Origin of the sequence: Streptomyces aquilus, from assembly GCF_003955715.1 — a bacterium.
Lineage (GTDB): Bacteria > Actinomycetota > Actinomycetes > Streptomycetales > Streptomycetaceae > Streptomyces > Streptomyces aquilus.
In genome coordinates this window covers 6,490,795-6,546,361 of record NZ_CP034463.1, presented here as the reverse complement: position 1 = coordinate 6,546,361, position 55,567 = coordinate 6,490,795, and the positions used below count along the sequence as shown (strand labels likewise).

General features: G+C 71.2%; 54 protein-coding genes, 1 pseudogene and 1 riboswitch (2 of these 56 running past the window's edge). Of the genes and pseudogenes, 24 read left to right on the top strand and 31 right to left on the bottom strand.

Annotation, left to right across the window (positions count from 1 at the left end):
• Positions 1–173 carry the 3' portion of a hypothetical protein gene (locus tag EJC51_RS30250; protein WP_126273966.1) on the top strand. It extends 799 nt beyond the left edge of the window, so the window shows 173 of its 972 coding nt (coding positions 800–972); the start codon falls outside the window, past its left edge; the stop codon is at positions 171–173.
• Between the two features lie 7 nt (positions 174–180).
• Complete coding sequence (locus EJC51_RS30245) at positions 181–489, top strand: DUF6193 family natural product biosynthesis protein (protein ID WP_126273965.1); 309 nt, start codon at positions 181–183, stop codon at positions 487–489.
• Between the two features lie 64 nt (positions 490–553).
• On the opposite strand, the gene EJC51_RS30240 is transcribed toward EJC51_RS30245, so the two are convergent.
• Positions 554–2,872: a glycosyltransferase gene (locus EJC51_RS30240; RefSeq protein WP_126273964.1), complete on the bottom strand. Its 2,319-nt coding sequence runs from the start codon at positions 2,870–2,872 to the stop codon at positions 554–556.
• Positions 2,869–4,332: a glycosyltransferase family 29 protein gene (locus EJC51_RS30235; RefSeq protein WP_126273963.1), complete on the bottom strand. Its 1,464-nt coding sequence runs from the start codon at positions 4,330–4,332 to the stop codon at positions 2,869–2,871. The genes EJC51_RS30240 and EJC51_RS30235 overlap by 4 nt, the downstream gene beginning before the upstream one ends.
• 218 nt (positions 4,333–4,550) lie before the next feature.
• On the opposite strand from EJC51_RS30235, the gene EJC51_RS30230 reads away from it, so the two are divergent.
• The gene (locus EJC51_RS30230; RefSeq protein WP_399578687.1) at positions 4,551–5,669 is read left to right on the top strand and encodes an acyltransferase family protein; all 1,119 of its coding nucleotides are present in this window, start codon (positions 4,551–4,553) and stop codon (positions 5,667–5,669) included.
• Positions 5,670–5,733: 64 nt separating this feature from the next.
• On the top strand, positions 5,734–6,618 hold the full coding sequence (locus tag EJC51_RS30225) for a class I SAM-dependent methyltransferase (protein WP_126273961.1): 885 nt from the start codon (positions 5,734–5,736) through the stop codon (positions 6,616–6,618).
• Here the strand turns inward: EJC51_RS30225 and EJC51_RS30220 are convergent.
• Positions 6,578–7,279, bottom strand: a complete 702-nt coding sequence (locus tag EJC51_RS30220; protein ID WP_126273960.1) for a TetR/AcrR family transcriptional regulator — start codon at positions 7,277–7,279, stop codon at positions 6,578–6,580. The two genes, EJC51_RS30225 and EJC51_RS30220, sit on opposite strands and share 41 nt — an antisense overlap.
• Positions 7,280–7,350: 71 nt before the next feature.
• Between EJC51_RS30220 and EJC51_RS30215 the strand changes: the two genes are divergently transcribed.
• Complete coding sequence (locus tag EJC51_RS30215; RefSeq protein WP_126273959.1) at positions 7,351–8,742, top strand: FAD-dependent oxidoreductase; 1,392 nt, start codon at positions 7,351–7,353, stop codon at positions 8,740–8,742.
• Here EJC51_RS30215 and leuE read toward each other — a convergent pair whose 3' ends face one another.
• Complete coding sequence (leuE, locus tag EJC51_RS30210; protein WP_126273958.1) at positions 8,743–9,390, bottom strand: leucine efflux protein LeuE; 648 nt, start codon at positions 9,388–9,390, stop codon at positions 8,743–8,745.
• A 50-nt stretch (positions 9,391–9,440) separates the two neighbouring features.
• Positions 9,441–11,021, bottom strand: a complete 1,581-nt coding sequence (locus tag EJC51_RS30205) for an acyl-CoA mutase large subunit family protein (protein WP_126273957.1) — start codon at positions 11,019–11,021, stop codon at positions 9,441–9,443.
• A 113-nt stretch (positions 11,022–11,134) separates the two neighbouring features.
• On the opposite strand from EJC51_RS30205, the gene EJC51_RS30200 reads away from it, so the two are divergent.
• A complete protein-coding gene (locus EJC51_RS30200; RefSeq protein ID WP_244362917.1) occupies positions 11,135–11,950 on the top strand; it encodes a L,D-transpeptidase family protein in 816 nt (271 codons plus the stop codon).
• A gap of 202 nt (positions 11,951–12,152) precedes the next feature.
• Here the strand turns inward: EJC51_RS30200 and EJC51_RS30195 are convergent, their stop codons facing one another.
• From EJC51_RS30195 to EJC51_RS30175, 5 genes are all read right to left on the bottom strand, one after another.
• Positions 12,153–13,247 carry a hypothetical protein gene (locus EJC51_RS30195; protein WP_126273956.1) on the bottom strand — a complete coding sequence of 365 codons (1,095 nt, stop codon included), beginning with the start codon at positions 13,245–13,247 and terminating at the stop codon, positions 12,153–12,155.
• Positions 13,247–13,909, bottom strand: a complete 663-nt coding sequence (locus EJC51_RS30190) for an RNA polymerase sigma factor (RefSeq protein ID WP_126273955.1) — start codon at positions 13,907–13,909, stop codon at positions 13,247–13,249. The genes EJC51_RS30195 and EJC51_RS30190 overlap by 1 nt, the downstream gene beginning before the upstream one ends.
• A gap of 352 nt (positions 13,910–14,261) precedes the next feature.
• Positions 14,262–15,035, bottom strand: coding sequence for a hypothetical protein (locus EJC51_RS30185; RefSeq protein ID WP_126273954.1), 774 nt, complete (start codon positions 15,033–15,035; stop codon positions 14,262–14,264).
• 33 nt (positions 15,036–15,068) lie between these two features.
• Positions 15,069–15,686, bottom strand: coding sequence for an RNA polymerase sigma factor (locus EJC51_RS30180; RefSeq protein ID WP_059192744.1), 618 nt, complete (start codon positions 15,684–15,686; stop codon positions 15,069–15,071).
• A 141-nt stretch (positions 15,687–15,827) separates the two neighbouring features.
• Positions 15,828–16,259 carry a hypothetical protein gene (locus EJC51_RS30175; RefSeq protein WP_126273953.1) on the bottom strand — a complete coding sequence of 144 codons (432 nt, stop codon included), beginning with the start codon at positions 16,257–16,259 and terminating at the stop codon, positions 15,828–15,830.
• Between the two features lie 216 nt (positions 16,260–16,475).
• On the opposite strand from EJC51_RS30175, the gene EJC51_RS30170 reads away from it, so the two are divergent.
• Positions 16,476–19,175, top strand: a complete 2,700-nt coding sequence (locus EJC51_RS30170) for an N-acetylmuramoyl-L-alanine amidase (RefSeq protein ID WP_126273952.1) — start codon at positions 16,476–16,478, stop codon at positions 19,173–19,175.
• A 96-nt stretch (positions 19,176–19,271) separates the two neighbouring features.
• Here the strand turns inward: EJC51_RS30170 and EJC51_RS30165 are convergent, their stop codons facing one another.
• Complete coding sequence (locus tag EJC51_RS30165) at positions 19,272–19,661, bottom strand: hypothetical protein (RefSeq protein ID WP_126273951.1); 390 nt, start codon at positions 19,659–19,661, stop codon at positions 19,272–19,274.
• Between the two features lie 111 nt (positions 19,662–19,772).
• On the opposite strand from EJC51_RS30165, the gene EJC51_RS30160 reads away from it, so the two are divergent.
• The gene (locus tag EJC51_RS30160; protein WP_126273950.1) at positions 19,773–20,258 is read left to right on the top strand and encodes a DUF1877 family protein; all 486 of its coding nucleotides are present in this window, start codon (positions 19,773–19,775) and stop codon (positions 20,256–20,258) included.
• Positions 20,259–20,277: 19 nt separating this feature from the next.
• On the opposite strand, the gene EJC51_RS30155 is transcribed toward EJC51_RS30160, so the two are convergent.
• The 4 genes from EJC51_RS30155 to EJC51_RS30140 all read right to left on the bottom strand — a co-directional run bounded on the left by EJC51_RS30155 (position 20,278) and on the right by EJC51_RS30140 (position 23,901).
• Positions 20,278–20,826, bottom strand: a complete 549-nt coding sequence (locus EJC51_RS30155) for a hypothetical protein (protein WP_126273949.1) — start codon at positions 20,824–20,826, stop codon at positions 20,278–20,280.
• A gap of 118 nt (positions 20,827–20,944) precedes the next feature.
• On the bottom strand, positions 20,945–21,451 hold the full coding sequence (locus EJC51_RS30150; protein ID WP_126273948.1) for a hypothetical protein: 507 nt from the start codon (positions 21,449–21,451) through the stop codon (positions 20,945–20,947).
• 91 nt (positions 21,452–21,542) lie between these two features.
• Positions 21,543–22,232, bottom strand: coding sequence for a DUF4328 domain-containing protein (locus EJC51_RS30145; RefSeq protein WP_165951190.1), 690 nt, complete (start codon positions 22,230–22,232; stop codon positions 21,543–21,545).
• 46 nt (positions 22,233–22,278) lie between these two features.
• Positions 22,279–23,901, bottom strand: a complete 1,623-nt coding sequence (locus tag EJC51_RS30140) for a beta-N-acetylhexosaminidase (RefSeq protein ID WP_244362915.1) — start codon at positions 23,899–23,901, stop codon at positions 22,279–22,281.
• Positions 23,902–24,101: 200 nt separating this feature from the next.
• Between EJC51_RS30140 and EJC51_RS30135 the strand changes: the two genes are divergently transcribed.
• The 5 genes from EJC51_RS30135 to EJC51_RS30115 all read left to right on the top strand — a co-directional run bounded on the left by EJC51_RS30135 (position 24,102) and on the right by EJC51_RS30115 (position 28,256).
• Positions 24,102–24,650 (top strand): 2-oxo-4-hydroxy-4-carboxy-5-ureidoimidazoline decarboxylase, encoded by a 549-nt coding sequence (locus tag EJC51_RS30135; protein WP_126273945.1) that lies wholly within the window; start codon positions 24,102–24,104, stop codon positions 24,648–24,650.
• A 192-nt stretch (positions 24,651–24,842) separates the two neighbouring features.
• The gene (gene sdhC / locus EJC51_RS30130) at positions 24,843–25,223 is read left to right on the top strand and encodes a succinate dehydrogenase, cytochrome b556 subunit (protein WP_079311791.1); all 381 of its coding nucleotides are present in this window, start codon (positions 24,843–24,845) and stop codon (positions 25,221–25,223) included.
• Between the two features lie 5 nt (positions 25,224–25,228).
• Positions 25,229–25,717 (top strand): succinate dehydrogenase hydrophobic membrane anchor subunit, encoded by a 489-nt coding sequence (locus EJC51_RS30125; RefSeq protein ID WP_126273944.1) that lies wholly within the window; start codon positions 25,229–25,231, stop codon positions 25,715–25,717.
• Positions 25,718–25,740: 23 nt separating this feature from the next.
• Positions 25,741–27,495, top strand: coding sequence for a succinate dehydrogenase flavoprotein subunit (sdhA, locus tag EJC51_RS30120; RefSeq protein WP_126273943.1), 1,755 nt, complete (start codon positions 25,741–25,743; stop codon positions 27,493–27,495).
• Positions 27,495–28,256, top strand: a complete 762-nt coding sequence (locus EJC51_RS30115) for a succinate dehydrogenase iron-sulfur subunit (protein ID WP_079311794.1) — start codon at positions 27,495–27,497, stop codon at positions 28,254–28,256. The genes sdhA and EJC51_RS30115 overlap by 1 nt, the downstream gene beginning before the upstream one ends.
• A gap of 129 nt (positions 28,257–28,385) precedes the next feature.
• On the opposite strand, the gene EJC51_RS30110 is transcribed toward EJC51_RS30115, so the two are convergent.
• The 3 genes from EJC51_RS30110 to EJC51_RS30100 are packed head-to-tail and all read right to left on the bottom strand — an operon-like array spanning position 28,386 to position 31,718.
• Entirely contained in the window at positions 28,386–30,869 is a 2,484-nt protein-coding gene (locus EJC51_RS30110) for a DUF4132 domain-containing protein (protein WP_126273942.1), read from the bottom strand.
• Entirely contained in the window at positions 30,869–31,261 is a 393-nt protein-coding gene (locus EJC51_RS30105; protein WP_126273941.1) for a hypothetical protein, read from the bottom strand. Before EJC51_RS30105 ends, EJC51_RS30110 begins: the two co-directional genes overlap by 1 nt.
• 46 nt (positions 31,262–31,307) lie before the next feature.
• Positions 31,308–31,718, bottom strand: coding sequence for a hypothetical protein (locus tag EJC51_RS30100; RefSeq protein WP_126273940.1), 411 nt, complete (start codon positions 31,716–31,718; stop codon positions 31,308–31,310).
• 131 nt (positions 31,719–31,849) lie between these two features.
• On the opposite strand from EJC51_RS30100, the gene EJC51_RS30095 reads away from it, so the two are divergent.
• Both EJC51_RS30095 and EJC51_RS30090 read left to right on the top strand, forming a co-directional pair.
• A complete protein-coding gene (locus EJC51_RS30095; protein ID WP_126273939.1) occupies positions 31,850–32,260 on the top strand; it encodes a VOC family protein in 411 nt (136 codons plus the stop codon).
• Positions 32,261–32,286: 26 nt separating this feature from the next.
• Entirely contained in the window at positions 32,287–33,033 is a 747-nt protein-coding gene (locus EJC51_RS30090; RefSeq protein WP_126273938.1) for a TetR/AcrR family transcriptional regulator, read from the top strand.
• 6 nt (positions 33,034–33,039) lie between these two features.
• Here the strand turns inward: EJC51_RS30090 and EJC51_RS30085 are convergent, their stop codons facing one another.
• The gene (locus EJC51_RS30085; protein ID WP_126277183.1) at positions 33,040–35,448 is read right to left on the bottom strand and encodes an MMPL family transporter; all 2,409 of its coding nucleotides are present in this window, start codon (positions 35,446–35,448) and stop codon (positions 33,040–33,042) included.
• A gap of 168 nt (positions 35,449–35,616) precedes the next feature.
• Between EJC51_RS30085 and EJC51_RS30080 the strand changes: the two genes are divergently transcribed.
• Complete coding sequence (locus EJC51_RS30080) at positions 35,617–36,306, top strand: response regulator transcription factor (RefSeq protein WP_126273937.1); 690 nt, start codon at positions 35,617–35,619, stop codon at positions 36,304–36,306.
• Entirely contained in the window at positions 36,303–37,742 is a 1,440-nt protein-coding gene (locus tag EJC51_RS30075) for a sensor histidine kinase (RefSeq protein WP_126273936.1), read from the top strand. Before EJC51_RS30080 ends, EJC51_RS30075 begins: the two co-directional genes overlap by 4 nt.
• Positions 37,743–37,811: 69 nt before the next feature.
• Here EJC51_RS30075 and EJC51_RS30070 read toward each other — a convergent pair whose 3' ends face one another.
• The 4 genes from EJC51_RS30070 to EJC51_RS30055 form a co-directional block, all read right to left on the bottom strand.
• A complete protein-coding gene (locus tag EJC51_RS30070) occupies positions 37,812–38,213 on the bottom strand; it encodes an ATP-binding protein (protein ID WP_126273935.1) in 402 nt (133 codons plus the stop codon).
• A 95-nt stretch (positions 38,214–38,308) separates the two neighbouring features.
• Positions 38,309–39,865: an ABC transporter substrate-binding protein gene (locus EJC51_RS30065; RefSeq protein WP_126273934.1), complete on the bottom strand. Its 1,557-nt coding sequence runs from the start codon at positions 39,863–39,865 to the stop codon at positions 38,309–38,311.
• Between the two features lie 206 nt (positions 39,866–40,071).
• Positions 40,072–41,316, bottom strand: coding sequence for a metallophosphoesterase (locus EJC51_RS30060; RefSeq protein WP_126273933.1), 1,245 nt, complete (start codon positions 41,314–41,316; stop codon positions 40,072–40,074).
• Positions 41,317–41,358: 42 nt separating this feature from the next.
• Positions 41,359–41,601, bottom strand: coding sequence for an SCO4848 family membrane protein (locus EJC51_RS30055; protein WP_079311805.1), 243 nt, complete (start codon positions 41,599–41,601; stop codon positions 41,359–41,361).
• A gap of 91 nt (positions 41,602–41,692) precedes the next feature.
• Between EJC51_RS30055 and EJC51_RS30050 the strand changes: the two genes are divergently transcribed.
• Complete coding sequence (locus EJC51_RS30050) at positions 41,693–42,973, top strand: D-alanyl-D-alanine carboxypeptidase family protein (RefSeq protein WP_244362911.1); 1,281 nt, start codon at positions 41,693–41,695, stop codon at positions 42,971–42,973.
• Here EJC51_RS30050 and EJC51_RS30045 read toward each other — a convergent pair.
• The 4 genes and pseudogenes from EJC51_RS30045 to EJC51_RS30035 form a co-directional block, all read right to left on the bottom strand.
• Positions 42,927–43,838, bottom strand: a complete 912-nt coding sequence (locus EJC51_RS30045; RefSeq protein WP_126273931.1) for a YihY/virulence factor BrkB family protein — start codon at positions 43,836–43,838, stop codon at positions 42,927–42,929. The genes EJC51_RS30050 and EJC51_RS30045 overlap by 47 nt on opposite strands.
• Positions 43,826–43,933: pseudogene (locus tag EJC51_RS49625) on the bottom strand (GtrA family protein); the annotation flags it as partial. The pseudogene EJC51_RS49625 and the gene EJC51_RS30045, both read right to left, overlap by 13 nt.
• Positions 43,934–43,999: 66 nt before the next feature.
• Positions 44,000–45,142 carry a decaprenyl-phosphate phosphoribosyltransferase gene (locus EJC51_RS30040; RefSeq protein ID WP_244362909.1) on the bottom strand — a complete coding sequence of 381 codons (1,143 nt, stop codon included), beginning with the start codon at positions 45,140–45,142 and terminating at the stop codon, positions 44,000–44,002.
• Positions 45,135–45,848 (bottom strand): phosphatase PAP2 family protein, encoded by a 714-nt coding sequence (locus EJC51_RS30035; RefSeq protein WP_425276811.1) that lies wholly within the window; start codon positions 45,846–45,848, stop codon positions 45,135–45,137. The genes EJC51_RS30040 and EJC51_RS30035 overlap by 8 nt, the downstream gene beginning before the upstream one ends.
• Before the next feature lie 143 nt (positions 45,849–45,991).
• On the opposite strand from EJC51_RS30035, the gene dprE1 reads away from it, so the two are divergent.
• Both dprE1 and dprE2 read left to right on the top strand, forming a co-directional pair.
• Positions 45,992–47,341, top strand: a complete 1,350-nt coding sequence (gene dprE1, locus EJC51_RS30030; protein ID WP_126273930.1) for a decaprenylphosphoryl-beta-D-ribose oxidase — start codon at positions 45,992–45,994, stop codon at positions 47,339–47,341.
• Between the two features lie 48 nt (positions 47,342–47,389).
• Entirely contained in the window at positions 47,390–48,145 is a 756-nt protein-coding gene (dprE2, locus tag EJC51_RS30025) for a decaprenylphospho-beta-D-erythro-pentofuranosid-2-ulose 2-reductase (protein WP_126273929.1), read from the top strand.
• 43 nt (positions 48,146–48,188) lie between these two features.
• On the opposite strand, the gene EJC51_RS30020 is transcribed toward dprE2, so the two are convergent.
• A complete protein-coding gene (locus tag EJC51_RS30020) occupies positions 48,189–48,773 on the bottom strand; it encodes a 2'-5' RNA ligase family protein (RefSeq protein ID WP_126273928.1) in 585 nt (194 codons plus the stop codon).
• Positions 48,774–48,959: 186 nt separating this feature from the next.
• The gene (gene trpS, locus EJC51_RS30015) at positions 48,960–49,973 is read right to left on the bottom strand and encodes a tryptophan--tRNA ligase (RefSeq protein ID WP_126273927.1); all 1,014 of its coding nucleotides are present in this window, start codon (positions 49,971–49,973) and stop codon (positions 48,960–48,962) included.
• Positions 49,974–50,104: 131 nt separating this feature from the next.
• On the opposite strand from trpS, the gene EJC51_RS30010 reads away from it, so the two are divergent.
• The 3 genes from EJC51_RS30010 (at position 50,105) to EJC51_RS30000 (ending at position 52,464) form a co-directional block, all read left to right on the top strand.
• Positions 50,105–50,665: an RNA polymerase sigma factor gene (locus EJC51_RS30010; protein ID WP_126273926.1), complete on the top strand. Its 561-nt coding sequence runs from the start codon at positions 50,105–50,107 to the stop codon at positions 50,663–50,665.
• Positions 50,652–51,626: a hypothetical protein gene (locus EJC51_RS30005; RefSeq protein ID WP_244362907.1), complete on the top strand. Its 975-nt coding sequence runs from the start codon at positions 50,652–50,654 to the stop codon at positions 51,624–51,626. Before EJC51_RS30010 ends, EJC51_RS30005 begins: the two co-directional genes overlap by 14 nt.
• Before the next feature lie 166 nt (positions 51,627–51,792).
• On the top strand, positions 51,793–52,464 hold the full coding sequence (locus EJC51_RS30000; RefSeq protein ID WP_244362905.1) for a hypothetical protein: 672 nt from the start codon (positions 51,793–51,795) through the stop codon (positions 52,462–52,464).
• A 76-nt stretch (positions 52,465–52,540) separates the two neighbouring features.
• Here the strand turns inward: EJC51_RS30000 and EJC51_RS29995 are convergent, their stop codons facing one another.
• Positions 52,541–53,992: a glycine hydroxymethyltransferase gene (locus EJC51_RS29995; protein WP_126273925.1), complete on the bottom strand. Its 1,452-nt coding sequence runs from the start codon at positions 53,990–53,992 to the stop codon at positions 52,541–52,543.
• Between the two features lie 44 nt (positions 53,993–54,036).
• Positions 54,037–54,126: riboswitch (ZMP/ZTP riboswitch) on the bottom strand.
• 91 nt (positions 54,127–54,217) lie between these two features.
• Between EJC51_RS29995 and rocD the strand changes: the two genes are divergently transcribed.
• On the top strand, positions 54,218–55,420 hold the full coding sequence (gene rocD, locus EJC51_RS29990; RefSeq protein ID WP_126273924.1) for an ornithine--oxo-acid transaminase: 1,203 nt from the start codon (positions 54,218–54,220) through the stop codon (positions 55,418–55,420).
• A 5-nt stretch (positions 55,421–55,425) separates the two neighbouring features.
• On the opposite strand, the gene EJC51_RS29985 is transcribed toward rocD, so the two are convergent.
• Positions 55,426–55,567, bottom strand: the final stretch of a protein-coding gene (locus EJC51_RS29985) for a class I SAM-dependent methyltransferase (RefSeq protein ID WP_126273923.1). 671 nt of this gene lie beyond the right edge of the window; only the last 142 of its 813 coding nucleotides appear in the window; its start codon lies beyond the right edge, outside the window; its stop codon occupies positions 55,426–55,428.

Below are 55,567 nucleotides of genomic sequence, written 5' to 3'. Positions count from 1 at the left end.
TCGCCCACTACGACGGCCAGCACCGGCGGGCCTGGTCCATAGCCAAGCCGCTCCAGTCGGACGAGTATCTGAGCCGCACCCGGGCGGATCACTTCGAGCAGCTGAAGAAGGCCTACGCCAAGGAGCCGTCGTTCCTGGACAAGCTGGTGCGCAGGACCGTCGGCCGCCGATGATGGCCCCGTGGACACGAATGCGGCGGTGGCGGAGGGCTGGCGCAGGGCACGGGCCGACGGGCGCGTACGGGCGGAGTTGCTGGACCTGGCCTGGGCGGAGCCCCGACTGCGGCGCCGGTTTCCCTGGATCGGGATGGGCGAGCTGCACTTCAGCCGCACGCCCGAGTACCCGTGGACCTGGGACGCCCGCTTCGTGCTGTCCGAGTACGGCGGCACGTACTTCGTGATGGGCCCGACCCGGCAGGACGCGGTGGGCCGGGTGACGACGGCGCGGGAGGCCGTCGACCTGGTGCTGGAAACCCTCCCGGAGGACTGAGCCGCCCGGGCGAGGTGCGGGCCCCCTGTGCCGTGGGGGCCCGCGGTCTCTCAGCTCCCCCGGGTCACGAGCCCAGGATCACCCGCAGGTCGGCCGCGTTCGCCTCGGTGACCTTCCACAGCTCCTGCTGGCGGCCGTGGACGTCGGCGACCGTCTTGGCGTGGTCGGCGAGGAGGTCCTTCGCCCGTTCCACGAGCCTCGCGGCGAGGTGGCGGTCGTGGACCGAGACGCCCCACTCCGGGCGCTCGATGTCCCGCAGGAAGTACGCCATCTTCGGGTGCGAGATCAGGCTGATGATCGGCGTGCCGACACCGAACGGGATCATGCCGGCGTGGCCGCGCATGCCGATGACCAGCTTGGTGCGGGCGTACAGGTCGCGGATCTCGTCGTTCTCGAAGTCGTACATCGGGATGACGGGCATCGAGATGCCGTGCTCGCGGCGCAGGTCGAAGGCGATCTTCTCGTCGTCGAGCGAGTGCGCCACGCACTTCACCTCGCCGAACTTCCCCAAGTCCCGTACGGCCTGGGCCATTTGGGCGAGGAAGTAGGCGTAGTCGTGGCCGAAGCGCAGGCCCGCGCGGTCGTAGGCGGCGTTGATCAGGATCGTGTCGTCCCGCTCGGCCGGGTCCTGCCAGCCCGCCACCAGCTGGCGCATGACCGTGGTGGGGCAGGGCTGGAAGCGGACCTTGTCGTGCAGGTGCGCGGGCAGCATGGCCCGGACCTTCTCGATGGAACCGTGGTTGCGCAGGCCGAAGAAGGCGGAGCGCTCGACGAGGTGGAGCAGTGACTCGCGGAAGCGGTTGGCCCGGTAGGACTGGCCGTCGAAGGCGTTGAAGCCGACGGCGAAGACCGCGATCGGGACGTCGATGCGGTTGAGCAGGGCATCCGGGACGTTCCACTGCCAGGCACTGTTGCCGTTCGGCATGGTGTCCGGGATGAACAGGCCGCCCCCGCCGATGACCAGGCCCCGGCGGGCGTTGACGCGCTCCAGCGCCGCCTCGTCGAAGAGGCGGTGGGCGTGGACGGAGTGCCAGCGGCGGGACGTGGTGTCGGGGCCGAAGGCGAGGCGGACGGTCTCCGGGAGGAGCTTGTCGCCCGCGTTGCCCTGCCGGTCCATGTAGAAGGCCACGTGGGCCAGTTGGTCCTCGGCACTGCCCCGCTCCTGCGAGGGCACGGCGGCGGCCCGCTGGGCCCACAGCCGGCTCGGCCGGTGCGTCGGGTCGACGGTGATACCGGCGGTGGCGTACCGCAGCGCCTCGGTGTGGTCGCCCTGCACCCACGCCATCTGTGCGAGCCGGGCGTAGGCGGTGGCGGCCCGGTTCGGGGCGGCGGTGGCCAGCAGCAGCTGGGCCTTGGCCTCCTCGTAGCGGGAGACGCTCATCAGGGCGTGCCCGAGCACCTCGTGCGGCCAGGCCTCGTCCAGCGGGATGCGGACCCCGCTCAGGATGTCGACCGCGTCCTGGTAGTCGCCGTTCGCGATGTGCGCGGCGGCGACCTTGCGGGCCACCTCGACGTCGCCGGTGCGCTGGACGTGCGGGATGCCGAAGTGGACGACCAGGTCGTGGTGGAGGCCGCCGCCGGACTCCAGGTAGGCCGCCTGGAACGCGGCGTCGGACAGCTCGTACTCGCGCCACTTGTCCTCGGCCTGGCTGTACCCGGCCTCGCCGCCCTGCCACGGCTTGTGGCGGCCGGTGAAGTGCAGGATCGCGGTGTCGTCCGGGACGGGCAGGTCGCCGGAGAGCCGCCGCTTGACGAAGTTGAAGCGCGGGTCGAGGCGCACGAAGTCGCCGTCGAGGACGGCGTTGAGGATGCCCTGGTCGTGCTTGTCGAGCTCGTAGTCACCGGAGCGGCCGCACTTGTCGAGCTTGGCGCAGAACGCGTCGCTCAGGTACTCGCGCTGGATGACCAGGAGCCCCGAGTTGAGCTTGTGCTGCCCGTAGAAGAACTGCGGGACGGCCGCCAACCCCTCGCGCAGCTCCAGGAGTTCGCGCAGATCGCCCAGTACCACCATGTCGGTGTCGAGGGTGATGACGGTGTCGTACTCCCGGATGCGGAACACGTCGAGGATGAAGTAGGCCTTGCGGACGAGGTAGTTGTCCTGGTCGCCCTTCTTGTACGCGTCGTAGTGCGTGTCGTTGACGCGCTTGAGGACGATCCGCGGGTGCAGGGCGCGGATCCTGGCTATCGAGCCGGGGCGCAGGTCGTCGTAGAGGACGACGAAGTCCTCGCACACGCTCGGGTTGGACAGCGCGAGGCTCCTGAGGAGGGTCAGGAAGCCGGGCAGGTAGTTCTCGTCGACGTACGACGCGAAGGCGATGCGGCGCTTGCCGGTGAGGGCCGCCGCGTCGGTGACGGGCGCCGCGGTCAGGGTGTTCGTGGTCATCGCAGGGAGATCCTCATGTCGGTCACGCTCTGGGCCCGCTGCATGACCCATGCCTTCTCGCTGGTGTATTCGTGCACGGACGTGATCGCGAGCTTCATGGCCTCCGGGACGCGGTAGGCGCCGCTCTCGTAGAAGTCGAAGCCGATCAGGTCGAGGGTGGGGCTGACGTCCAGGAAGTCCAGCAGGTAGAGCATGTTGAAGCCGGTGGTCGGGATGCCGGACCAGACGTCGGTGCCGAGCTTGCCGATGTTGCGTACCGGCCAGCGCAGCGACTCGTCGCCGAGGAAGGTCTGGGCGCCGGGGACCAGCCGGTTGCGCAGCGAGTACTTCCAGTCGCCGGAGATCCCGCCGAACACCAGCCGGGTGTCGACCCGCTGGTCCCAGTTGAAGCCGTGCTTGTGGATGGTGGCGTGGATGTCGGTGCGGCTGCCGGTGTGCTTCGGGTCGATCTTGTACGAGTTGAAGCGGACGACGATGTCGTACGCGTCGATCTCGGCGCCCATCGAACTGGCGCCGACGCGCCCGGAGTTGGCGATCAGGCAGATCGACTTGCCGGCGATGCGGTTGCGGAACTCGCCGAGGCTGATCCACTGCACGCCGCCGATGGTGGGGTCGGCGACGGGGCCGCGCATGCGGTTGCGGCGCTGCTCGGCGTAGAGGGCGAGGGCCTCGGTGAGGGCGGGGAGGTTCGTCTCCCGCGTCATGCGCAGGTCGAGGTACTGGCTGAGGAGTTCCTGCCGGTCGGCGACCGGGGCGTCCTCGGCGGCCAGGGTGAGGAGCGCTCCCACGAGGCGCGGCTCGGCCTCGGTCCAGTCTCCTACGGCCTGGGCGGCGAGGCCCTCGGCCCACACGTCGGTGGCGGCCCGCCGGGTGAATTCCTCGGCGCGCGGGTTCTGCCGCCGCAGCAGCGCGAGCAGTTCGCGCTCCTTCTCGGCGGCGACCCGCAGCCCGGCGATCCGGGCGCGGACGCCGAAGCCGTCGTCGTCGGTGAGGGCGAGGTACTTGTCGTACGCCTCGACGGCCTCCGCCTCCTCGCCGAGCGTCTCCAGCAGCCGGGCGCGCAGCCGCCAGCCGGCGCGGGAGTTCTTGCGCTGGGCGAGGACGGTGTCGGAGATGACGAGGGCGAGGTTCAACTCGTCGTCGTAGCCGCACTCCAGGGCCTTGTTGGCGACGGCGAGCAGGGCGTCGAGCAGTTCGTTGGGAATGCCGCCCGAGGGGGCGGCGGCACCCTTCACGGCCCGCTTGAGCAGGGCGGTGGCGCCGCCCGCCGGGGCGGGCGCGGCGGCGGACGTGGCGGTCGTGCCCCACACCACGAGCAGCTTGCGCAGCTGCTCGGCGAGTTCGACGCGGCGCCGGTCGACGCTGCCGACGACCTTTCCGCTGTGTACCGCGCAGGCGCGCAGGCAGTCGTCCAGCTCCCCTCCACGCGCACGTGCACGTCTCTTCTGGACCGTCGTCATGGCACTCCCGTTTTGTCTTCTTACCAAAGCTGAGACGAGTTCTTGTGCTTTACCGCTTGCGTGGGGGGATTCCGAGGGAATTTAGGAAGTCAAAACGACATCCAGGTGAACTCACCGGGACCGGGCGGCCAATCGTTGGCTCGCCGGTCAAGACATCCCTGTGATTCGGACTAATGTCCCTGTGTACACCCGTAGGAACAGCTGTCGAGGGGATATCCGTGACCACGATCACCGTCGGCGAGGTGACGGAGACACCCCCGCGGCCGGACCGGACGGCACCCCGCGAGACCCGGCTGCGCGCCCTGGACGGACTGCGTCTGGTGGCCGCGCTGATGGTGGCTGCGTACCACTACGGCGGCCGGGGCGGCGATGTCACGGCGGCCTGGGGAAGTTCCCCGAAAGCCCAGTTCCCGACGCTGCACCAGTTCTTCTCGTACGGCTGTCTCGGCGTCCAGGTCTTTTTCGTGATCAGCGGATTCGTGATCTGCATGAGCGGCTGGGGCAGGCCCCTGAAGTCGTTCTTCGCCTCCCGCGCGTCCCGGCTGCTGCCGGCGTACTGGGCGGCGGTGGTGCTGGTCACCGCTGTCTTCGCCCTCCCCATGGTGGCGTACAAAACGGTGTCGCCGAGCGACGCGCTCGTGAACCTGACGATGCTCCAGCAGCCGCTCGGCGTCGACCGGGTGCTGGGTGTGTGCTGGACGCTGTGGGCGGAGGTCCGCTTCTACGCCCTGTTCGCCCTGTGCGTGGTCCTGCCGGGTGCCTCGCGCCGCCGGGTGATCCTGTTCTGCGCGGGCTGGACGCTGGCGGCGGCGATCACGCAGGCCGCGCACCAGCCGCTGCTCGACGTGGTGCTGATGCCCGAGTACGCACCGTTCTTCATCGGCGGTGTCGGCCTCTACCTCGTCCACCGCGACCGGCGGGACGTGTACGCGTGGGGCATCGTCGGCGTCAGCTTCCTCATCGGCCAGCACTACGCGGTCCGCGGGCTGTGGAACGCCGGCGACCCGAACGCGTTCGCGCACCGCTCCTCCGCCGGGATCGTCCTCGTGGTCGCGCTCGGCTTCCTCGCGGTCGCGGCGATCGCGCTGGGCTGGCTCAACTGGGCGAACTGGCGCTGGCTGACGGTGGCCGGGGCGCTGACGTACCCGTTCTACCTGGTCCACGAGCACCTCGGCTGGGTGGTGATCCACGCCCTGCACATCGGCCTCGGCCTGCCGTCGGCGGAGACCTTCGCGCTGACGGTCGCGGCGATGCTGCTGCTGGCCTGGCTGCTGAACCGGTACGTGGAGAAGCCCCTCACTCCGAAGCTGCGTTCGGCTCTGGCCAAGGCTCGGTGAGGTTGTTCATCTGACGTTCCGCTGCGGGTCAGTTCGCCTGGTCCAGGGCGAGCAGGAATGTCTCATGTCCAACGCACAGCAGACGTACACGTACCCCGGTGAACTCAGCGACGTACCCGGCTGGTTCCCGCCGCTCGACCAGATGCTGTTCACCTGGTTCCTCGACCGCCAACGGCGGCTGGGCGTCCAGGGCGACCTGCTGGAACTCGGCGCCTACATGGGCAAGAGCGCGATCCTGCTCGGCCGGCACCGGGGCGCGGGCGAGGAGTTCACCGTCTGCGACCTGTTCGGCGGGGAGGCGCCGGACGGGGCGAACAAGGCCGAGACGGCGAAGTCGTACGCGTCCCTCACCCGCCAGTCCTTCGAGCGCAACTACCTCTCTTTCCACGACGAGCTGCCCCGCGTCATCGAGGCGCCCAGCTCCGTCATCTCCTCCGAGGTCGCCCCGAAGACCTGCCGCTTCGTCCACATCGACGCCTCGCACCTGTACGAGCACGTCCGCGACGACATCGGCGCGGCGCGGGAGTTGCTGGTGCCGGACGGGATCGTCGTCCTCGACGACTTCCGCTCCGAGCACACGCCGGGGGTGTCGGTGGCGGTGTGGGAGGCGGTGCTGAACCGGGGGCTGCGGATCGTCTGCCTCAGCACGCAGAAGCTGTACGGGACCTGGGGGGACCCGGGGGTGGTGCAGGAGGAGCTGCTGGAGATGCTCCGGGGGCGGCCGGACTGCGGGCTGAGTGTGCAGGAGGCGGCGGGGCAGCGGTTGGTGCGGGCGCGGGCGCAGGGGATGCGGGCGGTGGAGTTTCCTAAGTCGCGGCATTATGTGGCGCCGGTGCCGGTGCCTGCGGCGCCCCAGCGGCGGAGGTCGCCTGCGCGTCGTATCGCCGTGGAACTGTTGCCGCCGGTTGTCACTCGGGCAGTGCGGAGGGCTTTGACGGTTCGCGGTTAGGTGCGGGTTCGTCGTGGCTGGGCGCGCAGTTCCCCGCGCCCCTTAGGGCGTTGGCGATGCCGGTGATGATCAAAGCCAGGCCCTCTTCGAAATGGCTGTCGTAGTCCGCGAAGACCTCCCTCCCCGCCGCCGCCGACAAGGGGAAGTCGGCCATCAGATGTGCCCGTTCCTCTACGTCGACGCCTGGCTGCATGCCTTGTTCCTCGGTGACGAAGCCGAGGGTGTAGAAGTACGTCGTCGAGGCCGCGCGGACCGCCTGGGCGAGGGTGAAGCCGGCCGACGTGAACAGGCGCAGGTTGTCCTCCATCGCCTCCGCGTGCACGAGGCTCGTGAAACGTGAGCCGCTGAAGACCTTGGCGCCGTCGCGGTAGCCGAGCAGCGCGGCCCGCAGTCCGCGGTTGGACTTCAGCAACCGCTCCTGCCAGGTATCGCCGGGATCCAGCGCGGTCCCGGCGATCATCCGCCGGTACATCTCCGTCGCCATCTCGTCCAGCAGCGCCTGCTTGTCCTTGAAGTGCCAGTACAGGGCGGGGGCCTTGACGTCGAGCTCCTTGGCGATGGCCCGCAGGGTCAGGCCCTCCAGGCCCAGCTCGTTCAGGAGCTTCAGGGCGGTCTCGGCGACCCGTTTGCGGTCGAGGGGCGTGCGGCGTTCCGTACTCACGCTTGACACCTTAACAGCGTTAAGGGCAGCCTTGTCGGCGACGGCACTTAACAGCGTTAAGGAGATAAGCGATGGATGTTCTGATCGTCGGAGCCGGCCCGACCGGCCTCGCCCTCGGCATCGACCTCGCGCGGCGCGGGGTGGCCGCGCTGGTGGTGGAGAAGGCCGACGCCCTGTTCCCCGGCTCGCGCGGCAAGGGCATCCAGCCGCGCACGATGGAGGTCTTCGACGACCTCGGCGTCCGGGACGCGATCCGCGCGGCGGGCGGCACCTACCCCGTCGGGATGATCTGGCAGGACGGCGAGCGCGTCGGCGAGCACCAGATGTTCGACCCGGCCGAGGCGACGGAGGACTCGCCGTACAACGAGCCGTGGATGGTCCCGCAGTGGCGGACGCAGGAGATCCTCGCGGCGCGGCTGACGGAGCTGGGCGGCGAGGTCGCCTTCGGCCGGGAGGTCACCGGTCTCACGCAGGACGAGGACGGCGTGAGCGTGCACTTCGCGGACGGCCCTGACCTCCGCGCCCGGTATGTCGTCGCCGCGGACGGTGGCCGCTCCGCGATCCGCCGGGCCCTCGGCATCGCCATGACCGGCGAGACCGTCGACCCGCACCCGATGCTGGTGGCGGACGTACGGCTGACCGGCCTCGACCGCGAGTACTGGCACGTGTTCCCGCCGCGCGGGGACGGCGACGGCTTCCTGGCGATCTGCCCGCTGGCCGGGACCGAGGACTTCCAGGTCGTGGCCCAGTTCCCGGAGGGCACGGCCGTGGACGTCTCCCTCGAAGGCGTCCGCAAGGTGGTCGCCGACCGCTCCCACCTCACCCCGGACGCCGTGACGGAACTCCGCTGGTCCTCCGACTTCCGCCCCCGCCAGGCCCTCGCCGACCGCTTCCGCTCCGGCCGCGTCTTCCTCGCCGGCGACGCGGCCCACATCCACTCACCGGCCGGCGGCCAGGGCCTCAACACCAGCGTCCAGGACGCCTACAACCTGGGCTGGAAGCTGGGCGCGGTGCTCACGGGGAGCGCGCCGGAGTCCCTCCTCGACACGTACGAGGAGGAGCGCCGCCCGATCGCCGCCCAGATGCTGGGCCTGACGACGAGCGTCCACCGGGGCGAGACCCGCCGGGGCGACGCGACGCGTCAGCTGGGCCTGGGCTATCGGGGCTCGTCCCTGACGGCGGAGACGGGCACCCTGCCGGGTCCGCTGCGGGCGGGCGACCGCGCACCTGACGGGATGCTGGGTGGGGTACGGCTGTTCGACGCGTTCCGGGGGCCGCACTGGACGCTGCTCGCGGTGGGGGTCGAGGCTCCGCGGCCACCGGCGACGACGCGGGTCGTGCACGGTACGGGCCAGGTGTCGTACGGAAAGGGCCTGTTCCTGGTGCGCCCGGACGGTTACGTCGGCTGGGCAGGCGAGACGGCCACCGGACTCAAGGACTACTCGGCACGGGTCGGGCTCTAGTCAGGCACTCGCCATCGACAACTTCACCGCGAACCCCAGGAACAACGCCCCCGCAGCCGACGTCGCCCCCGCCGACAACCGCTTCCGCCGCCGGAACGCGTCCGCCAGCCGCGTCCCGCTGAAGATCAGCGCGGTGAGGTACAGGAAGCTCGCGGCCTGCGCGAAGGCCCCCAGCACCACGAAGGACAGCGCCGGATACGCGTACCCGGGATCGACGAACTGCACGAAGAAGGCGACGAAGAACAGGATCGCCTTGGGGTTGAACAGGCTGATGACGAGGGCCCGGCGGTAGGGCCGCTCGTAGGAGGCCCCCTCGGACGCGTCCTCGGTGGTCGCTTCCTTCCGCGACCGCCACATCCCCCACGCGGCCCGCAGCATCCCCACCGCCAGCCACGTCAGATACCCGGCGCCCGCGTACTTCACGATCCCGAACAGCACGGCGTTGGCCTGGAGCAGGGACGCCACCCCCGCCGCCGACAGCGTCATCAGCACGGTGTCCCCGCACCACACCCCCGCCGCCGCGGTGTACCCGGCCCGCACCCCGCGCCGGGCGGCGACGGACAGGACGTACAGCGAGTTGGGACCGGGCAGCAGGACGATCAGGACGAGTCCTGCCAGGTAGGTGGGAAGGTCTATGACACCGAACATGGGATCGAGTTTCGCATGTCAGAGCCCTGTCCCGAGAAGGCGTCCACACCCTAGAACGCGTCCGCCGGGACGTACGTCCCCCACACCTCCCGCAGCGCGTTGCACACCTCGCCGACCGTCGCCCGCGCCCGCAGCGCCTCCTTCATCGGGTACAGGACGTTGTCCTCCCCCGCCGCCGCCTTCCTGAGGGCGTCGAGGGCCGAGGCGACCGCCGCCGCGTCCCGTTCCGCCCGCAGCCGCGCCAGCCGCTCGGCCTGCTGGGCCTCGATCGCGGGGTCGACCCGCAGCGGCTCGTACGGTTCCTCCTCGTCGAGCCGGAAGCGGTTGACGCCGACGACGATCCGTTCGCCCGCGTCGGTCTCCTGGGCGATCCGGTAGGCGCTGTGTTCGATCTCGTTCTTCTGGAAGCCGTGCTCGATGGCCGCGACCGCGCCGCCGAGGTCCTCGACCCGGCGCATCAGGTCGAGGGCCGCCGCCTCCACGTCGTCGGTCATCTTCTCCACGACGTAGGAGCCGGCGAACGGGTCCACGGTGGCGGTGACGTCCGTCTCGTGGGCGAGCACCTGCTGGGTCCGCAGCGCGAGCCGCGCGCTCTTGTCCGTGGGGAGGGCGATCGCCTCGTCGAAGGAGTTGGTGTGCAGGGACTGGGTGCCGCCCAGCACCGCGGCCAGGGCCTGGACCGAGACCCGCACGAGGTTCACCTCGGGCTGCTGGGCGGTGAGTTGGACGCCGGCCGTCTGGGTGTGGAAGCGGAGCATCATCGACTTGGGGTCGCGGGCGCCGAACTCGTCCCGCATCACCCGGGCCCAGATGCGCCTGGCCGCACGGAACTTGGCGACCTCCTCCAGGATCGTCGTACGCGCCACGAAGAAGAAGGAGAGGCGGGGCGCGAAGTCGTCGACGTCCATCCCGGCCGCGACCGCCGTCCGCACGTACTCGATGCCGTCCGCGAGCGTGAACGCGATCTCCTGCACGGGGGACGCGCCCGCCTCGGCCATGTGGTAGCCGGAGATCGAGATGGTGTTCCACTTCGGGATCTCGGCCCGGCAGTACCTGAAGATGTCGGCGATCAGCCGGAGGGAGGGCTTCGGCGGGAAGATGTACGTTCCCCGCGCGATGTACTCCTTCAGGACGTCGTTCTGGATCGTGCCCGTGAGCCGGTCGGCGGGTACGCCCTGTTCCTCGGCGACGAGTTGGTAGAGGAGCAGGAGCAGCGCCGCCGGGGCGTTGATCGTCATCGACGTGGAGACCTGGTCCAGGGGAATCCCGTCGAACAGCACCCGCATGTCGTCGACCGAGTCGATCGCGACGCCCACCTTGCCGACCTCGCCGTGCGCGAGGGGGGCGTCGGAGTCGTGGCCCATCTGGGTAGGGAGGTCGAAGGCGACGGAGAGGCCGGTGGTGCCGTGGGCGATGAGCTGCCGGTAACGGGCGTTGGACTCGGTGGCCGTGCCGAAGCCGGCGTACTGGCGCATGGTCCAGGGGCGGCCGGTGTACATGGTCGGGTACACGCCCCGGGTGTAGGGGTAGGCGCCCGGTTCGCCCAGCTTCTCCGCCGGGTCCCAGCCTGCCAGGGACCGCGGCCCGTACACCGGTTCGATGGGCAGTCCCGATTCCGACTCGCGCGCCATGGTGTGCCGCCTCCCGTCACTGGGGTACTGGTCCCCACAATGCCGCGCCGTTCGCGACGAGTCATCCGCGGGAAAGCATCTTCGGTGGCGGCGTGAGACGACCGGGGGGCGCGATGCGTACCGAGGACATGAGGAGAGTGCTCGCCGCACTGGCGGTCGTGGCCGTGGTGGGCGGCTGCACCGTGCAGGCGGCGGACGGCGACGGGAAGAACCGGACGCCGGTGCGCATCGAGCTGCCCGACAGCGCCTCGCCGACGCCGCGCGCGACCACCTCCACGCCCTCCTCCGCCACGCCGGCCAGGGTTCTGTGGTCCCGCGGCGACACCGGACGGGACATCCGTGAGCTCCAGGCCCGGCTACGGCAGGTCGCCTGGATCTTCGAGGGGCCGACGGGGACGTACGACGACGCGACCGTGGAGGCCGTCAAGGGCTTCCAGGGCAAGCGCGGGCTGCCGAAGACCGGCGAGACCGACTCCGTCACCTGGCAGCGGCTGCTGCGGATGACGCGCGAGCCGGGGAAGTGGGAGCTGTACCTGATGGGCGGGCAGCCCGCCGACGCGCCGGACGCGCGCTGCATGACCGGGCGGGTGCTGTGCATCAGCAAGTCCAGCCGTACGTTGCGCTGGATGGTGGACGGCAGGACGCTCACGACGCTGCCGGTGCGGTTCGGGACCGAGTACACCCCCACCCGGGAGGGCGTCTTCCGCGTCTACTGGAAGTCCCGCGACCACTACTCGACGCTCTACCACTCGCCGATGCCGTACGCGATGTTCTTCAGCGGGGGCCAGGCGGTGCACTACTCGACGGACTTCGCGGCCCGTGGCTACGCGGGCGGCTCGCACGGCTGCGTCAACGTCCGCGACGAGGCGGCGATCTCGGAGCTCTTCGACGAGGTCCGCACCGGCGACAAGGTCGTCGTGCACTGGTGACCCGCGGGGCGGACGTGTGGGGCGCGGGCGGGACCGGGGGAACGTGTCCCGCCCGCGCCGAATGCACGAGCCGTGGGTACGGGGGGAACCCCGGCTCTGTGCGACGGCCGATGACCAGTCGGCTCATTCAGTACTGCGCCGCCGGGCCGGAAAACGTCACACCCCCCGGGAAAAAGTTCCGCGGGCGCCGGTGCGGCCGGTCTCAGAGGGCCGAGTACGACGGGCTCGGCTCCGGCTGCGGGGAGGTCGCCGCCTTCTTCGGCAGCAGCGGGGCGGCCGTGTCGGGCTCCGGCGGGGAGTAGCCGCCGTCGGGGTCGTGGCGGTTGCCGCCGCGGTGGTCTCCGTCTCCGGAGCCTCTGTGGTGGCCGTCGTCGTCGCCCTTGCCGTTGCCGTTGCCCCGGCCGCCGCCGTTGCCGTCCCGGTCGTGGTGGCCCTTGCCCTTGCCGCCGTCCCCGTCCTCACCGGCCTGGGCGTCGGACCGGGTGCCGGAGGAGCTGTCCAGGACGCCCTGGCAGAACTTCCACACCCGTGCCGAACCGCCGGCCACGCCCTCCAGAGCACGGCGGCGGTCGGTGGACAGTGCCCTGCCGTCACGCAGGTCGCGGCAGGCCGAGGGCGCCGCTCCCCACCAGGAGCCGGGCTTGCCGTCCTTGCCGTCCTTTCCGGTGCCCGGCGAGCTGCTCGCGCCGTCCCGGGCGGTGTCACGGCCGCCGCCCTCCTCGGCGGCCCCGGCGCTGGAGCCGTCGGGCGTCGGCTCGTCCGCGCCGGTGCCCTGGGGTGACGGCGAGCCGAGCGGGCGGTCCGAGGTCACGGCGGCCGAGACGGAGGCGTTGGGGCCGGGTTCGCCGTCGCCGAACGGGGTCGGCAGCAGCCCGGCACCGGCCGCGGCGGCCACTCCGCCGGCCATGCCGAAGGCCAGCGCGGCGGCGAGCGCGAGGCGGACGGGGCGGTTGCGGCGGGGGCGGGGGCCGGGCGGGGCCGCGGGTCCGCGCCCGCGCCGTCCGCCGATACGGACGAGGCCGACGTCGGCGTGCGCGCCGACGCCGACGCCGTGCTCCGTACGCACCGTGCCGGTGCCCCGCTCGGCGTGCGCCTTGCGGAACGCGGCCAGGGCGGCTTCCTCGCCGGGGAGTTCGGTGGTGCTCGGCGGCGGGTCCACGGACAGCGCGCCCAGGGTCTTGGCGAGCCGCTCGGCCTCGTCACGGGCGGTGGGCTCGACAGCGTTGTCCAGTGACTCACCGCGCAGCAGCCGCTCCGCCAGCTCTTGGTTCAGCCACTCGTACTGCTTGTCGGCCATCACATGTCCTTCTGCGTCCGCGGACGCGTATGCGTCACACTCGCGGACGTCACCGCACGGTTGCGTGGTTCTCGCTGGGGCGGCAGGGCGTCGAGCCCGCCGGCCGATTCCGGATCGGCGCCGAGGAGTTCGGCGAGCCTCTTCAGCCCGCGGTGCGCGGCCGTGCGGACGGCTCCCGGCCGCTTGCCCAGCGTCTCCGCCGCGGTCTTGGCGTCCAGGCCCACCACCACGCGCAGCACGACCGCCTCGGCCTGATCCTGCGGCAGTCGGGCGATCAGGGAGAGGGTGGTGTCGGTGGCCAGGGCCTCCATGGCCTCGCCCGCGGTGTCGGACTCGGCGGCCTTCCCGGTCAGTTCCGTTTCGTCGCCGCCGATGGCCGGCCGACGGCCGCGCATGCGGATGTGGTCCAGGGCACGGTTGCGGGCGATACGGGCGGCCCAGCCGCGGAACCGGTCGGCGTCCCCCTCGAACCGCTCCAGGTCCCGGGCGATCTGCAGCCATGCCTCGGAGGCGACGTCCTCGGCGTCCGGATCGCCGACCAGCGTCCGGACGTATCCGAGCAGCCGCGGGTGCACGGCGCGGTACACAGTCCGGAACGCGGTCTCGTCCCCGTCCTGTGCCGCGAGCACCGCGGCGGTCAGCTCCGCGTCATCCCCCAGCACGCATGGTTCCTCAGTCGATGGTCGCGGCCCCCGGGCCGCCTGCGATTGCGGTGGTTCCTCGCCTCCCGCTCGGCGCGAAAGGCACGTTACGACCTGAAACCGCTGCTCGTCCATGTCCGTACAAGATGCAACCACCTCATGACGGGGTGGACGGGAGCCGGTGGCGGCCCGGGGTGTGACAGAAAACGCACTCATGGCGCTGTAGGAAGTACGGGCCGCCGCGCGGCCCGTGCCGCGCGACGGCCGGGGCCTCTCCTGTGGGGGGTGGCGGCCCCGGCCGTCTCCGCGTGCGGCCCGGGCAGGACGCAGGGCGGAGCGGCGTCGCCGCCTCCGCGTCTCGGTTTCCCGGGGATTACTGGTTCTTCTTGCCCTTGGCCTTGTCGGGCTGCTTCTCACTGTTGCCCGGGGCGCCCGTGGTCGGCGCGCTCGTCGCCGCGTTGCCCTTGTCCGGCGTCTTGCCCTGGCCGTTCTGCTTGTTCGGCCGGCCCTGCCCCAACTGCCGTGCGCAGTACGCCGCGACCTTCTCCTCGCCGCCCGCCGCCTCGATCAGCCGCTGCCAGGCCGTCGAGTCCAGCGCGTTGCCGCGGCCCCGGACGTTCTCGTAGGCGCGGCAGTGCGCCTCGGTGCCCCGGGCGGTGACCGGACGGTCCGGGGGGACGGAGGCGCCGGTGTCCGGGGTGGTGCCCGCCCGCTCGGAGGCGGAGGCGGTGCTGTGCGGCTGCCGTTCCCGGGCCCGGTCGGCGGTGTCGTCGGAGGACGAGCCGGAGGTGCCGATCGCGGCGAACGCGACGCCGCCGATGGTGAGGCTCGCCACGAGCACGGAGAGGGTGGTCTTCAGCGAGCGGCCGAGCCTGCGCTGCTCCCGGGGCCGCCAGTCGTCCCGGCGGCGGGTGCGGGCGCGGTGCGCGCCGCCGTCCCGGGCGGCCCGGAACGCGGCGACGGCCCGCTGCTCACCGTCGTCTCCGGGGAGGACGCGCATGGCGTCGGCCAGGAACTGCTCAAGGCCGTCGGTGCCGTGTGCACCAGCCGTTCCGCCGGTGCCGTCATTGCCCTGCCGGCCGGGGACGCCGGCGGCTGGGTGCACGCGCCGACGGCCGTGGCCCCCGCCGCTCTGCCTTTCACCCATGTCCGTTCCCGTCTCTGTCCGGCCCGTCGTCGTTCACTTCGACTCCCCCAGCGTGCGGGGGTCGTCATCCGTCACACTCTCGACGCCCAGCTGCTGGGCGAGGCGCTTGAGCCCCCGGTACGCGGCGGTGCGCACGGCGCCGGGGCGCTTGCCGAGGACGCGGGCGGCGGCGGGACCGTCGAGCCCGACGACCACCCGCAGCAGCACGGCCTCCGCCTGGTCCCGCGGCAACCCGCGCACCAGCTCCAGGGCGTACTCGGTGGAGAGCGACTCCAGCGCCTGGTCGTGGGTGCTGTGCGGGCCGGGCAGATCCAGTACGTCCTGTTCGAGCGCGGCCGACCGGGGCCGTACCTTCTGCCGCCGCAGGTGGTCCAGCGCCCGGTGCCGGGCGATGGTCGCCGACCAGCCGCGGAAGCCCGCCCCGTCGCCCTTGAACCGGCCGAGGTCGCGGGCGATCTCCAGCCAGGCGTCGGAGGCCACGTCCTCGGCGTCGTCGCCGACGATGCCGCGGAGGTAGCCGAGCAGTCCGGGCTGCACGATCCGGTACGCGACCGCGAAGGCGGCCTCGTCACCGTCCTGGGCCCGCGCGACAGCCGCGCCGAGCTCGACGTCGTACGTCTGCACGCGGCGGGGTTCGCCTCCTCGACCCAAGAACTGTCCTCGTTCATGCCGGTTCGCGGCGATGTCGCACCGCGGGTGCGGTCGCCCTTGCGCTGAGCGGGGTGCTCAGCCCTCCACGCACATCAGCGCCGGGCCGCACGGAAGTGTCACTGTCCTCGGCCCGGCCGTCCGTCAGGCGGCGGTCCGCCGGGGCCGGCCGTGCAGGGTCAGGTAGAAGGTCTGGAGGGAGTCCTCGGGGCCGCTCGACCCGAAGCGGTTGAGGACCTTGCCGAGCGGGTTCCAGACCCGGCCGTCGGGCATCCGGACGCCGACCTCCTGGCCGAAGTACGCGCGCTGCGTGTCGTCGAGGTCGACCCACACCGCGCCCGCCCGGCGCACCAGTACCTCACCGACGTAGGCGCCCAGGCCCGTGAGCGGTTCGCGGACCCGGTCCTGGTCGGCGCCGCCCTTGCGCAGGCCGTCGATCAGGAAGTCGACGACCCGCAGACTGGCCACCGAGTAGTCCAGCGGCAGCCGGCTGCGCGCGGTGATCCCCGTGACGAACTCCGCGGCCCGCCCCCGCATCCCGGCCGCACACGTCACGCTCCCGGCCTGCTTCCCCATGAGCCCCCACCCCATTCGCTCGGCTCTCCCGCTGTTCCAGCGGATGCCGTCCCGCGAACATCACGGGTCCCGGGCGTGGCGATTCCCACACGGAAAAACCACAGCCGCCGTACAACCCTTCGGGCCAGTGATGTTTGGCCAGAGCTGAGCGCTCTGTGTATGGGCCGCCCAAGTGGCAGGCGCTACCAACGAGTTCATTTCACAGGGGTGGGGTAGTTGAGTCCTCGCAGCAGCCGTGCGTACAGACCGCTCAGTCTCAGGAGACGGGCCTGGCTGACCGCCGGGGCCGTCGTGCTGAGCGGCGCGGGCATCGTGACGTACGCGATGGCCGACCAGGGCGCGCAGTCGGACGGCAGGGCCACGGCCCGTAAGGCCGCGATCCACACGTTGAAGCTCCAGAGCGCGGGCGCCGGCCGCAAGAGCCTCGCCAAGCGGGACACGGACCGCTTCAGCGCGCTGCTGGTGACCTGGGACGACGCCGACGCCAAGGCCAAGGGCACGCCCGAGGTGCGCACCCGGGACCTGGAGACCGGCACGTGGTCCGGGTGGCAGAAGCTGACCGTCGACCCCAGCCAGGCGGACGGCGCCGAAGGCGAGCGGGCCGCGCTGCGCGGCGGTACGGAGTCGCTGTGGACCGGTGACTCGGACGGCGTCGAGGTGCGGGTCGTGAACGCGGACGGCACCGCGGCGGGCGGGCAGCCGGCCGGAATGGATGTCAAGCTGCTGGACCCGGGGACGGATCCGAAGGGCAGCGGGGTGGAACCGGCGGCGTTCGTGGCCGGGACGACGACGCCGGAGGCGTCAGCGTCGGCGTCGGCATCGGCATCGGCATCGGCATCGGCATCAGCTTCGGCTTCGGCTTCGCCGAGTGAGTCCGTGCCGCCTTCGGCTTCGGCTTCCGAGTCGGCCTCGGCGTCTCCTTCTCCGACTCCGACGCAGACCGTCACGGCGTCCCCCTCCCCCACCTCCACCGTCCCGGCTCCCCGCCCCTCCACGGTCGTGAAGCCGCCGGTCATCACGCAGGCGGAGTGGGGCGCGTCCACGGACTACGACGGCACACCCGGCTACGGCACCGAGATCAAGGCCGCCGTCATCCACCACACCGGCATGGACAGCGACAACACCCTGTCCTGCGCGGAGTCCCGGGCCCGGATGCGCTCCATCCAGCAGGAGCACTTCGCGCGCGGCTACTACGACATCGGCTACAACTTCGTCGTCGACAAGTGCGGCCAGATCTTCGAGGGCCGCAGCGGCGGCATGGACCTGCCGGTGATCGGCGCGCACGACATCGGGTTCAACACCAACACGGTCGGCATCTCGTACATCGGCAACTACGAGTCGGCCAAGCCCAGCAGGGCCGCACTGGACTCCATCGCGCGGATCGTGGCCTGGAAGTTCGGGATGTACGGCATCGACCCGACCGGCAAGGTCACCCTGGTCTCCGGCAGCGACGCGGGCGTCGACGGCAACAAGGTCGCCAAGGGCAGCTCGATCACCCTGCCGCGCGTCTTCGGCCACCGGGACACCAACGCCACGGCCTGCCCCGGCGCCCACCTCTACTCCAAGCTGTCGCGGATCGCGGCGCTCGCGAAGACGCCGGGCATCTCGCACGCCCTCGCCACCTCCGACTACAACCGGGACGGCGTGACCGACCTGGTCGCGGGCGTGCCGAAGGCGAACGCGGTGAAGATCGTGCCGGGCAGCGTCAACGGGCCGGTGACGGCGGCGAAGGTGACGCTCACCCAGTCCAGCCCCGGGGTCCCCGGCTCCTCCGAGTCCGGCGACGCCTTCGGTACCTCCACCGCGTGGGGCGACGTGAACGGCGACGGTTACGCCGACCTCGCGATCGGCGCGCCCGGCGAGGACGACACCAGCGGCAACGCCGACCGCGGCCAGGTCACGGTGATGTACGGCCCGGCGCTCGACACCGGCTTCTCGTACACCACGTCGGGCGTCACGGCGGCGGGCGCGAAGCTCGGCTCGGCCGTGACCGCGGGCGACTTCAACGGTGACGGCAAGGCGGACGTGTTCGCGGCGGGCGCGGGCAAGGGCGGCAACTGGAACGTCCGTCTGACCGGCGGCAAGACGACCTACGGCACGCTCACCGCCGCCACCGGTGCGGTGGCCTACCTGGACGCCGCGACCGGCGACTTCAACCAGGACGGCTACGCGGACGTCGCCCTCAACTACCGCGACACCGGCGGCATCGGCCGCGTCGTCCGCTTCGCGGGCTCGGCGACGGGGCTGACCAAGGCCGGCGTGATCTCGGTCAAGGGCGGCCGGTCCATCGCGGCCGGTGACGTCAACGGCAACGGCTACGACGACATCGTCATCGGCCAGCCGGTGGCGTCCGAGTCCGGCGGCAGGCCGGGCGGGCAGATCACCATGGTGCCGGGCACCTCGACGGGCTTCACGACGACCGGCATGACGACGATCCACCAGGACACCTCCGGCGTCCCCGGCGGCGACGAGTCCGGCGACGCGTTCGGCAGCTCGGTCTCGGTCGGCGACTACGACGCCGACGGTTACGCCGACGCGCTCGCGGGCGCGCCGGGCGAGGACCTGGTGCGTGACGGCGCGAACCGCACGAACGCGGGCAACGCGATCCTGGTGAAGGGCGGTTCGGCGGGCCTGACGGGCACGGGTTCGATCGCCGTCTCCCAGGACACCTCGGGCATCCCCGGCTCCACGGAGACCGACGACCGCTTCGGCTCCGCGGTCTCCCTGTCCGACCTCTCCGGCTACGGCCGCGCCGACCTCACCTTCGGCGCGGACAACGAGGACGGCGGCGACGGCATCCTCCTCCACCTCCCGAGCAACAGCACGGGCCTCGGCTGGTCGGAGGCGACGATCTACAGCAAGACGACGCTGGCGACGCCGACGGACGCGAGGCTGGGCCAGAGCCTGACGCCGTAAGCCCCTGAAGGCAACGGCCGGGGTCCCCACCCATGAGCGGGATCCCGGCCGTTCTCCTCGTGCTCGCTCGCTTTGAGCCCTGAGGCCTGTCCGGTCCTAGCGGCCGGCGACCGTCGCGTCCCGGCACAGCAGCCGCAGCGACCCGTGCCCCGCGAAACACCGCCGCGCCTCGTCGATCGGGTCCCACAACCGCCCGTCGGGTGTGCGGATCCAGTGGTCGCCGCCGCTCGCCCACCACTCGGCACCGGTCTGACGGACGATCACCTCACCGGCGTACGCGCCGAATCCGCGCAGCACCGCGTCGACGGCGGCGTACGGAGTGTCCTCGCGGCGCAGCTCGTCGATCATCCGGTCGACGCGCCACAGGCTCTGTGCCGAGTAGTCGAGCCGCACCCGCGCGCCCTCCCGCATCGTCGCCACCGCGTCCGCCGCCCACCGCACGGGCTTCGCCGCGGCCGAGGGCCTGGTTTCGTACTGTGTCGTCACACCCTCAAGAGCGTTCCGGGAGTGTCGTTCGTCACCCGGATCCGGACACCTCTCACATGTGTGGTCCGGGCGTGAGTGACGCTTCACGGTTCCCGTGCGCTCCAGTCACTGATGAGCATGTACTTCCACTTCCGCGCCATTCCGCCCGCGGCCCTGCGCAACAGCCCGGCCTGGCTGGAGAAGCTCTTCGAGGACGACTGGAACGCCGTACGCGAGCGGATCGGCTGGCATCGCGAAGAGGTGCTGGACAAGGGCTACCTCGACAACGAACTCCTGTACGCCGGCACGCACGGCGAGGACGGCCCGCGCACCCATGTGGTGCTCGGCGGCCGCCCGATCCCGCACCCCGACCCCACGCTCCCGCCGTTCCTGCTGCTCACCGCCGCGCAGACGGGCCGGGTCGCCTCCTATCTCGCCGAGGCGGTGTTCGACGACCTGTGGCTGGACGCGCGCGACCTGCTGTTGCCGTCGTACGGCGGCACGGACACCGAACCCGAGGTGCACGGCGTGTTCGCGGCGGCCCACCGCGACCTCACCGCGTTCTACGGTCAGACGGCGCAGTACGGCGACGCGGTGGTGAAGTGGCTCGTGACGTGAGGGAGTTGGGGCGGTCCGGTCAGCGCTTGCCGCGGGCCCGGCGGGACACCACCGCGCGCAGCACGCGCCGCCCCTCGACGGACACCTCCAGCGCCCGGCGCAGCCCGGCCGTGCCGTGCCCGGCGAGCACCTCCAGGACGGTGACCTGGCGCCGCAGTTCGGCGGCGACGAGCGGCGGCATGCCCTCCGTACGGCCTTCGCGGCAGGCGTCGAGCGGGCCGTCGCCCGAAGCCGGATCGAGCAGCCGGTGGATCTGCAGCGAGGCGACGGAGCAGGCGTCGGCCCAGGCGCGCACCCCGTCGGCGTCCCGCGTGTCCGGGGCGGCGTCGAGCATCCGGCGGGCGAGGGCGGCGGCCTCGTCCTCGGCCGCGTCGGCGGACCCGGCGAGCTTGTCGCGTGCCGCCTTCAGTCCCGTCTCCCAGTCGCCGGTGTCGGCGAGGCTCGCCCAGAGGGGGCGCAGGATCTCGTCGTCGCCGCCGAGCAGCGGTACGCACCGATCCAAACAAGCCAAGCCGCTGGCGGCCAGTCCGCGCTCGTCGGCCTGAGCGATCAGCTCCACCAGACTCATCCACGCCTCCCTGAGGAGTGCCGCCCGACCGCTCCGGAGCCCGACGACACCTCTTCGCCTGCGATGCTCCCTAACGGAGCCCGCACTTCCCCTTACTGCGTGCGACGGCCCGGGAGTGTCACAGGGGCACCACGGACAACCGGTCGAGCAGCCGGAAGAACAGGTTTTCGGCCAGCGAATCGGGTTCGGCGGTGAGCACCTCGAGCAGCCGCTCGGGGTCCGCCGTCCGCCCCGCCTCCTCGGCCCAGGCGACGGCCCGTTCGGCCGCGTCGGGCGGTTCCAGGAAGTAGTCCTCCAGGGCGAGGCCCTCCTGACCGGCGCCGATGTACCCGGCCATGGCCGTCCGGGCCAGGCAGGTCGTCCAGGCCCCGCTCTCCGGCCCGGCCGCCTCGACGACCACGCAGTCGCTGTCCATCACGTACCCGAACAGGGCGGGCGCCCCGGTCTCCCGGGCCAGCGCGTTCATGCTGCCGACGTCCCCGTCCCCGCTCGGGTACTCCCACACCTGCCACCCGCCGGCCGCCTCAGCCCTGAGACCCAGTCCCCCGGCGACCCCGGCCAGCGCGTCCAGCTCCTTCAGCGGCCGCTCGCTGCGGCCCACGACGAAGTACCCCCAGTAGCCCATTCCGGCTCCCCCCGGCTCTCGGCTGCGGCTCGGGCCGAATACACCACAGTCGTACGGCCGTTCGCAGCCGTATCGGGCAATCCGCCGCGACTCAGGCGGACACGGGGACCGGGCCGGGGCCGGCAAGGGCCTTCTCGTACTGCATCCGGTTCAGCCGCAGCACGACGGCGATGGCGAGGGCCGCGGCCACGACGTCGATGAGGTCCGAGAACATCAGCTGCCCCACGGCATCGTGGATCTCGTCAGGGCTCTCGGCCTTGCGGTACGCGCTGGACGCGGCCCGGCCGGAGAGCAGCGAGATGACCCAGAACGTCCACCAGGTGTTGACCAGGCCGTGCGTCCGGGGCGCGCTCCAGGGGCTGCTGGCGTTCCAGATGTCCACCGTCATCCGGCGCGGGAACCAGAGGTTGACGATCGGCAGGAGCCAGCCCCAGACCACCCAGCCGCGCTTCTTCTCGTGCCCGTACGGGTCGAACACCTCGGCGTTGACCCGCACTCGGTGGAACCAGCACAGGAAGAGGACGGCGGTCGTCAGCAGCACGACGGTCTGGGCGATGCCGGCCGCGGAGTAGAGCCGGTCGGCGAGCTCGACCCGCCCGTCGCGGAGGGCACCGTTCGCCAGGTCGTCGCTGACGTCGCGCACGTAGAGGCCCGCCCCGAGGGCGAACAGGTCGGCGGCGATGGCCACACCGAGCCCCGCGACGGCGGCCCGCCCGAGGCCGACCGGCGACTGGAGCCAGGCGGCCGGGGCGATGAAGTGGTCATGGCGATTGTCGGTCACGAGGGGGGAACATACGTTCGCCAACCCGGTAAGTCCAGCCCCTTCCTCAACCCAGGCGATCCGCCAGCGACTTGAACTCCGCCCAGGTCAGGGACGGCTTGTCGGCGTCCCACAGCTTCTGGACGACCGCCCGCAGCGGCAGCCGGATGCCGGCCGCGACCTGGTCCTGGGTCTGGGCGTTCGGATAGTCGCCCCACACCGCGAAGGAGCCGCCGAGGATCTGGTCGTCGTACTTGGCGTCGACCGCCTGGGTGCCCCGCACCACCCGTGGCGTCCACTGCTCGTAGATGCGCTGTCCCGTCGGGTACCAGAACTGGTTGGGCTGCCCGAGGACGTAGTAGAGGAACAGGTCGTTGTAGTTGACGAGGTCGCGCCCCGCACTCAGGTACTCGACCGGCTGCCGCGCCCCGATCTCCTTGCCCGTCCAGTAGGCCACCTGGAGATCCTTGGCCGGCTGCACGGACGTACCGGGGAAGAACCCGTCGTTCCAGACCCGCATCGTCTTGCCGTGCTTGCGGACTGTGTCGGCACGGTCGTTCAGCCAGCCGGTGGTGAGGTCGGCGACGGTGCCGCCGGTGCCGTAGGCCTCCCGCGCGGCGGTGGCGAGCTGCGGGTAGGACGCCTCCGGGTTCGAGGCCATCAGCGCCCGGTACTCGTCGCCGCCCAGGTTCCAGCGGTCCCCGGGGAACAGCTCGGCGTACTCGTCCAGCAGCTCGTCGACGATCGTCGCGGCCGCGTCCTGCGAGATGTCGACCGCGCCGCGCGCCGCGACGCCCGAGGCGTTGCGGAGTTGGAGGCTGGGGTGCGCGGCGATGACGGCGCCGAGATGTCCGGGCGAGTCGATCTCGGGGACGACCGTGATGTGCCGCTCGGCGGCGAGGTCGATGATCCGATCGACCTCGGCCCGGGTCAGATGCTGATCCGACACCACCTCGGGATGCGACCGCGACTCGATCCGGAACCCCTGGTCGTCGGAGAAGTGCAGCCCCAGCTCGTTGAACTTGAGATCCCCGAGCTCCCGCACCCGGTCCTCGATCCACCCGGCGGTGTAGTGCTTGCGCGCGATGTCCAGCATGAACCCGCGCACCGGCTTGGCGGGCGCGTCCTTGACGACCCCCTCGGGCGCCGTACCCCCGCCGTGCACGGTCTGCTTCAGCGTCCGGGTCCCGTAGAACACCCCGGCGTCGGCGGGCCCGCCGATGGTGACCCGCCCGCCGCGCACGGTCATGGTGTACGACTCCGGGTCGCCGCCCGCGTCGTCGTTCAGCACGAGCCGCAGATCCCCGTCCCGCGTGTCGCTCTTCTGCCCCGCGTACGTCAGCCCCAGCTCACCGGCGACCAACTGCCCCTCGTCGGCGAGTTCCGCGTCGCTCACGACGACCCGCTCCCCCTGCCGCGGCCGCCACCCCGGCCCACGCTCCGGGGTGTGCGCCGCCACGGCGGGAATCGTGCGCGGGGTCCGCGAGAGCGGGTAACTGCGGGTGGGACTGGGAGTGGCCGCCCGGGAGGACGCGCCGGCGGAAGGCGCCGACTTCCCGTCGGAGGGCTGCCGCGTCACCGCCCCCGTGGGCCCGCTGCGGTCCCCGTCGCCCGAGGCCCACACCCCGATCCCCACTCCGGCGGCAACCGTCACGGCCACCGCCGCGACGACCACGACCCGTGTCCTCACCTGCCGCGCCTTCCGTGCCGGCGCCCGACGCCTGTGCTGACTCACGAACCCAACCTAGGGCGTAGGGGTGGTCGTAGCTGTCCACCACACGTTCCGAAACTCTCCCGTGCGAGTGAAATTCGGGCATCCGTCGGACACGTCACGTCCACTCTCGATAGCGTGACGTCACACCTCTCCCAGCATCCCCTGCCGAAACACACGTGACGCCCACACACCTTCCCGGCCGAGTCGCCATACCGGCGCTGCCCACCGTCCTCGACGCCTTCAACATCGCCCCCGCCGACGAGGCCCGCACCCTCCTCCTCACCTGCCTCCGCAGCCTCCGCTGGGCCGACCGCATCACCGCCCACCGCCCCTACCCGGACGCCCCGGCCCTACTCGCCGCGTCCGACGAGGCGGCGTACGACCTGACCCCGGCGGACCTGTCGGAGGCGCTGGCGGGCGAGACGTTGACGACATTGCCGGACGAGACGTACGACATCGCCCATATGGCACTTGACGCGGCACACGCGGCATACGAGGCGAAGTTCGGACATGCGTTCGTGATCTGCCTGGAGGGCTTGAAGCCGGACGAGGCCTTGGACCACGTACTGGCAGGAATCCGGTCACGATTGACAAACGATCCGGAGGAGGAGCGGGTAGTGGCTTGGGAAGAGCTACGGCAACTGGCAAAGGCACGTTTGCTGGAGGTCCTTAGGGGCGCGGGGAACCGCGCGACCAGCCCCAACGGCGCCGCACCCGGCAAATAACCGGACACCCCACCCCATTAGCCGCACCGCTCTCACCCATACGCATGCCACTTTGATCACACCGGTAGGCCCGACGTAAGCCCCGCAGGCAACCGTCGCTACGATGCTGGGGGCCGGTGGACCGTACCCGGCCGGGCCCGACCGACAGCACAAGCCGGCGCGGCCCCAATCCCCGCTCCCGGAGGGACTTCCGTGCCGGCTGGAACGCTGTACCGCGGCCGGGAAGGAATGTGGTCCTGGGTGGCTCACCGAGTCACCGGCGTCCTCATCTTCTTCTTCCTGTTCGTTCACGTGCTGGACACCGCTCTCGTCCGTGTCTCCCCTGAGGACTACGACAGGGTCGTGGCCACGTACAAGACGCCGATCGTCGCCGTGCTGGAGTACGGCCTCGTCGCCGCCATCCTCTTCCACGCGCTCAACGGCCTGCGTGTCATCGCCGTCGACTTCTGGTCGAAGGGCCCCCGCTACCAGAAGCAGATGCTGTGGTCCGTCGTCGGCCTGTGGGTCGTGCTGATGATCGGGGCGATCTACCCCGTCCTCGGCCACGCCGCTCGTGAACTGTTCGGGAGCTGACGCGTATGTCCACCACCGAGAAGACCGCTGACGTCTCGGGCATCGGCCCCGTCGAGGGCGCCGACGTCTACAGCGTCGACAACCCGGCCCCCCTCATCGAGGCGCCGCGCAAGCGCACCAAGAAGACCCCGAAGTCCACGCGGGGCAACTTCGAGATGGCGGCCTGGCTGTTCATGCGCCTGTCCGGCGTCGTGCTGGTCGTCCTCGTCATCGGCCACCTGCTGATCCAGCTCGTGCTGGACGGCGGCGTGTCGAAGATCGGCTTCGCGTTCGTCGCGGGCCGCTGGGCCTCGCCGTTCTGGCAGGTCTGGGACCTGTTGATGCTGTGGCTGGCGATGCTGCACGGCGCCAACGGCCTGCGCACGGTCATCAACGACTACGCGGAGCGCGCGAACACCCGGCTGTGGCTCAAGGGCCTGCTCTACACCGCCACGGTGTTCACCATCCTGCTGGGCACGCTGGTGATCTTCACCTTCGACCCGAACATCCGCTAGGCACGGGGCTGAGGCAACCACTCATGAAGATCCACAAGTACGACACCGTCATCGTCGGCGCCGGTGGCGCCGGTATGCGCGCCGCCATCGAGTCGACGAAGCGCAGCCGCACCGCCGTGCTGACCAAGCTGTACCCCACCCGCTCCCACACGGGCGCCGCGCAGGGCGGCATGGCCGCCGCGCTGGCCAACGTGGAGGAGGACAACTGGGAGTGGCACACCTTCGACACGGTCAAGGGCGGTGACTACCTGGTCGACCAGGACGCCGCCGAGATCCTGGCGAAGGAGGCCATCGACGCCGTCCTCGACCTGGAGAAGATGGGCCTGCCGTTCAACCGGACGCCCGACGGGACGATCGACCAGCGCCGTTTCGGCGGTCACTCCCGCAACCACGGTGAGGCGCCGGTCCGCCGGTCCTGCTACGCGGCCGACCGCACCGGCCACATGATCCTCCAGACGCTGTACCAGAACTGCGTGAAGGAGGGCGTGGAGTTCTTCAACGAGTTCTACGTCCTCGACCAGCTGATCACCGAGGTCGACGGCGTCAAGAAGTCGGCCGGTGTGGTGGCGTACGAGCTCGCGACCGGCGAGATCCACGTCTTCCAGGCGAAGGCCGTGATCTACGCCTCCGGCGGCACCGGCAAGTTCTTCAAGGTGACGTCGAACGCGCACACGCTGACCGGTGACGGCCAGGCCGCGGTGTACCGCCGTGGGCTGCCGCTGGAGGACATGGAGTTCTTCCAGTTCCACCCGACCGGCATCTGGCGCATGGGCATCCTGCTGACGGAGGGCGCCCGTGGTGAGGGCGGCATCCTCCGCAACAAGGACGGCGAGCGCTTCATGGAGAAGTACGCGCCGGTCATGAAGGACCTCGCGTCCCGTGACGTCGTGTCCCGCTCCATCTACACGGAGATCCGCGAGGGCCGGGGTTGCGGTCCCGAGGGCGACCACGTCTACCTGGACCTGACGCACCTTCCCCCGGAGCAGCTGGACGCGAAGCTGCCCGACATCACGGAGTTCGCGCGCACCTACCTCGGTATCGAGCCGTACACGGACCCGATCCCGATCCAGCCCACCGCGCACTACGCCATGGGCGGCATCCCGACCAACGTCGAGGGTGAGGTCCTGGCGGACAACACCACGGTCGTCCCGGGCCTGTACGCGGCCGGCGAGGTGGCCTGCGTCTCGGTGCACGGCGCCAACCGTCTCGGCACCAACTCGCTCCTGGACATCAACGTGTTCGGCCGCCGTGCGGGCATCGCCGCCGCCGAGTACAGCCAGAGCGCCGAGTACGTCGAGCTGCCGGAGAACCCGGCGGAGTTCGTGGTCGAGCAGGTCGAGCGGCTGCGCAACTCGACGGGCACGGAGCGCGTGTCGGTCATCCGGCGCGAGCTTCAGGAGACCATGGACGCCAACGTCATGGTGTTCCGCACCGAGCAGACGATCAAGACGGCGGTCGAGAAGATCGCGGAGCTGCGCGAGCGCTACCGGAACGTCGCGATCCAGGACAAGGGCCGTCGCTTCAACACGGACCTGCTGGAGGCGATCGAGCTCGGCAACCTGCTGGACCTCGCCGAGGTCATGGCGGTGTCGGCCCTCGCCCGCAAGGAGTCCCGCGGCGGTCACTACCGCGAGGACTACCCCAACCGCGACGACGTCAACTTCATGCGCCACACCATGGCGTACCGCGAGGTCGGCGACGACGGCACCGAGTCCATCCGTCTCGACTACAAGCCGGTCGTCCAGACCCGCTACCAGCCGATGGAGCGTAAGTACTGATGGCTACCCCTGTTCTGGACAAGGTCGAGGCGGAGTCCGCGGCCTCTCCCTACATCACCGTCACCTTCCGGGTCCGCCGCTTCAACCCGGAGGTCTCGGCCGAGGCGACCTGGGAAGACTTCCAGCTGGAGATCGACCCCAAGGAGCGTGTCCTCGACGGCCTCCACAAGATCAAGTGGGACCTGGACGGCACGCTGACGTTCCGCCGCTCCTGCGCCCACGGCATCTGCGGCTCGGACGCCATGAGGATCAACGGCAAGAACCGTCTTGCCTGCAAGACCCTCATCAAGGACATCAACCCCGAGAAGCCGATCACGGTCGAGCCGATCAAGGGTCTGACGGTCCTGAAGGACCTGGTCGTCGACATGGAGCCGTTCTTCCAGGCGTACCGCGACGTGATGCCCTTCCTCATCACGAAGGAGACGAACGAGCCGACGCGCGAGCGTCTGCAGTCCGCCGAGGACCGCGAGCGCTTCGACGACACGACGAAGTGCATCCTGTGCGCCGCCTGCACGTCCTCGTGCCCGGTCTTCTGGAACGACGGCCAGTACTTCGGCCCGGCGGCGATCGTGAACGCGCACCGCTTCATCTTCGACAGCCGTGACGAGGCGGGCGAGCAGCGCCTGGAGATCCTCAACGACCGCGACGGCGTGTGGCGCTGCCGCACCACGTTCAACTGCACGGACGCCTGCCCCCGTGGCATCGAGGTCACGAAGGCGATCGCCGAGGTCAAGAAGGCGCTGATCACGCGCCGGTTCTGAGGTCGTTCGCGGTACGGCTTTCCGTACGGCCGTGAGGGCCCCGTTCCCGTTGGGAACGGGGCCCTGGCGTCGACGCCACACGCCGCCGTCGCACTGGAGCTCGTCCGCGGCGGTGTCGACCGGCAGTGACTACAGCTGGCTCAGGATCGTCCGGTCCGTGATCTTCGTGTCGGCGGCCAGCATCATCGCCTTGCTGAGGATGACCGCGAGCATCCGGTCACCCTCGTAGGGGAGGTAGCCGGCCTGCGGGGCCGCGGGGTTGGACCGGGGGACGATGCACACGTACTGGTCGTTCGGGGTGCGCAGGATGTTGCCCGAGCCCAGGTGGATCCTGTACGTGTGGCGGTCGCCCTTGACCTGGAGGAAGCGGCCCTCCAGCGTGCAGCGGTCGGCTATCGCCAGGCGGGGTATGAGGCGTTCCAGCAGGGCGCGGCGGGTCTCGGCGCTCTCGCCGAGTTCGCCGAAGCCGTACGCCGTCCAGTACTCCTGGAAGCGGCCGCCGGGGCCGCCGTCCTGCCAGGTCGGGTCGTTGCCGACGCTGGCCACGCCGACGAACAGGTCCACGTCGCGCAGGACTTCGGACAGGACCAGGGGCGGGATGTCGGTCAGGGGCAGCGGGTCGGCCAGGGCTGCCCCGCCGTGCATCCGCATGCGGTACTCGCCGCCGCAGCAGTGCGCGGAGTTCTCCGCCGCGTCGATCGGGTAGAAGCGGACCTGGTCGGTGCGCAGGCGCAGGAAGCTGCCGGAGTCCGTGAGGTCGTCGTGGTGCTCGCCGCCGTCGCCCTCGATCCAGTACTCGGCGCGCAGGCCCCACGCGGGCAGTTCGCGGGTGGCGGGCGGCGCCTCGTCGTCCACGTTCAGGCGCAGCTTGTTGCGCCAGCCGCGGACCGCCGCGAGGGCGTGGAACTGGTGCTGGCGGAGGTAGTGCGCGGCGAAGCGGTTGGAGTAGGTGCCCGTCGCGCGTTCCGCGTCCGTCAGCAGATACACCTCGCGGTGGGCCTGCTTGAACGGCTGGGTGATGCCGTGCCTCTCCAGCCAGTCGCGCCAGGCGACGATCTCGGCGGGTTCGTGGTCGACGGGGTGCCAGAGCGTGACCTCGGTGCCGCTGTCCACGGGGGCGTCGGTGAGGGTGCGCAGGGCGCCGTCGGCGTAGCCGGCCGTGGTGCCGTCGACGGTCCACAGGAGGCGGCGGGCGAGGGTGCCGACGAGGGGGTGGTCGAGGTAGCGCTCGCGCCAGGCGGCGTAGGTCCAGGTGCGGCGGGCCACGAACTGGCGGTCCAGGCGCTCGCTCTGGGCCGAGAGCATCTTGTCGATGTCCTTGACGGCCGCCTTGAGGTCCTTGAGCTCGTCGGGGTGGTCGCGGCGGACGTCGGCGGGGACGCTCTTCACGGCCTTTCCGGTGGCGTTGCGCCAGCTCAGCGTCGCCTTGGTGCCGCTGATCCCGATGAGTGCCGTGCTCTCGCCGAGGTGGTGCTCGGCACGGCCGACCTCCGTCAGCCCGTAGGCGGGGACGGCCAGTTCCTCGGTCTCCTCGCGGCTGAGCCCCATGGCCTCGGCGCGCGCGTCGAGTGAGGTGTCGAGCAGCTTGAGCGTGCCCTTGTAGGTGACCCGGGTGGCGAGGCGGGCGAGTTCGGCGAGGGCCGGCTCGCTGTCGACGCGGGCGAGGGCGGTGACAGCGGCGTTGGCGACCTTGGGGTTGACCGGGCCGAGGCCGGAGACCTTCTTGAGCGAGGTCTCGACGAGGGCGCCCAGGGTGCGGGCGGTCTCGGGGTGCGGGGGCAGGAAGGAGAGGAGCCAGGTCAGTCCGCGCAGCACGTCGGCGTTGTACGGGTCGAAGGTGGCGTTGGGGTCCGTGCCGTACGCCGGCACGAGCAGGGGGCGGGTGCGGGGGCGCCCGACCAGGCGCAGCCAGTCCGTCAGGCGTTCCCGCACCGGCTCCGCGCCGACGGCCTCGACGAGCGCCCGCCCGGTCTTCTCCCACGGGGCGGAGGGGCGGGCGGCCGTGGCCGTGGCCGCGTGGGCGACGAGCCGCGACCAGCTCTCGTCCCGTTCCGCCAGGTCGGCGAGGGCCTGGTCGGACCAGGCCTCTCCCGGGTTCACCACGGGGTGGGTGAGCGTCGCGACCAGGGGGCCCAGCCTCCCCTTCCCGCTCCACGTCGTCAGTCGCGTACGGCGGAGCAACGCGACGAAGTCGCCCGGGAGTTCATGGCCGTCGGCGCGCTCCAGCTCGGTGAGCCGCAGGAGTTGAGTCACGTCGTGATGCGCCTCCTGCTCGGACAGCACCGCGATCAGAGCGGGTCGCAGGTCGCGCGGATGGTCGTCGTCTGTCCGGTCCCGCAGGTTGGCCAGCATGTGCATGATGTGCCGACGGCCGTCCGCGCCCGGCTCCAGCTCGAAGTAGCGCCGGGCCAGGCGGTGCAGCAGCGCGGGCCGGAACGGGGCTTCGACCAGGCGCAGCTCCTTGAGGACCGCCTGTTCGGGCCCGCCCCACGGGCCTGCGACCAGCTCGGCGAGCTCCAGCAGCCGCGGCACGACACGCTCGGCGTCCTCAGCCGCGAGGAGTGCGAGAACGTCCTGGATCAGCTCGGCGCGGCCCTCGGTCGGCTCGGTCATCAGCCACCCACCAGTGCCACGAGCTTGAGGAACGTGACCTCGGTCGACAGGCCCAGCTCGATCTCCTCGTCGAGCTCGGTCACCTGACGGTCGCCGACGAGCACCAGGAAGCCGTTGCCCGCGAACGCCTTCAGCGCCAGGGCCGTCTGCTTCTCCGGGTCTATGCGGCGGGGCGTGCGCAGCGCGTAGCCGTTGAGCACGCGCTCGGTGTCCTCGGGCTGGACCAGGCCCTGGAAGACCTCGGGCGTGCGCGCGTTGTACTCGGCGACCTCCTGGACGACCCGGCGGCGGATCAACTCCCGCACGCTGAGCCGCTCCTCGGCGATGTCCAGCCCCCAGCCGTCGCTGCGGCCCCCGCTTGTCGTCTCGTCGACGAACGTCACGAATCCCATGCCGCCGACAGTACGGCCCGCCACTGACAACGCCGGTCCCGCAGGCTCACCGCACCAGCGGCCGGCTCCACTCCCGCGCCCCGGCCGCCCGCATCAGCTCGACGGTGACCAGCGGATGGACGAGTTCGACGTAACGGACCTGGCTGGTCAGGGACTTCCGCAGCTGGCGCATGCTGCGGGCGCCGAACGTGGCCGCGCCCCCGACCCCCGCGGCCCGCGCCAGCTTCTCGACGCCGACCTTGCACTCGGTGGCCTCGGCGTCCCGGCAGACGTGGATCTCGACGTCGCCCGCCCACAGCCCGAGGACGGCCTTGTAGCGCACGTCGGCGCCGGTGTACGTCACCACCGCGAGATGCCGGTCCGCGGTCTGCGACGGACCCTCCAGTGCCAGTCTGCGCGCGGTCCCGGCGAACGCCGCCCGTACCTCGCCGAAGAAGGCCTCTGCTCCCGGAACCATCCCCGTCCCCTCCGTCGTACGCCGCCGGCGAGGGCTCAGCGTACCGACGCGGGGCGTGGTTTCTCGGCCCAATGAGTGACCTCGTGGGCGGTCCGCCCGGCAACCGTCATCCCCGCACCTAATCTGATCGCATGTCAGATGACGAGTCGTACGAACTGCTCGGTTTCGACAACGTGCTGCTGCCCGTCGGCGATCTCGGCGAGGCCGTCGGGTTCTATGAACGCGCGGGGTTCACGGTGGGGTTCCGGCTCGACGAGGCCGGGATCGCGGGGCTCAAGGTCGGCGGGGAGATGCCCGGGATCCTGCTCCGGCAGGAGGAGGCGGTGGGGCACCGTCCGCCGCCGTGGCCGTCCCCGCGCGTGTGGCTGGAGGTGCCGGACGCGCGCGTGGCCGCGCGCACGCTGCGCGGCGCCGGGATCGCGCTGCTGGACGAGCCGTTCTCCGTGGCCACCGGCTGGACCGTGGAGGTCGCCGACCCCTGGGGCAACGTCCTCGGGTTCACCGACTACACCAAGCGTCCGGAGCTCGGTCGCAGGTCGTGACACGGGTGCCTTTAGGCTCTCGTACCGTGCCCGCGAAGAACGTAGAGAACGCAGAAGACGACGACGGCGCCGCGCCGTCCAGCAAGTCCGAGCAGACCCGTGCCCTCATCCTGGAGACCGCCATGCGGCTGTTCCAGGAGCGCGGCTACGACAAGACGACCATGCGGGCCATCGCCAAGGAGGCCGGGGTCTCCGTCGGCAACGCGTACTACTACTTCGAGGGCAAGGAACACCTGATCCAGGGCTTCTACGACCGGATCGCCGCCGAGCACCAGGTGGCGGTCCGGGAGGTCCTGGCGCGGGAGACCGACCTGGAGGCGCGGCTGGCGGGCGTGCTGCGGGCGTGGCTGGACATCGCCACGCCGTACCACGAGTTCGCGGTGCAGTTCTTCAAGAACGCCGCCGACCCCGACAGCCCGCTCAGCCCGTTCTCCGAGGAGTCGGAGCACGCGCGCGTGGAGGCGATCTCCGTCCACCGCCAGGTGCTCGCCGGGACGAGGACCAAGGTGCCCGAGGAACTGCGGGACGTGCTGCCCGAGCTGATGTGGCTGTCCCAGATGGGGCTCGTGCTGTACTGGATCTTCGACCGGACGCCGGGGCGGGAGCGGAGTTACCGGCTCGCCGAGCGCGGGGCCCGGCTCACCGCGCGCGGGGTCGCGCTGGCCCGGTTCCGGGTGCTGCGGCCGCTCGTGCGGGAGGTGCACGAGCTGTTCACGGACTTCCTGCCGGGGATGACGAAGATGATGCCCGACCCCGGCAGGAGGCCCGAGTAGTCCACCTCAGTTGACGGCGTCGACCTCACCGTCGGCCAGCTCCACGTCGTACACCAGCGGTCCTTCCCCGACGACGACGTGCCCCGCGCGTGAGCCGTACGAAGCCGCCGTCGCCGCCAGGAGATACGTCCCCGGCGCCGGGACCGACACGATGTAGGAGCCGTCGGCCAGCGACACCACCCGGTCCAGCTGGCGGCCGCCGCGCGTGAGCAGCGTGACCGCCGCGCCCTCGACGGGCGCGCCGTCCTCGTCGCGGACGAAGCCGTGGACGGCCGAAGCCGGGCCGTCCGGGGTCGCCGCCACCGGGTCGGGCTCGTCCTCCTTGGGCTCCACCGCGAGGTGCGGCAGCCGCTTCTCCAGCCACCCCGGCAGCCACCAGTTGGAGTTCCCGAGCAGATGCATCGCGGCCGGCACCAGCGCCGTACGCAGGACGAACGCGTCCAGGGCCACCGCGGCCGCCAGCCCGACACCCGCCATCGCCGCGCCCGAGTCGCCGCTCAGGACGAAGGCGAGGAACACACAGACCATGATCAGGGCCGCGCTGTTGATGACCCGGCTGGTCTCCGCCAGACCGACCCGCACCGCGCGCGCGTTGTCCTTGGTGTGGACCCACTCCTCGTGCATCCGGCTCACCAGGAACACCTGGTAGTCCATGGAGAGGCCGAAGAGCAGCGACAGCATGATGACCGGCAGGAAGGCGTTGATCGGGCCCTCCTTGCCGAGGCCCAGCATCTCCAGGCCCCAGCCCCACTGGAAGACCGCCACGAGGACACCGAAGGAGGCCGCCGCGGCGATCAGGTTCATCAGGGCGGCCGTCAGCGGGACGACCAGGGAGCGAAAGGCGACCAGCAGGAGCAGGAAGCCGAGGCCGATGATCGTCGCGATGAACAGCGGCAGGCGGTCGCCGGTGACCGACGCGAAGTCCTTGGAGACGGCGGTCACGCCGCCCACGTGGGCCTGGGCGCCCGCCTGCGGGATCACGTCGTCCCGCAGGGTGTCGATCAGGTCGTCGGTCTCCTTGGACTGCGGTGACGTCGTCGGCACGACCTGGATCACCGTGACGCCCTTCGCGGGCGGCAGCGCCGCGACCCGGGCGACACCGGGGGCCGAATCGAGGCCCTTGACCAGCGCGGTCGTGTCCCCGCCGTCGGTGACCACCTGGAGCGGGCCGTTGAAGCCCGGGCCGAAGCCCTCGGCGAGCAGGTCGTAGGCCTTCCTGGTGGTCGTGGAGGCGTCGTCGTTGCCCTGGTCGGTCGCGCCGAGGCGGAGCGAGAGGACCGGTATGGCGAGGACGGCCATGACGACGAGGGCGAGCGCGGCGATCCTGCGGGGGCGCTTCTGGACGTTCACCGACCAGCGGGCGGCGAGGCCGCTCGCCTTCTCCTGCTCGGGTCCGTTCGCTGCCAGCTTCCGGCGCTGGCGGCGACTGAGGACGCGCGGGCCGAGCAGCCCGAGCAGGGCCGGCAGCAGCGTGGTGGCCGCCAGCACGCTCAGGACGACCGTCAGCGAGGTGCCGACGACCACGCCGTCCAGGAAACGCAGCCGCGTCACGAGCATGCCGGCGAGCGCGATACAGACCGTGCCGCCCGCGAACAGCACCGCGCGGCCGGAGGTGTTGAGGGCGGTGACCGCCGACTCCTCCGGGTCCATGCCACGCAGGATGCCGCGCCGGTGCCGGGTGACGATGAACAGGGCGTAGTCGATGCCGACGCCGAGGCCGATCAGGGAGGCGAGCAGCGGGGCGATGTCCGGGATGTCGGTGGCGTGGCTGAGCAGTTGGGTGGAGAACAGGCCCATGCCCACGCCGAACACGGCGATCGCGATCGGCAGCAGCATCGCGAAGAGCGAGCCGAAGGCCAGGAACAGCACGACGGCCGCCGCGACGATGCCGACCATCTCCGACAGGCCCTGCGGCGGCTCCTGCACCCGCTGGATGGCCTGACCGCCCAACTCGACCTGAAGGCCGTCCCGTTCAGCAGCCTGCGCGGTGTCGACGACGTCCTCGACGAGCTCCTTGGGCACCTCGTTCGCGCGCTTGGCGAAGGTCAGCTGCGCGTACGCGATCTTGCCGTCCTTGCTGATCTGCGCGGCCCCTTGAGTGTCGTAGGGGCTGGTCACCGCGCCGACGCCGGGCATCTTCGCGATCTTTTCGAGGGCCGGCTCGATCCGGTCCTGGACCGCCCGGTCCTTCACCGAGCCCCCGTCGACCTTCCACACCACGGTGTCGGTGTCGCCCGAGGTGTTCGGGAAGGCCTTCTCCATCAGGTCGTACGCGCTCTTGGAGTCCGTGTCCGGGAGGGAGAAGACGTTCGCGTAGTTCGTGCCCGCCGTCGAGGCCGAGAAGCCCAGACCGAACAACGCCCCCACCCACAAGAACAGGACCACCAGCCGATGCCGATAGCACCATCGTGCCAATGCCGCCACGCTCAACACTCCCCAGTCGGTTGTCGGTCGGTCCCCCAGGTCCTGGGCAACAAGACTGGCGGCGCCGCACGCGCGGGGGACACCGAAGCCCACCGACTCTCAAGGAACTCCAAAGCACCGAACCACCCGGCTGTCAGTGGGGCCGCCGATACTGGGGGCATGACGACGGCTCCAGGCACCGTGCTGGTCGTGGAGGACGAGGAGAGCATCGCGGACGTCCTCGCCATCGCGCTGCGCTACCACCGGTTCGAGGTGATGGTCGCGGGCACCGTCCGCGAGGCCCTGGCGCTCGCCGAGCGCACCCGGCCCGACGCGGCGCTGCTCGACGTGATGCTGCCCGACGGCGACGGCCGCGCCCTCGGCAGGCAACTGCGCGCCGAGCGGCCCGACCTGGCGTTGGTGTTCCTCACCGCCCGCGACTCGCCCGCCGAGGTCGTCGGCGCCCTCGGCTTCGGCGACGACTACATCACCAAGCCGTTCAACATCGACGAGGTCGTCGCCCGGATCACCGCCGTCCTGCGCCGGACCCGCTCCGCCGACGTGCTGCCGCAGCGGCCGCTGCTGCGCTACGGCGACCTGGAGCTGGACGAGACGACGTATTCGGTGCACCGCGCGGGCCGCTCGGTCGAGCTCACCCCCACCGAGTACGCACTGCTGCGCTTCCTGGTGCGCAACGGCGGCCGGATCGTCCCCAAGGAGCAACTCCTGCGCCATGTCTGGCAGTACGAGCACACGCCGACCGAGTCGACCGTCGTGGAGACCTACATCAGCTATCTGCGGCGCAAGCTGGACACCCTGGGACCGCCGGTGATCACCACGCGGCGCGGCGTCGGATACGGACTGGCATGAGGCTCCGCAGGCTGGGCTGCAAACGCGGCATCCACTCGCTGCGCGCGAAGCTGACGCTGGCGAACGTGGCGCTGCTCGCGCTCGGCATCGTCGCGGCGACCGCGGTGAGCGTGATGGGCATGCGGTACTACCTGCTCGACCAGATCGACTCCGATCTCGCCAAGTCGCGGGAGACGATGAGCAGTTCACGCCTCACCATGCAGATGATCGACGACCTGAGCACCTTGGCGATCGTCCGGGAGCGGTTCCTGCTCCAGGACGACAGGGAGGCGCGTCCGGACCAGATCCTCAGCGTCGTCGACACGCGCGGCGACGCCATCTCCCTGGGCGACTTCACCCCGAGCGCCCTCCAGAAGGACCTCGCGGACGCGGTGGACGACCCGCGCGCGCTGGCCGCCGATCCCGAGCCGCACGACATCCAGGTGCGCGGGGATTCCTACCGGGCCACCGCCACCCGGCTCACCGACGGCACGTACATCCTGTTCGCCACCTCCACCGAGGCCGTCCACAAGGGCATCGGCAAAGCCGTCCGGCTCGACCTCGCCATCGGCACCCTGCTGCTGGCGCTGCTGGCCGTTCTCACCATGTTCAGCGTGCGGCGCCGGATGCGGCCGCTGGAGGACATGGTGGAGACGTCGTCGGCCATCGCCGAGGGTGACCTGACCCGGCGCGTCCCCTCCAGCCGGGAGGCCACCCTGGAGGTCGAGCAGCTGCGCACCGCCCTCAACTCGATGCTCCACCAGGTGGAGTCGGCCTACCGCACCCGCGAGCAGAGCGCCGCCCAGCTGCGCCGTTTCGTCGCCGACGCCTCCCACGAACTGCGCACGCCGCTGTCCGCGATACGCGGCTATCTCCAGCTGTACGACCAGGGGATGCTCCAGGACCCCGACGAGCGCAAACGCGCCTGGGGGCGGGTGATGGCCGAGGCCGACCGGATGGGGCGCCTGGTGGACGAACTGCTCACGCTGGCCCGCCTCGACCAGCGGCCCGAGCTGCGCTTCCGCAACGTCGACCTGACCCGGCTGGTGCGGGACGCGGCCGAGGACCTGCGGGTGCAGCAGCCGGAGCGGCCGATCAGCGTCGACGCCGACGGGGCGCTGCTGGTGCACGCCGACGAGGCGGGGCTCCGACAGGTCCTGGGCAACCTGGTGGGCAACGTCCGCACGCACACCCCGGCCGACGTGCCGGTGCGACTCGGGGTGGAGCGGGCCTACGGGGCCGTACGGCTGTGTGTGGCGGACGACGGTCCGGGCCTCGCCGAGGAGGACGCCGCTCGCGTCTTCGACCGGTTCTTCCGGGCCGGCAGGGGCGCTGGCAGCGGGCTCGGGCTGGCGATCGTGCAGGGGGTCGTGCAGGCGCACGGCGGCCGGGTGACGGTGCGGACGGCGCCGGGCGAGGGGCTGGCGGTGACGGTGATGCTGCCGTCGCGGACGTAGGCGCCGCGCGCGTATGCCTCGTAGGCGTCCCGCGCGTGTGGGTGTCTCGTAGGCGCCCCGCGCGTGTGCCTATGTGGGGGCCAGCACCAGGGCCCACACCGTCTGGCCGTGCCGTCCCCGGCTCCACACCCCCCACGCGGCGGCGACGTTCTCCACCAGGTGCAGTCCGCGCCCGGACTCCTCCCACTCCCCCACCAGCCGCAGCCGCGGCTCCAGTTGGCCCTCGTCGGAGACCTCTATGAGGCAGGAGCCGTCGGCGAGGGCGGTCACCGCGACCTCGAACTCGCGCTCCAGGAGCGGCCCGTGGCGTACGACGTTGGTGGCCAGCTCGGACACCAGCAGCACCGCGTCCGCCAGGGCCGGGTCGTCATGGCCGTGCCCCCAGTCGGCCAGATGGTCCCGGACCCGGCGCCGCGCCAGACCGACGGAGGCCGGGTGCCGGGGCAGCCGGAAGGAGTTGCGTCTCAACACGTTTGCTCCTCACCCCACGCACACCTCCGTCACATGGTGCTGCGTCGGGCGCCCGCCCCGCGTCACTCGGGCGAATGTCATGCCGCGAGTTCGCGTCAGATCCAGTTCAGACGCCAGAGCCGGAAGACACCGGTGCCGTCCGAGAGGTACTGGCCACCGCCGACGTCCTCGCTGCTCACGACGTATTCCTTGGCCTGCCACAGCGGGATGACCGGCACATCGCGCGCGATGGCGTCCTGCATCGACCGGAAGTCCTCCGCGGCGTCGGCGCGGTCGGCGTACTGCTGGCTGGCCTGGATCAGCTTGTCGACCTCGCTGCTGCTGTAGCCGGTGTTCATGGTGCCGTCGGTGCCGACGAGCGGTCCGCCGTAGGTGTCCGGGTCGGGGAAGTCGGCGACCCAGCCGACCGCGTAGGCGTCGAGCTTGCCGGTCGCCCACGCCTTCTGGAAGGCGGTCCACTCGTACGGCTTGAGCGTCACCTTGAACAGCCCGCCCGCCTCCAGCTGCTTCTTGAGCTCGGCGGCCTCCTTGTCGGCGGCGCCGCGACCGGTGGCGTACCCGTAGGTGAACTTCACCGGCAGCGTCACCCCGGCCTCGGTGAGCAGGGCCTTGGCCTTGGCGGTGCTCTGCTTGGCGTAGGCGTCGAAGAACGCCGTGGTGTGGCCGGTGATGCCCGCCGGGATCAGCGAGTAGAGGGGGTCGACGGTCCCCTCGTAGACCGTGGCGGCCAGCCGCTCCCGGTCGATCATCCAGGCCATGGCCTGCCGGACCTTGGTGTCGTGCAGCGGCGAGGAGGAGCGGGTGTTGAGGTAGAGGTTGCGGACCTCGGAGCTGTCGGCCTCGGAGACGCGCATCGAGGGGTCGCTGGGGTTCAGCCCGGCGAGCACCTCGGGCGGCAGCTGCCGGGTGGCGACCTCGATCTGCCGGGCCTTCCAGGCCGCGTTCAGCTTGTCGGCGTCCTTGTAGTAGAGCAGTTCGACCGGGCGCCCGGCGTCCTTCACCGCGCCCTTGTAGCGGCTGCTGGGCGCGAGGGTGACCTTCTTGTCCTTCGTATACGACTGCAACTCGTACGGGCCGGTGCCGTCCACGCCGTTGTCCTTGCGCAGGCCGTCCGCGGGGTACTTGTCGCGGTCGACGATCGAACCGGCTCCGGTGGCGACCTTGAACGGGAAGGTGGCGTCCGGGGAGGAGAGGTGGAAGGTGACCGTCAGACCCTGGGCCGTCACCGACTTGAGGGTGTCGAGCAGGGAGACCGGGCCGACGTCCGACTTGATCTTCTTGACCCGGTCGAACGAGTACTTGACGTCCTCGGCGGTCATCGCGCGCCCGCTCGGGAACTTGAGGTCCTTCCGCAGTCGGCAGCGGTACGTCTTGAGGTCGCTGCCCACGAACGCACAGCTCTCCGCCGCGTCGGGCACCGGCGTGGCGCCGCCCGACTCGAAGGTCAGCAGCGACTGGAAGACATTGCTGAACAGGGCCCAGGACCCGGCGTCATAGGCGCCGGCCGGATCGAGGGACGTGACGACGTCCGTCGTACCGACCCTGATCGTCTTGTCCTTGTCCTCCTGCGACGGCATCAGCTGCCAGCCGCCCACTCCCACGGCCGCCAGCACGAGCAGCGTCGCGAGAATCCGTATGCGAACCGATCGCATCGGTTTCCTTCCCCGGGCCCCTGACGGCCCCCAGCGCATATGCCACTCCCCTAGCGGCGCGGCTCACCTAATCACACGGGTTTCTCCGGGGGAAGAGGGATCTTGAGAGTTGAGAAAGTCATTGCCGCAAGGCGTTACCGAAGAGTTTCACAGGGCTCGCACAGAGTCCGCCGCGAAAGGTTTCAAGCCGGCTGCGGGACAGGGCTCTACGCCTGCCGGGACGCCAGCTCGATCACCGTGATGTCCGAGGGCGCGCCCACGCGCGTGGGCGGCCCCCAGGCGCCCGCGCCGCGGCTGACGTAGAGCTGGGTGTCGCCGTAGCGTTCCAGGCCCGCGACGGTCGGGTTGGCGGCTTCGGCGATGAGGTTGCCGGGCCAGAGCTGGCCGCCGTGGGTGTGGCCGGAGAGCTGGAGGTCGACGCCGTGCTCGACGGCGTCGTGGATCTGCACGGGCTGGTGGGCAAGGAGCACGCACGCGCGCGTGGTGTCACGGTCGCCGAGCGCCTTGCCGAAGTCGGGGCCCTGGCCCTCGCTCTCGCCGGCGATGTCGTTGACGCCGGCGAGATCGAAATGGCGCAGCTCCGTACGGGCGTTCTCCAAGGGGAGCAGTCCGAGCCGGCGCACCTCCTCCACCCACTGCTCGGCGCCGGAGAAGTACTCGTGGTTGCCGGTGACGAAGTAGGCCGGCGCCGTCAGCCGCGACAGCGGGGCGGCGGCCGGGCCGAGGTCCTTCACGCTGCCGTCCACCAGGTCGCCGACGACCGCGACCAGGTCGGGCTGCGTGGAGTTGATCGTGTCGACGACCTTCTGCGCGAAGCCGCGGCCCAGCACGGGGCCCAGGTGGATGTCGCTGACCACCGCGATCCTGAACCCGTGCGCCGCGCGCGGCAGTTTGGCCAGCGGCACGGTGACCCGCTTCACCCGCGGCCCGCGCAGCACGCCGTACGTGCCGTAACCGACGGTTCCGACCGCGGCCGCGGCGGCCGCTCCGCCGACCACGCGGGAGACGAACAGGCGCCGGGAGGGGGCGGCGAGGAGACGGGGGGACGCGGGCTCGGCGGGCTCTTCCGGGGCCGGTCCCGCCGGTACGGGCTCCGGTTGCGGTACGGCGACGGCCGCGACGGGCGCCTTCCGCCGGTCCCGTCGCTCCAGGAAGCGGCGCAGCAGAGGTCGTACGACCTCACCCGCCACCACGCCCAGCAGCAGGTAGATCGACAGCGCCAGCCACAGGAAACCGGGCCACGCCAGCGTCTGCTGGAGCCAGAAGGGCGCTCCGGTGCGCTCGCCCACGAGGGCGCCGATCGCCAGCAGCCAGCCGCCGGCGACGACCGCCACGCCGACCCGCCGGCCCCGGCCCGGGCCGCTCGTCGTGTCGCGGAACAGACGGCGCCACAGGTACCAGTTGGCGGCCACCAGGACGGCCAGGGCCAGCACGGCGAAGACGATGACCACGGAGTCGTATCCCTTTGTTGTCGTGTGCGGAGAACGGGCCCGCTATGACGTCTGGCGCAAAGCACGCACCCCGCGCAACCCGATGAGGCCGACGACCGTCCCCAATACGAAGGACACGACGGCGAGCGTCAGGTGCACCCAGAAGTACGCGGTCGGGTCGCCCGCGTCGTCGAACGCGAGTCCGCTGCCGTCCTTGACGAGATTCTTGACGAAAGTGATCCAGATGACCCAGCTCCACACCCCGAAGGCGAGCAGGAACCAGGAGACGGGGCGGCTGAGCTTCATGCGTCCAGTATCTCCGCCAGGTGTCTGGTTCCTCGGCCGGGGTGGGGAGGGCAGTGGGACTTCACGGGCGGTGGCATGTACGTTTCCGACCGTGTCCGCACCCAAGAAGACCACCAGGCGATGCCTGCTGGTCGTTTCCGCCACCCTGACGTCCCTCGCGCTGACCGCGGGCCCCGTGCTCGCCGCGCCCGGCCCCTCGACGTCTCCCTCGGCCACCCCGCCCGCGAAGATGTCGACGGTCGGCGGCGCCCGGCTCGGGCAGGCCGGCACCCAGGTCAACCTGGCGAGCGGGGTGCCGGTGCTGCCCAAGGGCCTCACCGCGCGGTCGTGGATCGTCTCCGACGCCGAGTCCGGCGAGGTGCTCGCCGCGCACAACGCGCACTGGCGGCTGGCCCCGGCGAGCACCCTGAAGATGCTGTTCGCCGACACCGTCCTGCCGAAGTTCCCCAGCACCACCGAGCACAAGGTCGTCCCCTCCGACCTCGCCGGCATGGGCGTCGGCTCCAGCATGGTCGGCATAAAGGAGGGCGAGAAGTACACCGTCCACGACCTGTGGCTCGGTGTCTTCCTGCGCTCCGGCAACGACGCCGTGCACGTGCTGTCCGCGATGAACGGCGGCGTGAAGCACACGGTCGCGGAGATGAACGAGCACGCCGAGGAGCTTCAGGCCCTCGACACCCACGTGGTCAGCCCCGACGGCTACGACGCCGAGGGCCAGGTGTCGAGCGCGTACGACCTGACACTGTTCGCCCGCTCCGGGCTCCAGAAGAAGGACTTCCGCGAGTACTGCTCGACGGTCAGCGCGAAGTTCCCGGGCGAGACGAAGAAGAACAAGAAAGGCAAGAAGGTCCGCGAGTCCTTCGAGATCCAGAACACCAACCGGCTGCTGTCCGGCACCGACTCCGACGTCGACGTCTACCCGGGCATCGCGGGCGTCAAGAACGGCAACACCACCAACGCGGGCGCCACCTTCACCGGCGTCGCCGAACGGGGCGGCAAGGTGCTGCTCGTCACCGTCATGAACCCGGCGAAGAACGAGCACGACGAGGTCTACAAGGAGACCGCGAAGCTCTTCGACTGGGGCTTCAAGGCCGCCGGCAAGGTCGCCCCGGTGGGCGAGCTGGTCCCGCCGAAGAGCGCCGCGCAGCCGAGCGCCCAGCCGGGTGCCACGGCCTCCGGCGAGGCGGGCGGCGCGGTCGGTGGCGGCGGGTCCTCCGCCAAGCCGGTGGCGAGCGCCACGGCGGCCTCCGGCTCCGGCGGCATGGGCATCGCCCTCGCCATCACCGGCGGGGTGCTGGCGCTGCTGGCGGCGGGCGCGTTCCTGGTCAACCGCCGGTGGCCGCTGCCGGATCTCGTACGTCGTCGTCGCTGACCTCGGGCAGTTCGTCCGCCGCGCTCTGCGTCGCCGTCCAGGCGGCGCAGAACAGGACGAGTTTCGACGTGAAGTTGATCCACAGCAGCAGGGCGACGGGGACGCCGAAGGCGCCGTACATGCTCTTCGTGGCCACGCCCTGCATATAGCCGCTCAGCAGCAGCTTCAGCAGCTCGAAGCCGACCGCGCCGATCAGCGCCGCCACCAGCAGCCGGCGGCGGGTCGGTTCGACGCCCGGCAGCAGGGTGAGGACGTAGAGCAGCAACAGGAAGTCGGCCAGCACGGCGATCAGGAACGCGGCGATCCGCAGCAGCACGGCGCCCCAGCCCTCCCGGTCGATGCCGATCTGGTCGCTGATCCAGCCGACCAGGGCGGAGCCGACGGCGGACGCGGCGATCGTGACCAGGAGCGCGCCGCCGAGGCCGACGAGGATGCCGGTGTCCTTGGCCTTGCTCAGGAGCGGGTTCACCTCCTCGTCGGGCAGCTCCCACACCGCGCGCAGGCACTCACGCATCGAGCCGACCCAGCCGATGCCGGTGAACAGCAGCACGGCGCCGGCGATGAGACCGATGGCGCCGGCGTTCTCGACCAGGCCGTGGATGTTCAGCTGGTCGGAGATGCCGGGCACCTGGTCTGCGATCTTGTTCTGAAGGTCCTGCTGCTGCGACTCGCTGAGAGTCGCGGCGGCGATCGCGGCGGCCACGGTCAGCAGCGGGAACAGGGCGATGAAGCTGATGAACGTCATCGCGGCGGCCAGCCGCGTCCACTTCACCCGGTCCAGCCGCTCGTACGACCGCCACGCGTGCGTGGCCATCAGCCGGACGAACGCCGGTCCGACTACGGGGAGCTTCTTCAGCCAGTCCATGTCCGCCTCTGTGCTCGGTGACCCAGGTATGCCCACGTCCTGAAGACCCATGTACGAGTACCCCAAAAGCGCAGGACAGTGGCGGGCGCCATGCCGGTCCGGTCCCGGCGGACCGAGTGGTTCGCCAACGGGCCGGGTGATCTACGAATGGGCCGGATGATCTACCAATGGGCCACCGCCAGCCCGTACATCCCCAGCCACACCAGGCCGATGACGGCGAGGGCGCGGTCGCCGAGGACGACTTCCTCGGGCTCGCCCGCGGTGCCCCGGTCGGCGAAGACGGCGTACCGCAGGACCGCGAGGATGAACGCCACGACGGACAGCTGGCGCCAGGGCAGCAGGCCGGTGGCTGTCGGCACGGCATGCGTGCCGTCGCCCTCCAGGGCCCACAGGCAGTACCCGAGGACGGCCACCCCGGCCGCCAGCTGCCAGACGAAGCGCAGATAGCCGGTCGTGTACTCGGTGAGCAACGCGCGCGTGGCGCCCGCCGTTCCTTCCATCTGCACGGCTTCGGAGTAGCGCTTGGCCGCCACCATGAACAACGCCCCGAAGCCGGTCGTGATGAGGAACCAGCGTGACAGTGGAATCCCGAGGGCGAGCCCGCCGACCATCGCCCGCATCAGGAACCCGGTCGTGACGACGACGAGGTCGACGACCAGGACGTGCTTGAGGCTGACGCAGTAGGCGAGTTGCATGCCGACATAGGCGGTGAGCAGGGCCGGGACGAGGGGCGGGGTGAGCCAGCCGGCGAGGGCGAGCGCCAGGACGGCGAGGACGCCTCCGACTCCGTACGCGACGGGTACGGGGACCTGTCCGGCGGCGACCGGGCGGTGGCGCTTGGTGGGGTGGGCGCGGTCGGCCTCGGCGTCGCGGGCGTCGTTGATCAGGTAGACGGCGGCGGCGCACGCCGTGAACAGCGCGAAGACCAGCGCGAGTTGGCTGAGCGCGTGCCGGGTGAACAGCTGGCCCGCGGCCGCGGGGGCGGCGACGACGAGAAGGTTCTTGACCCACTGCTTGGGGCGGGCGGTCTTGAGGAGGCCGTGGAGGACGGAGTGGGGGCGGGGGTGGGGGTGGGGTGGTGCGGGGTGTCGTGGGGGCGTGCGTTGGCCGAGGAGGGCGGGGGTGGTGGGGGGTGCGGAGGTGTGGGAGGGCGTGGGGGTGGTGGGGGGTGCGGAGGTGTGGGAGGGCGTGGGGGTGGTGGGGGGCGTAGGGGTGTTCGGGGGCGCGCCGTCGGAACGTGTGCCGCTGTCGGAATGCCCGCTGTTGGGGCGCCCGTTGTTGGGGTGCGGCACGGTCTCAGTCATGCGCGCCCCCTCGGATCCAGCGCGCTCCGAAACGCGCCGTGAGCGCCCCCAGCGCCGCGCCGGCCGCTACGTCGGAGGGGTAGTGGACGCCGACGACGAGGCGCGAGAGGCACATGGCGACGGCGAGGGGTGGGAGGAGGAGGCGGGTGGCGCGAGCGGCGCGGGTGACGGGAGTGAGGCAGGTAGCGCGAGCGGCGTGGCTGACCGGCGTGAGGTCGGTGGCGCACGCGCCATAGGTGACCGGCGTAAGGCCGCGTCCAGGGCGCGTGCCAGCCGGAAGGCGCCCCCTACATACCGCGCACGCCCCCAGCGTCCCGAACGCCACCGCGGCCGCCGCCGCGGAGGTCGCGTGGGAGCTCGGGAAGGAGTAGCGGCCGGCGGTGCGCACGAGGGGATCGACGTGCGCGGGGCGCGGGCGCCGCACCACCCTCTTCACGCCCATGCTGATGGCGTGCGCGCCCGCGGTGAGCGCTGTCCCGCGCAACCAGGCGCCGCGTCGCGCGCCGTCCACGGCGGCTCCCGCGAGGCCCGCCGCGAGCCACAGCGCCCCGTGCTCACCGGCCCAGGACAGGGCGCGCGCGGCGGCACCGACGCGCGGGTCGGCACCGTACGCCCTGAACGCCGAAAGGATTCGCCGTTCCATGCCATGGCGTACGCCGAGGACACCGGTGTCGTCGAGGCCGCCTGGATCGTCGAAGGGGTCCATGTGGACTCACTGTTCACGCCGACACGGCCCGAGCTCCGGCAATATTGAGCGACATCCCATTAATCACCCATTTCGGGGAGAGGATGAATGTCCAGGGATGTTTGAAAACAAATCGCCCTCTTAAGGGCGATACGGTCGCCGACATGTCTGCCGAGACCGTTTCCGTCACAGGTTGGGGCCGTACGGCGCCCACCGCGGCCCGTCTGATCCGTCCACGGACGTACGAGGAGGCCGTGGCGGCCGTCCGGGACTGCGGGGCCCGCGGCGGCATCCCCAGGGGCCTGGGACGGGCGTACGGCGACGCGGCGCAGAACGCGGGTGGGGCGGTCCTCGACATGACGGCCCTGGACCGCGTCCACGTCATCGACGCCGACAGCGGCATCGTGCTGTGCGACGCGGGCGTCTCCCTGCACCGGCTGATGCGGGTCCTGCTGCCGCTCGGCTGGTTCGTCCCGGTGACGCCCGGCACGCGCCACGTCACGGTCGGCGGCGCGATCGGCGCCGACATCCACGGCAAGAACCACCACGTCTCCGGCTCCTTCTCCCGGCACGTGCTGTCCTTCGAACTCCTCACCGCCGACGGTGAGATCCGCGCGGTGAGCCGCGGCACGCCCCTGTTCGACGCGACCACCGGCGGCATGGGCCTGACCGGCGTGATCCTGACCGCGACGGTCCAGCTCCAGCCGGTGCAGACCTCGCTGATGTCGGTCGACACCGAACGCGCGCGTGACCTCGACGACCTGATGGCCCGACTGTCCGCCACCGACGACTACTACCGCTACTCGGTCGCCTGGATCGACCTGCTGGCGCGCGGCGCGTCGACCGGCCGGGCGGTGCTCACGCGCGGCGAGCACGCGCCCCTCGACGCGCTGGGCACGCGCGCGCGGAGAGACCCGCTGGCGTTCCGGCCCGCCCAGCTCCCGGCCCCGCCCGCTGTCCTCCCGGAGGGGCTGCTGAACCGCCGTACCGTGGGCTGGTTCAACGAACTCTGGTACCGCAAGGCCCCTCGCGCGCGTACCGGCCAACTGCAGAAGCTCTCGACGTTCTTCCACCCCTTGGACGGGGTCCCGCACTGGAACCGCGTCTACGGCCGGGGCGGGTTCGTGCAGTACCAGTTCGTCGTCCCGTACGGCCGGGAGGACACCCTGCGCCGGGTCGTGCGCCGCCTCTCGGAGCGCCGCTGCCCGTCCTTCCTGGCCGTCCTCAAGCGCTTCGGCGACGCCGACCCGGGCTGGCTCTCCTTCCCGCTGCCGGGCTGGACCCTGGCCCTGGACATCCCGGCGGGCCTGCCCGGCCTCGGCGCCCTCCTCGACGGACTGGACGAGGAGGTGGCCGCGGCCGGGGGGCGCGTCTACCTCGCCAAGGACTCCCGGCTGCGCCCCGAACTGCTCGCCGCGATGTACCCGCGCCTCGACGACTTCCGCGCGCTGCGCGCGGAGTTGGACCCGCGCGGGGCCTTCGTCTCGGACCTGTCCCGCCGCCTCGACCTCTAGAGCCCCGATCCCCGGAGCCTCTGGCTCGACCCATAGGAGCTGCTTGCCGTGAAGGACGCCTTCGGCCTCCCCCAGTCCCTGCTCGTCCTCGGCGGGACGTCGGAGATCGCTCTGGCCACCGCCCGCCGCCTCGTCGCCCGCCGCACCCGCACGGTGTGGCTGGCGGGGCGCCCCTCGTCCGCCCTGGAACAGTCCGCGGCCGACCTGCGCGCCCTGGGGGCCGACGTGCGCACCGTCGCCTTCGACGCGCTCGCCACCGAGTCCCACGAGACCGTGCTCGGCAAGGTCTTCGCCGAGGGCGACATCGACATGGTGCTGCTCGCCTTCGGGGTCCTCGGCGACCAGGCCCATGACGAGCGCGAGCCGCTCGACGCGGTGCGGGTCGCGCAGACCAACTACACGGGCGCGGTGTCGGCAGGCCTGGTCTCCGCGCGCGCGTTGCAGGCGCAGGGCCACGGCTCCCTGGTGGTCCTCTCCTCGGTCGCCGGTGAACGCGCGCGCCGCTCCAACTTCATCTACGGCTCCAGCAAGGCCGGCCTCGACGCCTTCGCCCAGGGCCTGGGCGACGCCCTGCACGGCACCGGCGTGCACGTCATGGTCGTACGCCCCGGGTTCGTGCGGACGAAGATGACCGCCGGCCTGCCGGAGGCGCCGCTCGCGACGACGCCCGAGGAGGTCGCGACGGCCGTGGAACTGGGGCTGAGGCGGCGTTCGGAGACGGTGTGGGTGCCCGGGGTGCTCCGCTGGGTGATGTCGGCCCTGCGGCACGTACCGCGCGAGGTGTTCCGGCGGTTGCCGCTCTAGCCGGACGTCGCGCGGGACGTCTTCGGCCGGCCCTCCCCGTCGGTCAGTGGGCGGTCGTGCCCTGTTCCACAGCGGCGGAAGAACCCTGGGGCGGCACTGTGGCGGCCCCGCCGAAGGCGTACTCGCGCAGCTTGCGCCACACGCCGTCGGCGCCCTGCTCGTAGAGGGCGAAGCCGGTGCAGGGCCAGTGGGCCTCGTAGTCGGCAAGCTCCTCGTACGCGCGGTCCATGGCTTCTTCGTCGATGCCGTGGGCGACCGTGACGTGCGGGTGGTAGGGGAACTGGAGTTCGCGGGCGACGGGGCCGGAGGCGTCGCGGACCTGCTTCTGGAGCCAGGTGCAGGCCTCGGCGCCCTCGGCGACCTGGACGAACACCACCGGTGACAGCGGGCGGAAGGTGCCGGTGCCGGACAGCCGCATCGGGAACGCGCGGCCGGCCGCGGCGACCTCGGTGAGGTGCGCCTCGATGGCGGGCAGCGCGCCTTCCTCGACCTCCGTCGGGGGCAGCAGGGTGACATGCGTGGGGATGCCGTGAGCCGCGGCGTCGCCGAAGCCCGCGCGCAGCTGTTGGAGCTGGCTGCCGTGAGGCTCCGGGACCGCGATCGACACGCCGATCGTTACGGTCCCCACGTCGTCTCCTGTCTTCCCTCTCGGGTGTCTGGGGTCTTCCCCTTGTCGGGTTCGTCCCGGCCGTCCGGCTATCGACTGTACGGCCACGCCTGTGTTGTGGGCAGGCGCAACCGTAGTGATGTGCAGCGCTCTGTCCAGTGGTACGTCTGTGCGGTCCCTGTGCGGTGGTACGCGTGCGTGCTCGGCTCAGTGCTTGGCGGGCAGGAAGCCGACCCGGTCGTAGGCCTGGGCCAGCGTCTCCGCCGCGACGGCACGCGCCTTCTCCGCACCCTTGGCCAGAATCGAGTCCAGCGTCTCCGGGTCGTCCAGATACTGCTGGGTGCGCTCACGGAACGGCGTCACGAACTCGACCATGACCTCGGCGAGGTCCGTCTTGAGCGCACCGTAGCCCTTGCCGTCGTACTTCTGCTCCAGTTCCGCGATACCCGTGCCCGTGAGGGTCGAGTAGATGGTGAGCAGGTTGCTGACGCCGGGCTTGTTCTCGGCGTCGAAGCGGATGACGGTGTCGGTGTCGGTGACCGCGCTCTTGACCTTCTTGGCGGTGGTCTTCGGGTCGTCGAGGAGGTTGATGAGGCCCTTCGGCGTGGACGCCGACTTGCTCATCTTGATCGACGGGTCCTGAAGGTCGTAGATCTTCGCCGTCTCCTTGAGGATGTACGGCTTCGGAAGCGTGAAGGTGTCGCCGAAGCGGCCGTTGAAGCGCGTGGCGAGGTCGCGGGTGAGCTCGATGTGCTGGCGCTGGTCCTCGCCGACGGGGACCTCGTTGGCCTGGTACAGCAGGATGTCCGCGACCTGGAGGATCGGGTACGTGAAGAGGCCGACGCTGGCGCGGTCGGCGCCCTGCTTGGCGGACTTGTCCTTGAACTGGGTCATGCGGGAGGCCTCGCCGAAGCCGGTGAGGCAGTTGAAGACCCAGGCGAGCTGCGCGTGCTCGGGGACATGGCTCTGGACGAAGAGCGTGCAGCGCTCGGGGTCGAGGCCGGCCGCGAGGAGCTGGGCGGCGGCCAGACGCGTGTTGGCGCGCAGGTCGGCCGGGTCCTGCGGAAGCGTGATCGCGTGCAGGTCGACGACCATGTAGAACGCGTCGTGGGACTCCTGCAAGGCCACCCACTGACGGACGGCGCCGAGGTAGTTGCCGAGGTGGAACGAGCCTGCGGTGGGCTGGATTCCGGAGAGCACACGGGGACGATCAGAGGCCATGCTCACCATTCTCTCAGGTCGACCGCCCCGATCCGGAACTGGTCGGAAACAGATGGGAACCGATCCGTCTCCCGCGGTGTAACAAAGGCGTGAGAACGCGGGAGGGGGGCCGCATCGTCGATGAGGCCGCGGTGATCGCACGCGTACGCGCCGGGGAGCCAGAGGCGTACGCGGAGCTGGTGCGCGCCCACACGGGCATCGCGCTCCGGGCGGCCGCGGCGCTCGGGGCGGGTGCGGACGCGGAGGACGTCGTGCAGCAGGCCTTCGTCAAGGCGTACTGCGCGCTGGGCAGGTTCAAGGACGGCGCGTCGTTCCGGCCGTGGCTGCTGTCGATCGTCGCCAATGAGACGAGGAACACAGTGCGGACGGCGGCCCGGCAGCGCACGCTCGCGGGCCGGGAGGCAGCCTTCGTGGAGGCGGAGCCGCTGATACCGGAATCGGCGGACCCTGCGGCGCGGGCCCTTGCGACAGAGCGTCGCGCCGCGCTCCAGTCCGCCCTGGAGAAACTGAGCGAGGAGCACCGCCTGGTCGTCACGTACCGCTATCTGCTGGACATGGACGAGTCGGAGACGGCCCAGGCCCTGGGCTGGCCCCGGGGGACGGTGAAGTCCCGGCTCAACCGCGCGCTGCGGAAACTGGGCCGACTGCTGCCGGACGCCGAGCTTCGGGAAGGGGGTGATGAGCGTGAGTGAGGGACGGAAGGGCTACGACGGTGAGGGCGGCCGTGGCCCCGGGGGCGTCGGCGGCCGGGGGCCGCGCGGACGTGACCGCGGTAGGGAGCGCGAGGTGCACCCTTCCCGGCTGCCGGAGGAGCTGCGGGCGCTCGGGCGGTCGCTGAACGCTGCCGACGGGGCGGAGGGTTCCCTCGGGTCCGAGACGATGGTCGAGCGGGTGCTGGGTCAGATACTGGCCGAGCGGTTGCCGGCCCCGGTGCCCGAACCCCGGGGCCCCCAGGAGCGGCTGCGGGCCGTCCGCCGCTGGACGCGGGTGCGGTGGCGCTCGCTGACCGCGACGCTGTGCGGCCTGCTCACGGTGCTCGCGCTCACCCCGCCCGTGCGGGCCGCGGTCTATGACTGGTTCGACTTCGGTGGCGTCGAGGTGCGCTACGACCCTTCGGCGCGGCCCTCTCCGGGGGCCGAGGTGCCCGGCTGCGGTCGGTCGGTGTCGTGGGCGCAGGCCGTGCGGCGGGCCGGGTTCGAGCCGCTGGTGCCGGACGCGCTCGGTGCCCCGGACGCGGTGTCGGTGGCGGGTGGGGCGCGGGGACGGTTCGTGGTCAGTCTCTGCTGGCGCGAGCGCGGAGGGACGGTTCGGGTGGACGAGTTCGCGGCGGGGCTGGATCTGACCTTCGCGAAGACCGTGCGCGAGCAGCCGGAGTGGATCTCTCTGGGCGGCTCCGCAGTCGCCGGTTCGCAGGACACCGCGCTGTGGTTCCCCCGTCCCCACCTGCTGAGCTTCTGGCTGCTGGACGCGGACGGGAAGCGCTACACCCGGCAGGAGAGGACCGCCGGGCCGACCTTGCTGTGGAGCCGTCGGGCGGGTTCGGCGGAGGTGACGCTGCGGCTGGAGGGGGTGGCGTCGAAGGCCCGGGCGCTGGAGATCGCGAAGTCGGTGCCGAGCCCGGTCGCGGAGCCTTCGGGGGCTTCCTCGGATTAGTGCGGGCGGGGTGGGAACCCCGGCGGGCCGAGCGGTGTACCAGAAGTGACACACGGCTCGCGGGGACCGGGCGGGCCGTTCGGCATCGGCAGGTTGGGGGCTCGGGATGCACAGGCAGGGAAGCGGTTGGAGGGGTGGCTGTCGTCGGCTGACGGCGGTGGCAGGGGTGTCGACGGCGGCTCTCGGGCTCGCCCTCGGGAGTGCGGGGCCGGCGGCGGCCGGTGGTCCGACCAGCGTGCTGATCGTCTCGCCGGAGAGCGCGGAGACGGCATCGCTGTACTACTCCGACCGGGAGTACGGCACGCTGGAGCGGCTGCTGGGAGAACCGGGCGCGGGCGCGGCGGACAAGCCGCCCGAGGCCGACCTGATCGCCGGCCCACAGATCAACGTGACGTGGATGGTGCACGACGTGTCGCCGTGGCGGGTCGACCGCGTGTACCCGGCGGCGGACTCGCAGGCGGTCTGGATCCATACGGCCGCGAACCTGGACGAGTCGACGAACGGCACCTGGCACCGCGCCCAGCAGCCGAAGGTGCTCCGCGGCCTCCTGAAGGACCTGGGCGTGATGGGCAAGGCTTCCGCCGGCGACTCCGCCGTGGAGTACCCGCCGCCCTGGGACACGTACGGCGGGGACACGGAAGCGACGCGGAGCCCGGATCCGACGCTCGCCGCGTCCGCTGCGCGATCGTCGGGGGCGGGTGACGCCACCGACTGGTGGTGGGCACTGCCAGGGCTCGCGGTCGGGGCCGGCGGGACGCTGCTGATACGCCGCGCGGCGGCCCGGCAGAAGGCCGAACCGCCGCGGGAGGAACCGCGTCAGGAGCTCATCGATCTGTGATCGACCCCTGAGCTGCTTCTGATCGATCGACGATCTTCGTGAGTCGCCGTTCCTTGACAACTCAACAGGGCGTTTGTCAGCCCAGGTCGATCTCCGGGTACAGCGGGAAGCCCGCCACCAGGTCGGTCGCGCGGTGCGAGATCTCGTCGGCGACCTTGGCGTCCAGGACGTGCGCGGCCTTGGAGGGCGCGCCCGACTTGGTGGTGCCCGGCTCGGTGGTGGTGAGGACGCGGTCGATGAGACCGGCGACCTCGTCCATCTCGGCGGTGCCCAGGCCGCGGGTGGTCAGGGCGGGGGTGCCGATGCGGATGCCGGAGGTGTACCAGGCGCCGTTGGGGTCGGCGGGGATCGCGTTGCGGTTGGTGACGATGCCGGAGTCGAGGAGCGCGGCCTCGGCCTGGCGGCCGGTGAGGCCGTAGGAGGTGGCGACGTCGATCAGGTTGAGGTGGTTGTCGGTGCCGCCGGTCACCAGCGTCGCGCCCCGGCGCATCAGGCCTTCCGCGAGGGCCCGGGAGTTGTCGACGATGCGCTGGGCGTAGTCCTGGAAGGCGGGCTGCCGGGCCTCCGCCAGCGCGACCGCCTTCGCGGCCATGACGTGCGGGAGCGGGCCGCCGAGGACCATCGGGCAGCCGCGGTCGACCTGGTCCTTGAGGGAGTCGTCGCACAGGACCATGCCGCCGCGCGGGCCGCGCAGGGACTTGTGGGTGGTGGTGGTGACGATCTGGGCGTGCGGGACCGGGTCGAAGTCGCCGGTCAGCACCTTGCCCGCGACGAGACCGGCGAAGTGCGCCATGTCCACCATCAGGGTCGCCCCGACCTCGTCGGCGATCTCGCGCATGATGCGGAAGTTCACCAGCCGGGGGTAGGCGGAGTAGCCGGCGACGAGGATGAGCGGCTTGAAGTCACGGGCGGAGACGCGCAGCGCCTCGTAGTCGATCAGCCCGGTCGCCGGGTCGGTGCCGTAGGAGCGCTGGTCGAACATCTTGCCGGAGATGTTGGGGCGGAAGCCGTGGGTGAGGTGGCCGCCGGCGTCCAGGGACATGCCGAGCATGCGCTGGTTGCCGAAGGCCTGGCGGAGTTCGGCCCAGTCGGCGTCGGTGAGGTCGTTGACCTGGCGGGCGCCGGTCTTCTCCAGGAACGGGGCCTCGACGCGGTCGGCGAGGACGGACCAGAAGGCGACGAGGTTGGCGTCGATGCCGGAGTGCGGCTGGACGTAGGCGTGGCGGGCGCCGAAGAGCTCCTTGGCGTGCTCGGCGGCGAGGGATTCGACGGTGTCGACGTTGCGACAGCCGGCGTAGAAGCGGCGGCCGATGGTGCCCTCGGCGTACTTGTCGCTGAACCAGTTGCCCATGGCCAGCAGGGTGGCCGGGGAGGCGTAGTTCTCGGAGGCGATCAGCTTGAGCATCTCGCGCTGGTCGTGGACCTCCTGGCCGATGGCGTCGGCGACGCGCGGCTCGACCGCGCGGATCACGTCGAGGGCGGCGCGAAAGGCGGTGGACTCGCTGGACAGGGGCTGCTGCTCTGACATGTCGTCGGCCTCCGGATGGCGTGGCGGGTTGCGGTCACGATTCACGGCTCGGCCCAGGCGCACGGCACTCGGTCATTCACAGGCCGCTCCCCGATGGTCCGTCCCATCCCAGCGCGCCAGTCACGGCCCGCCGATCAGCCTACCGGGCGCGCCGTACGCCGGAGGTGCCGCGTCCACCATGCGAGCGACGATGGAAGGGGGCCGTCCTCATCCCTGGGAGTGCCCGTGAACGCCACGGAGAAGCTCATCGCCTCGGCCGAAGCCCACACCGCGCACACCTATCATCCGCTGCCCGTGGTCGTGGCGACGGCGGACGGGGCGTGGCTGACGGATGTGGAGGGGAGGCGGTATCTGGATCTGCTGGCCGGTTATTCGGCGCTCAACTTCGGCCATCGCAACCGGCGACTCGTCGATGCGGCGAAGGCTCAGCTGGAGCGGGTGACGTTGACGAGCCGGGCCTTCCACCACGACCGGTTCGCCGCGTTCTGCTCCGAGCTGGCCGAGCTGTGCGGGATGGAACTGGTGCTGCCGATGAACACCGGCGCGGAGGCGGTGGAGACGGCGGTGAAGACCGCTCGGAAGTGGGGGTACCGGGTCAAGGGCGTGCCCGCGGAGATGGCGAAGATCGTGGTGGCGGGGAACAACTTCCACGGCCGCACCACCACGCTGATCAGCTTCTCCACCGACCCCGAGGCGCGGGCGGACTACGGTCCGTACACTCCCGGCTTCGAGATCGTGCCGTTCGGTGATCTGACGGCGATGCGCGCGGCGGTCACGGAGAACACAGTGGCCGTGCTGCTGGAGCCGATCCAGGGCGAGGCGGGAGTCCTGGTCCCGCCGGCCGGCTATCTCCCCGCGGTCCGGGAGCTGACCCGCGAGCGGGATGTGCTGTTCGTCGCGGACGAGATCCAGTCGGGCCTGGGCCGGACCGGCCGGACGTTCGCCTGCGAGCACGAGAACGTGGTCCCGGACATGTACGTCCTCGGCAAGGCGCTGGGCGGCGGGGTCGTACCGGTCTCGGCGGTGGTGTCGAGCGCGGAGGTCCTGGGGGTCTTCCGGCCCGGTGAACACGGTTCGACGTTCGGTGGCAACCCCTTGGCCTGTGCGGTCGCGCTGGAGGTGATCGCCATGCTGCGAACAGGCGAGTACCAGGCACGCGCCGCCGAACTGGGCGCTCATCTCCACCGCGAACTAGAGAAGTTGACCGCCACCGGCCGCGCGACAGCGGTACGCGGCCGGGGCCTGTGGGCGGGCGTGGACATCGCCCCCACCCACGGGACGGGCCGGGAGATCTCCGAGAGGCTGATGCACCGGGGCGTACTCGTCAAGGAGACCCACGGCCGCACGATCCGCATCGCTCCGCCGCTGGTGATCAGCGAGGAGGATCTGGACTGGGGGTTGGCTCAGCTGGCGGCAGTACTTCGCTAGGCCGGTCACACCGGCTTTCGGCCCCAGGCGCTCACCATGAAGTTGGGGAGGTAGGTGGTGCCATGGTTCTTCGTCAGGGTGATGACGTCCTCGATGTCCCAGTCGGTCACCTCGCCGGTGGCCAGGAGGCGGGGGCGCAGTGAGCGG

Excerpts from the sequence above, each read along its gene's own strand:
- EJC51_RS30240 (WP_126273964.1), bottom strand. The coding sequence starts at position 2,872 with ATGACCACGAACACCCTGACCGCGGCGCCCGTCACCGACGCGGCGGCC.
- EJC51_RS30235 (WP_126273963.1), bottom strand. The coding sequence starts at position 4,332 with ATGACGACGGTCCAGAAGAGACGTGCACGTGCGCGTGGAGGGGAGCTG.
- EJC51_RS30225 (WP_126273961.1), top strand. The coding sequence starts at position 5,734 with ATGTCCAACGCACAGCAGACGTACACGTACCCCGGTGAACTCAGCGAC.
- EJC51_RS30215 (WP_126273959.1), top strand. The coding sequence starts at position 7,351 with ATGGATGTTCTGATCGTCGGAGCCGGCCCGACCGGCCTCGCCCTCGGC.
- leuE (WP_126273958.1), bottom strand. The coding sequence starts at position 9,390 with ATGTTCGGTGTCATAGACCTTCCCACCTACCTGGCAGGACTCGTCCTG.
- EJC51_RS30205 (WP_126273957.1), bottom strand. The coding sequence starts at position 11,021 with ATGGCGCGCGAGTCGGAATCGGGACTGCCCATCGAACCGGTGTACGGG.
- EJC51_RS30200 (WP_244362917.1), top strand. The coding sequence starts at position 11,135 with ATGCGTACCGAGGACATGAGGAGAGTGCTCGCCGCACTGGCGGTCGTG.
- EJC51_RS30195 (WP_126273956.1), bottom strand. The coding sequence starts at position 13,247 with ATGGCCGACAAGCAGTACGAGTGGCTGAACCAAGAGCTGGCGGAGCGG.
- EJC51_RS30185 (WP_126273954.1), bottom strand. The coding sequence starts at position 15,035 with ATGGGTGAAAGGCAGAGCGGCGGGGGCCACGGCCGTCGGCGCGTGCAC.
- EJC51_RS30175 (WP_126273953.1), bottom strand. The coding sequence starts at position 16,259 with ATGGGGAAGCAGGCCGGGAGCGTGACGTGTGCGGCCGGGATGCGGGGG.
- EJC51_RS30160 (WP_126273950.1), top strand. The coding sequence starts at position 19,773 with ATGAGCATGTACTTCCACTTCCGCGCCATTCCGCCCGCGGCCCTGCGC.
- EJC51_RS30155 (WP_126273949.1), bottom strand. The coding sequence starts at position 20,826 with ATGAGTCTGGTGGAGCTGATCGCTCAGGCCGACGAGCGCGGACTGGCC.
- EJC51_RS30150 (WP_126273948.1), bottom strand. The coding sequence starts at position 21,451 with ATGGGCTACTGGGGGTACTTCGTCGTGGGCCGCAGCGAGCGGCCGCTG.
- EJC51_RS30125 (WP_126273944.1), top strand. The coding sequence starts at position 25,229 with ATGTCCACCACCGAGAAGACCGCTGACGTCTCGGGCATCGGCCCCGTC.
- sdhA (WP_126273943.1), top strand. The coding sequence starts at position 25,741 with ATGAAGATCCACAAGTACGACACCGTCATCGTCGGCGCCGGTGGCGCC.
- EJC51_RS30115 (WP_079311794.1), top strand. The coding sequence starts at position 27,495 with ATGGCTACCCCTGTTCTGGACAAGGTCGAGGCGGAGTCCGCGGCCTCT.
- EJC51_RS30110 (WP_126273942.1), bottom strand. The coding sequence starts at position 30,869 with ATGACCGAGCCGACCGAGGGCCGCGCCGAGCTGATCCAGGACGTTCTC.
- EJC51_RS30105 (WP_126273941.1), bottom strand. The coding sequence starts at position 31,261 with ATGGGATTCGTGACGTTCGTCGACGAGACGACAAGCGGGGGCCGCAGC.
- EJC51_RS30100 (WP_126273940.1), bottom strand. The coding sequence starts at position 31,718 with ATGGTTCCGGGAGCAGAGGCCTTCTTCGGCGAGGTACGGGCGGCGTTC.
- EJC51_RS30095 (WP_126273939.1), top strand. The coding sequence starts at position 31,850 with ATGTCAGATGACGAGTCGTACGAACTGCTCGGTTTCGACAACGTGCTG.
- EJC51_RS30080 (WP_126273937.1), top strand. The coding sequence starts at position 35,617 with ATGACGACGGCTCCAGGCACCGTGCTGGTCGTGGAGGACGAGGAGAGC.
- EJC51_RS30075 (WP_126273936.1), top strand. The coding sequence starts at position 36,303 with ATGAGGCTCCGCAGGCTGGGCTGCAAACGCGGCATCCACTCGCTGCGC.
- EJC51_RS30065 (WP_126273934.1), bottom strand. The coding sequence starts at position 39,865 with ATGCGATCGGTTCGCATACGGATTCTCGCGACGCTGCTCGTGCTGGCG.
- EJC51_RS30055 (WP_079311805.1), bottom strand. The coding sequence starts at position 41,601 with ATGAAGCTCAGCCGCCCCGTCTCCTGGTTCCTGCTCGCCTTCGGGGTG.
- EJC51_RS30045 (WP_126273931.1), bottom strand. The coding sequence starts at position 43,838 with ATGGACTGGCTGAAGAAGCTCCCCGTAGTCGGACCGGCGTTCGTCCGG.
- EJC51_RS30040 (WP_244362909.1), bottom strand. The coding sequence starts at position 45,142 with ATGACTGAGACCGTGCCGCACCCCAACAACGGGCGCCCCAACAGCGGG.
- EJC51_RS30035 (WP_425276811.1), bottom strand. The coding sequence starts at position 45,848 with ATGGACCCCTTCGACGATCCAGGCGGCCTCGACGACACCGGTGTCCTC.
- dprE1 (WP_126273930.1), top strand. The coding sequence starts at position 45,992 with ATGTCTGCCGAGACCGTTTCCGTCACAGGTTGGGGCCGTACGGCGCCC.
- trpS (WP_126273927.1), bottom strand. The coding sequence starts at position 49,973 with ATGGCCTCTGATCGTCCCCGTGTGCTCTCCGGAATCCAGCCCACCGCA.
- EJC51_RS30005 (WP_244362907.1), top strand. The coding sequence starts at position 50,652 with ATGAGCGTGAGTGAGGGACGGAAGGGCTACGACGGTGAGGGCGGCCGT.
- EJC51_RS29995 (WP_126273925.1), bottom strand. The coding sequence starts at position 53,992 with ATGTCAGAGCAGCAGCCCCTGTCCAGCGAGTCCACCGCCTTTCGCGCC.